The organism is Pseudomonas sp. B21-019 (genome assembly GCF_024749225.1).
Classification (GTDB): domain Bacteria; phylum Pseudomonadota; class Gammaproteobacteria; order Pseudomonadales; family Pseudomonadaceae; genus Aquipseudomonas.
In genome coordinates this window covers 809,282-866,458 of sequence record NZ_CP087193.1, presented here as the reverse complement: position 1 = coordinate 866,458, position 57,177 = coordinate 809,282, and the positions used below count along the sequence as shown (strand labels likewise).

General features: G+C 58.0%; 53 protein-coding genes, 3 tRNA genes, 1 other RNA gene and 1 pseudogene (2 of these 58 only partly in view). 22 read left to right on the top strand and 36 right to left on the bottom strand.

Annotation, left to right across the window (positions count from 1 at the left end):
- The 3 genes from ampE to LOY36_RS03790 all read right to left on the bottom strand — a co-directional run.
- A protein-coding gene (gene ampE, locus LOY36_RS03800) for a regulatory signaling modulator protein AmpE (RefSeq protein ID WP_064616142.1) crosses the window boundary here: on the bottom strand, positions 1-274 show its 5' end (the start). Its footprint begins 563 nt before the window's first position; the window shows 274 of its 837 coding nt (coding positions 1-274); the start codon lies at positions 272-274; its stop codon lies beyond the left edge, outside the window.
- Entirely contained in the window at positions 271-846 is a 576-nt protein-coding gene (ampD, locus tag LOY36_RS03795) for a 1,6-anhydro-N-acetylmuramyl-L-alanine amidase AmpD (protein WP_258672340.1), read from the bottom strand. Before ampD ends, ampE begins: the two co-directional genes overlap by 4 nt.
- 64 nt (positions 847-910) lie before the next feature.
- Positions 911-3,118 (bottom strand): DUF1631 domain-containing protein, encoded by a 2,208-nt coding sequence (locus LOY36_RS03790; protein ID WP_258672339.1) that lies wholly within the window; start codon positions 3,116-3,118, stop codon positions 911-913.
- Positions 3,119-3,385: 267 nt separating this feature from the next.
- Between LOY36_RS03790 and nadC the strand changes: the two genes are divergently transcribed.
- Complete coding sequence (gene nadC / locus LOY36_RS03785; RefSeq protein ID WP_019651082.1) at positions 3,386-4,234, top strand: carboxylating nicotinate-nucleotide diphosphorylase; 849 nt, start codon at positions 3,386-3,388, stop codon at positions 4,232-4,234.
- 51 nt (positions 4,235-4,285) lie between these two features.
- On the opposite strand, the gene LOY36_RS03780 is transcribed toward nadC, so the two are convergent.
- Complete coding sequence (locus tag LOY36_RS03780; RefSeq protein ID WP_258672338.1) at positions 4,286-4,591, bottom strand: DUF6388 family protein; 306 nt, start codon at positions 4,589-4,591, stop codon at positions 4,286-4,288.
- A 304-nt stretch (positions 4,592-4,895) separates the two neighbouring features.
- On the opposite strand from LOY36_RS03780, the gene LOY36_RS03775 reads away from it, so the two are divergent.
- Positions 4,896-5,441: a hypothetical protein gene (locus tag LOY36_RS03775; RefSeq protein WP_019651080.1), complete on the top strand. Its 546-nt coding sequence runs from the start codon at positions 4,896-4,898 to the stop codon at positions 5,439-5,441.
- Between the two features lie 9 nt (positions 5,442-5,450).
- On the opposite strand, the gene LOY36_RS03770 is transcribed toward LOY36_RS03775, so the two are convergent.
- The 16 genes from LOY36_RS03770 to rlmE all read right to left on the bottom strand — a co-directional run bounded on the left by LOY36_RS03770 (position 5,451) and on the right by rlmE (position 21,045).
- Positions 5,451-5,526 (bottom strand) — tRNA-Thr (locus LOY36_RS03770).
- A gap of 226 nt (positions 5,527-5,752) precedes the next feature.
- A complete protein-coding gene (gene pnp, locus LOY36_RS03765; protein ID WP_258672337.1) occupies positions 5,753-7,858 on the bottom strand; it encodes a polyribonucleotide nucleotidyltransferase in 2,106 nt (701 codons plus the stop codon).
- 197 nt (positions 7,859-8,055) lie between these two features.
- Positions 8,056-8,325 (bottom strand): 30S ribosomal protein S15, encoded by a 270-nt coding sequence (gene rpsO, locus LOY36_RS03760; protein WP_011332409.1) that lies wholly within the window; start codon positions 8,323-8,325, stop codon positions 8,056-8,058.
- Between the two features lie 117 nt (positions 8,326-8,442).
- A complete protein-coding gene (truB, locus tag LOY36_RS03755) occupies positions 8,443-9,360 on the bottom strand; it encodes a tRNA pseudouridine(55) synthase TruB (RefSeq protein ID WP_007933551.1) in 918 nt (305 codons plus the stop codon).
- 3 nt (positions 9,361-9,363) lie between these two features.
- Positions 9,364-9,765, bottom strand: a complete 402-nt coding sequence (gene rbfA / locus LOY36_RS03750; RefSeq protein ID WP_007900467.1) for a 30S ribosome-binding factor RbfA — start codon at positions 9,763-9,765, stop codon at positions 9,364-9,366.
- Positions 9,766-9,924: 159 nt separating this feature from the next.
- Positions 9,925-12,444, bottom strand: a complete 2,520-nt coding sequence (infB, locus tag LOY36_RS03745; protein WP_019582451.1) for a translation initiation factor IF-2 — start codon at positions 12,442-12,444, stop codon at positions 9,925-9,927.
- A 27-nt stretch (positions 12,445-12,471) separates the two neighbouring features.
- On the bottom strand, positions 12,472-13,953 hold the full coding sequence (gene nusA / locus LOY36_RS03740) for a transcription termination factor NusA (RefSeq protein WP_007933547.1): 1,482 nt from the start codon (positions 13,951-13,953) through the stop codon (positions 12,472-12,474).
- Between the two features lie 47 nt (positions 13,954-14,000).
- Complete coding sequence (rimP, locus tag LOY36_RS03735; RefSeq protein WP_007973115.1) at positions 14,001-14,459, bottom strand: ribosome maturation factor RimP; 459 nt, start codon at positions 14,457-14,459, stop codon at positions 14,001-14,003.
- A 138-nt stretch (positions 14,460-14,597) separates the two neighbouring features.
- Positions 14,598-14,674: transfer RNA gene (locus LOY36_RS03730), tRNA-Met, on the bottom strand.
- Positions 14,675-14,770: 96 nt separating this feature from the next.
- Positions 14,771-14,856: transfer RNA gene (locus LOY36_RS03725), tRNA-Leu, on the bottom strand.
- 22 nt (positions 14,857-14,878) lie between these two features.
- Complete coding sequence (gene secG / locus LOY36_RS03720; protein ID WP_018929487.1) at positions 14,879-15,262, bottom strand: preprotein translocase subunit SecG; 384 nt, start codon at positions 15,260-15,262, stop codon at positions 14,879-14,881.
- A 4-nt stretch (positions 15,263-15,266) separates the two neighbouring features.
- Positions 15,267-16,022, bottom strand: coding sequence for a triose-phosphate isomerase (tpiA, locus tag LOY36_RS03715; RefSeq protein WP_007933541.1), 756 nt, complete (start codon positions 16,020-16,022; stop codon positions 15,267-15,269).
- Between the two features lie 66 nt (positions 16,023-16,088).
- Positions 16,089-17,426, bottom strand: a complete 1,338-nt coding sequence (gene glmM / locus LOY36_RS03710) for a phosphoglucosamine mutase (protein WP_258672336.1) — start codon at positions 17,424-17,426, stop codon at positions 16,089-16,091.
- Positions 17,427-17,442: 16 nt separating this feature from the next.
- Entirely contained in the window at positions 17,443-18,294 is an 852-nt protein-coding gene (gene folP / locus LOY36_RS03705; RefSeq protein ID WP_019582454.1) for a dihydropteroate synthase, read from the bottom strand.
- Between the two features lie 8 nt (positions 18,295-18,302).
- Positions 18,303-20,213 (bottom strand): ATP-dependent zinc metalloprotease FtsH, encoded by a 1,911-nt coding sequence (ftsH, locus tag LOY36_RS03700; protein WP_018929483.1) that lies wholly within the window; start codon positions 20,211-20,213, stop codon positions 18,303-18,305.
- 202 nt (positions 20,214-20,415) lie between these two features.
- On the bottom strand, positions 20,416-21,045 hold the full coding sequence (rlmE, locus tag LOY36_RS03695) for a 23S rRNA (uridine(2552)-2'-O)-methyltransferase RlmE (protein ID WP_007933535.1): 630 nt from the start codon (positions 21,043-21,045) through the stop codon (positions 20,416-20,418).
- Between the two features lie 101 nt (positions 21,046-21,146).
- Here rlmE and LOY36_RS03690 point away from each other — a divergent pair, with 101 nt between their 5' ends.
- A complete protein-coding gene (locus LOY36_RS03690) occupies positions 21,147-21,455 on the top strand; it encodes a YhbY family RNA-binding protein (protein ID WP_007900503.1) in 309 nt (102 codons plus the stop codon).
- A gap of 9 nt (positions 21,456-21,464) precedes the next feature.
- On the opposite strand, the gene LOY36_RS03685 is transcribed toward LOY36_RS03690, so the two are convergent.
- From LOY36_RS03685 to grpE, 8 genes are all read right to left on the bottom strand, one after another.
- On the bottom strand, positions 21,465-21,869 hold the full coding sequence (locus LOY36_RS03685; RefSeq protein WP_258672335.1) for an MFS transporter: 405 nt from the start codon (positions 21,867-21,869) through the stop codon (positions 21,465-21,467).
- 28 nt (positions 21,870-21,897) lie between these two features.
- Positions 21,898-22,374: a transcription elongation factor GreA gene (gene greA, locus LOY36_RS03680; RefSeq protein ID WP_019651075.1), complete on the bottom strand. Its 477-nt coding sequence runs from the start codon at positions 22,372-22,374 to the stop codon at positions 21,898-21,900.
- A complete protein-coding gene (gene carB, locus LOY36_RS03675; protein WP_019651074.1) occupies positions 22,371-25,592 on the bottom strand; it encodes a carbamoyl-phosphate synthase large subunit in 3,222 nt (1,073 codons plus the stop codon). The genes greA and carB overlap by 4 nt, the downstream gene beginning before the upstream one ends.
- A 117-nt stretch (positions 25,593-25,709) precedes the next feature.
- Complete coding sequence (gene carA, locus LOY36_RS03670; protein ID WP_019651073.1) at positions 25,710-26,846, bottom strand: glutamine-hydrolyzing carbamoyl-phosphate synthase small subunit; 1,137 nt, start codon at positions 26,844-26,846, stop codon at positions 25,710-25,712.
- Between the two features lie 259 nt (positions 26,847-27,105).
- Entirely contained in the window at positions 27,106-27,912 is an 807-nt protein-coding gene (dapB, locus tag LOY36_RS03665; protein WP_258672334.1) for a 4-hydroxy-tetrahydrodipicolinate reductase, read from the bottom strand.
- A gap of 9 nt (positions 27,913-27,921) precedes the next feature.
- The gene (dnaJ, locus tag LOY36_RS03660) at positions 27,922-29,046 is read right to left on the bottom strand and encodes a molecular chaperone DnaJ (RefSeq protein ID WP_019651071.1); all 1,125 of its coding nucleotides are present in this window, start codon (positions 29,044-29,046) and stop codon (positions 27,922-27,924) included.
- Positions 29,047-29,343: 297 nt separating this feature from the next.
- The gene (gene dnaK, locus LOY36_RS03655) at positions 29,344-31,260 is read right to left on the bottom strand and encodes a molecular chaperone DnaK (RefSeq protein ID WP_019651070.1); all 1,917 of its coding nucleotides are present in this window, start codon (positions 31,258-31,260) and stop codon (positions 29,344-29,346) included.
- A 102-nt stretch (positions 31,261-31,362) separates the two neighbouring features.
- Positions 31,363-31,929, bottom strand: a complete 567-nt coding sequence (gene grpE, locus LOY36_RS03650; protein ID WP_019651069.1) for a nucleotide exchange factor GrpE — start codon at positions 31,927-31,929, stop codon at positions 31,363-31,365.
- A 241-nt stretch (positions 31,930-32,170) separates the two neighbouring features.
- On the opposite strand from grpE, the gene recN reads away from it, so the two are divergent.
- Complete coding sequence (gene recN / locus LOY36_RS03645) at positions 32,171-33,844, top strand: DNA repair protein RecN (RefSeq protein WP_258672333.1); 1,674 nt, start codon at positions 32,171-32,173, stop codon at positions 33,842-33,844.
- Between the two features lie 75 nt (positions 33,845-33,919).
- On the opposite strand, the gene fur is transcribed toward recN, so the two are convergent.
- Positions 33,920-34,324, bottom strand: coding sequence for a ferric iron uptake transcriptional regulator (gene fur / locus LOY36_RS03640; protein WP_003197684.1), 405 nt, complete (start codon positions 34,322-34,324; stop codon positions 33,920-33,922).
- A gap of 97 nt (positions 34,325-34,421) precedes the next feature.
- Between fur and LOY36_RS03635 the strand changes: the two genes are divergently transcribed.
- Positions 34,422-34,949 (top strand): outer membrane protein assembly factor BamE, encoded by a 528-nt coding sequence (locus tag LOY36_RS03635; protein ID WP_018929473.1) that lies wholly within the window; start codon positions 34,422-34,424, stop codon positions 34,947-34,949.
- 61 nt (positions 34,950-35,010) lie between these two features.
- On the opposite strand, the gene LOY36_RS03630 is transcribed toward LOY36_RS03635, so the two are convergent.
- The 3 genes from LOY36_RS03630 to LOY36_RS03620 are packed head-to-tail and all read right to left on the bottom strand — an operon-like array spanning position 35,011 to position 37,163.
- Complete coding sequence (locus LOY36_RS03630) at positions 35,011-35,325, bottom strand: RnfH family protein (protein ID WP_258672332.1); 315 nt, start codon at positions 35,323-35,325, stop codon at positions 35,011-35,013.
- On the bottom strand, positions 35,318-35,752 hold the full coding sequence (locus LOY36_RS03625; protein WP_007933502.1) for a type II toxin-antitoxin system RatA family toxin: 435 nt from the start codon (positions 35,750-35,752) through the stop codon (positions 35,318-35,320). The genes LOY36_RS03630 and LOY36_RS03625 overlap by 8 nt, the downstream gene beginning before the upstream one ends.
- Positions 35,753-35,759: 7 nt before the next feature.
- Positions 35,760-37,163, bottom strand: a complete 1,404-nt coding sequence (locus LOY36_RS03620; protein WP_258672331.1) for a sodium-dependent transporter — start codon at positions 37,161-37,163, stop codon at positions 35,760-35,762.
- Positions 37,164-37,281: 118 nt separating this feature from the next.
- Between LOY36_RS03620 and smpB the strand changes: the two genes are divergently transcribed.
- Entirely contained in the window at positions 37,282-37,764 is a 483-nt protein-coding gene (gene smpB / locus LOY36_RS03615) for an SsrA-binding protein SmpB (protein ID WP_018929470.1), read from the top strand.
- A 142-nt stretch (positions 37,765-37,906) separates the two neighbouring features.
- On the opposite strand, the gene LOY36_RS03610 is transcribed toward smpB, so the two are convergent.
- Complete coding sequence (locus LOY36_RS03610; RefSeq protein WP_018929469.1) at positions 37,907-38,674, bottom strand: FCD domain-containing protein; 768 nt, start codon at positions 38,672-38,674, stop codon at positions 37,907-37,909.
- Between the two features lie 262 nt (positions 38,675-38,936).
- Here LOY36_RS03610 and LOY36_RS03605 point away from each other — a divergent pair, with 262 nt between their 5' ends.
- The 13 genes from LOY36_RS03605 to LOY36_RS03545 all read left to right on the top strand — a co-directional run bounded on the left by LOY36_RS03605 (position 38,937) and on the right by LOY36_RS03545 (position 51,819).
- Positions 38,937-40,628 (top strand): lactate permease LctP family transporter, encoded by a 1,692-nt coding sequence (locus tag LOY36_RS03605; protein ID WP_258672330.1) that lies wholly within the window; start codon positions 38,937-38,939, stop codon positions 40,626-40,628.
- A 151-nt stretch (positions 40,629-40,779) separates the two neighbouring features.
- Complete coding sequence (locus tag LOY36_RS03600) at positions 40,780-41,604, top strand: (Fe-S)-binding protein (RefSeq protein ID WP_258672329.1); 825 nt, start codon at positions 40,780-40,782, stop codon at positions 41,602-41,604.
- The gene (locus LOY36_RS03595) at positions 41,601-43,055 is read left to right on the top strand and encodes a LutB/LldF family L-lactate oxidation iron-sulfur protein (RefSeq protein ID WP_019651062.1); all 1,455 of its coding nucleotides are present in this window, start codon (positions 41,601-41,603) and stop codon (positions 43,053-43,055) included. The genes LOY36_RS03600 and LOY36_RS03595 overlap by 4 nt, the downstream gene beginning before the upstream one ends.
- Positions 43,055-43,726: a lactate utilization protein gene (locus LOY36_RS03590; protein WP_018929465.1), complete on the top strand. Its 672-nt coding sequence runs from the start codon at positions 43,055-43,057 to the stop codon at positions 43,724-43,726. Before LOY36_RS03595 ends, LOY36_RS03590 begins: the two co-directional genes overlap by 1 nt.
- The gene (locus LOY36_RS03585; RefSeq protein WP_258672328.1) at positions 43,723-46,533 is read left to right on the top strand and encodes an FAD-binding and (Fe-S)-binding domain-containing protein; all 2,811 of its coding nucleotides are present in this window, start codon (positions 43,723-43,725) and stop codon (positions 46,531-46,533) included. The genes LOY36_RS03590 and LOY36_RS03585 overlap by 4 nt, the downstream gene beginning before the upstream one ends.
- 218 nt (positions 46,534-46,751) lie before the next feature.
- A complete protein-coding gene (locus tag LOY36_RS03580; protein WP_019582464.1) occupies positions 46,752-47,027 on the top strand; it encodes a hypothetical protein in 276 nt (91 codons plus the stop codon).
- Positions 47,028-47,143: 116 nt separating this feature from the next.
- Positions 47,144-47,541: a transfer-messenger RNA gene (ssrA, locus tag LOY36_RS03575) on the top strand.
- A 302-nt stretch (positions 47,542-47,843) separates the two neighbouring features.
- The gene (locus LOY36_RS03570) at positions 47,844-48,212 is read left to right on the top strand and encodes a DUF6124 family protein (RefSeq protein WP_258672327.1); all 369 of its coding nucleotides are present in this window, start codon (positions 47,844-47,846) and stop codon (positions 48,210-48,212) included.
- 35 nt (positions 48,213-48,247) lie between these two features.
- Positions 48,248-48,505: a hypothetical protein gene (locus LOY36_RS03565; RefSeq protein ID WP_018929441.1), complete on the top strand. Its 258-nt coding sequence runs from the start codon at positions 48,248-48,250 to the stop codon at positions 48,503-48,505.
- A gap of 144 nt (positions 48,506-48,649) precedes the next feature.
- Entirely contained in the window at positions 48,650-49,690 is a 1,041-nt protein-coding gene (locus LOY36_RS03560; RefSeq protein WP_309475229.1) for an EamA family transporter, read from the top strand.
- 227 nt (positions 49,691-49,917) lie between these two features.
- The gene (locus LOY36_RS03555; RefSeq protein ID WP_019651036.1) at positions 49,918-50,286 is read left to right on the top strand and encodes a DUF6124 family protein; all 369 of its coding nucleotides are present in this window, start codon (positions 49,918-49,920) and stop codon (positions 50,284-50,286) included.
- 436 nt (positions 50,287-50,722) lie between these two features.
- On the top strand, positions 50,723-51,415 hold the full coding sequence (locus LOY36_RS03550; protein ID WP_258672326.1) for a DUF433 domain-containing protein: 693 nt from the start codon (positions 50,723-50,725) through the stop codon (positions 51,413-51,415).
- The gene (locus LOY36_RS03545; RefSeq protein ID WP_018929437.1) at positions 51,412-51,819 is read left to right on the top strand and encodes a hypothetical protein; all 408 of its coding nucleotides are present in this window, start codon (positions 51,412-51,414) and stop codon (positions 51,817-51,819) included. Before LOY36_RS03550 ends, LOY36_RS03545 begins: the two co-directional genes overlap by 4 nt.
- 221 nt (positions 51,820-52,040) lie before the next feature.
- Here LOY36_RS03545 and LOY36_RS03540 read toward each other — a convergent pair whose 3' ends face one another.
- Positions 52,041-52,565: a GNAT family N-acetyltransferase gene (locus tag LOY36_RS03540; protein WP_258672325.1), complete on the bottom strand. Its 525-nt coding sequence runs from the start codon at positions 52,563-52,565 to the stop codon at positions 52,041-52,043.
- Between the two features lie 193 nt (positions 52,566-52,758).
- Here LOY36_RS03540 and LOY36_RS03535 point away from each other — a divergent pair, with 193 nt between their 5' ends.
- Complete coding sequence (locus LOY36_RS03535; RefSeq protein WP_258672324.1) at positions 52,759-54,198, top strand: glycosyltransferase family 39 protein; 1,440 nt, start codon at positions 52,759-52,761, stop codon at positions 54,196-54,198.
- Here LOY36_RS03535 and LOY36_RS03530 read toward each other — a convergent pair.
- The gene (locus tag LOY36_RS03530) at positions 54,149-55,012 is read right to left on the bottom strand and encodes a phosphatase PAP2 family protein (protein WP_258672323.1); all 864 of its coding nucleotides are present in this window, start codon (positions 55,010-55,012) and stop codon (positions 54,149-54,151) included. The genes LOY36_RS03535 and LOY36_RS03530 overlap by 50 nt on opposite strands.
- 34 nt (positions 55,013-55,046) lie before the next feature.
- Positions 55,047-55,718 (bottom strand): histidine phosphatase family protein, encoded by a 672-nt coding sequence (locus tag LOY36_RS03525; protein WP_019651030.1) that lies wholly within the window; start codon positions 55,716-55,718, stop codon positions 55,047-55,049.
- Positions 55,719-55,978: 260 nt separating this feature from the next.
- Here LOY36_RS03525 and LOY36_RS29070 point away from each other — a divergent pair.
- Both LOY36_RS29070 and LOY36_RS29065 read left to right on the top strand, forming a co-directional pair.
- A pseudogene (locus LOY36_RS29070) lies at positions 55,979-56,992 on the top strand (methyl-accepting chemotaxis protein); the annotation flags it as partial.
- A 42-nt stretch (positions 56,993-57,034) separates the two neighbouring features.
- Positions 57,035-57,177: the 5' end (the start) of a methyl-accepting chemotaxis protein gene (locus tag LOY36_RS29065; protein ID WP_404942596.1), read on the top strand. 721 nt of this gene lie beyond the right edge of the window; only the first 143 of its 864 coding nucleotides appear in the window; the start codon lies at positions 57,035-57,037; its stop codon lies beyond the right edge, outside the window.

The window sequence follows — 57,177 nt, the reverse complement described above, 5'->3', positions numbered from 1 at the left end:
CGCCACGCCCCAGACTGTAAATCACCACCAACAGGTGCACGGGCAACGCCAGCAAGCCATAGGCCACCGGGTCCAGCACCACCAACAGCAACCCCAGCAGCGCCACCGGCAACAACACCAGCACCACCAGTATCAGCCACGGACGGTTGCTCATGCGTGGGCTCACTTCAAGCTTGTTCAGCTCACGCACCCAACCCGCATCACGTTGAACCCGATGGCGCAGGGCCGAGAATTTCTCGATCCAGACCGCTAACAGCAGCACCAGAAAACTCATTGTTGCTCCTCTTCTTCCTGAGCGGCTTTTGCCAGGTCCGCACGATAGCGCGCCCAGTCAAACGCCGGTCCCGGATCAGTCTTGCGCCCGGGTGCAATGTCGCTATGCCCGCAGATACGTTGCGCGGTGATACCCGTGAAGGCGCTTTGCAACTGTCGGGTCAGGGCCGTCAACACTTGATATTGCGCATCGGTAAACGGTAGATCATCCGTGCCTTCAAGCTCGATGCCCACGGAAAAATCGTTACAGGTTTCCCGTCCCTCGAAACACGAAACGCCGGCGTGCCAGGCGCGCTCAAGACAAGAGACAAACTGAGTGACGGTGCCGTCACGTTCAATCAGAAAGTGCGCAGACACCCGCAGGTCGGCGATCCCTGCAAAGTAGGGATGTTCCGTGACATCCAGACGATTCTGGAAAAATTCCTGCACCTTGCCGGTCAGAAACTGCGCGGGCGGCAGACTGATGTTGTGGATCACCAGCAGGGAAATCTCGCCCTCGGGGCGCGCATTGAAGTTGGGCGAAGGGCATAAACGCACACCCTGACACCAACCACTCGCGGGGTCCAACTGCATACAGGCTCCTTCAACGACGACTGTGTTGGCGCCCAGTATGCCGCGATAGACCCTCGGCGCGCGATCACTTGCCGCGATTGAGACGCCGCAGGTTGCCCAACACCGATTCCAGCGCCCGATCGAACAGCAAGGTGTCGTCCAGCGTGCGCACCGCGCCACGCCGAAACTCCAGGGCCAGGCCGGTACGGTTGTGCTCCAGCACTTTCATTCCGGTGCGGTCGACAAAGATGTACTTGCCGGTGGTTTCAATGATCGCCGCCAATTTACAACGCAGGGTGTTTTCCTCGTCTTCCTGAAACTCGACCCAGCACCCCGGGCGCAGTTGATCGACTTGCAGTAGCGCGACATCATCCTCCGGCAAACGCACCGAGGCGGTTTCGACCGGGCCTTCGTCAGCAGTACGAAGCACGATTTCCTCCTGCACTTCCACCATCATCGGCCCCTCGACAGGCGAGCTGTTCTGGCCCGGACGCTCAAACAGTTGAACGTGCAGGGCTTCCAGCTCGCTGAAAAACTCGCTGGTGGCGAACGGGTCGAATGCCGAGCTGTTCAGCCCATCGCGCAACGACTTGAGCAACCCTGGCACCAGCGCCAACAAGCGCAGGCTCGCATCGGGTTCGTCATGGCGCTGAACGCTCCAGATCAACTGCTCCATGGTCTGCACATCGGCGTGCCATTCGGCGGACTGATCACCGTGCTTGAGGCCGGTCAGCAACAGCACTTTGCTCCAGGCCTCCTGAACAAACACCACCACGCTGTGCGGCAAAACCTTGCCCACCAACACCTGATTCAACGCCTGCTCGACGCGCTGACGGGTCAGTTCGGTCCTGGCGCGGCCTTCTTCGGCGTCTCGGGTGCGCTGCTCCAGCAATTCACTGCGACGACGCTCGTCATTGGTGAAGGCGAGGAAATCCGCCAGCAGTTCGGAAAAGATCGCCGGGTCATCGACAAAGTCGTTCAACAAGCGCTGCACCACCTGCTCAATGCGCAGGTACAGACTGTCGCGCTGATGGTCATCGCACTCGCCCCAGCCCATGGCCGCCGCGGCGATTTCGTTGAGCAAGCGCCGGGCGGGATGGCTGCTGCGGCTGAAAAAACTCTTGTCGAGCACCGCAACTTTCAGCATCGGAATCTGCAAGCGGCCGATCAGCGCCTTGAGGGAGTCCGGCAGGTTGCGGTCATCGAGAATGCATTCGAAGAGCATGGCGATCAGGTTGATCACGTCTTCATCAGCCACCCCGACCACCCGCGACCTGCCGCTTTTGACGCTGACCCGGGTCAGCAGCAGTTCGAGCTGGTTACGCAGGTCGAAGTCGTCCTGAACCGCCAGCGCCGGCACGTATTGCTGCAAGTGCGAGAGCAGTCGCAGCAGATCGCGGGTAGAAATGGGCTGGGTCTGGGCACTGACCTCCAGGGTCGGCGCAACGCTGCCGCGCACATGGAGCAGCAACTCCTGCAAGGCGGCGAAAACTTCCTGCACCCCCTCGTCAATCTGTGGATTGCCGCTGCGACTCCCTGCCTCGACAGGGTCGGCGTGAGCACTGGCAGCCGCTCGATCAGTGGCACGTCGCGCCGGGGCGGGCTTGAGGTCCGGCAGCACACCGGTGGCGATCAGCAGTTGATTGGCCTCGGCGTAGAGCTGATCGGCGTTGCTGAGCACATAGCGCTCGAACAGCTTGAGGATGATCAGCTTGACCTTGATCTCCATCCCCAGGTTGCGCCCCGCCTGCAGGAAATACTCGCAGAGCAGCGTCGGCCCCAGGGGGTTGTGCTGTTCGACCAGTTTCTTGCCCAGCAAGGTGCTCAGTCGGGCGGTGAGCTGGTCGAGGGCGAAGCCATCACGGTTCAGCACTTTGCCGACCATGACCTCCACCGCCACATTACGCTCCATGTCGTCATGGGATAGCGACACCGAGGTATCGAAAGCCAATACCCGGGGCAAGGCAGCCTGTGAGGTGTCGCACTGCGTGAGTCTGAGGAAAGCCTCGAGGAACTGCTCGAGAAAACCGCGCTCGATACTTTTGCGCTTGAGGCGCAAATCGCGCATGGCTTCGAAGAAGATGTTTTGCTCGACATCGTTCCGGGCCCGGTCGGCCATTTCGAACAAGGTGTCGTCGGCGTTATCGAACAGCTCCTGCAAACCCTGCTTGAGCTGTTGGGCAGCTTTGTCGCGAACCTGAAGAAGAATCACAGGCAGGCGGGCGAGCAGCGAATGAGTCGCCTGATCGGTAGTCGCCTTGTGCAAAGGCACTACATTCCCGTCGTTGTGCATCCAAGCCTCCTGAAACGGTGATTCTTCGGTTCACGTCAAAGCCATGACGTCAAATGCAAGGCGGATTATCGACAAAAGCCCCCCCTTGTGCCAGCTGACTCTGCGCGTCACCAAGCAATAGACGTTTATGAGTGACCCTTGCTTAGCGCCAATTGCTCGCGCGAATCGACCAAATGCAGGTTTGCGAACGACGGGATGGTTGTTGATGCCTTGGGTTGCCTCGCGCCATGGCCCTATAATCGGGCCACTTTGTTTGTGGAGCCCGTTATGCCGAATCTACGTCTCGCCGATTTGACCGCCGAAATCGAAGCCAACGTGCGCCGTGCGTTGCTCGAGGACATCGGCAGCGGCGACATCACCGCGCAACTGATCCCGGCCGAACGTCTGGCCAAAGCCACCATCATCACCCGCGACGCGGCCGTCATCAGCGGCACTGCATGGGTCGATGCCGTGTTTCGGCAGCTGGATCCGCGGGTCGCCGTGCACTGGCAGGTGAGCGATGGCGAGCGGGTGAAACCCAATCAGGTGCTGTTCCACCTCGAAGGCCCGGCACGCTCGCTGCTCACCGGCGAACGCAGCGCGCTGAACTTCCTGCAACTGCTCTCGGGCGTGGCCACGCGCGCGCAGTACCTGGCGGATTTCGTCGCCCAAACCCAAGTGAAGTTGCTCGATACCCGCAAAACCCTGCCGGGGCTGCGTCTGGCCCAGAAATACGCCGTGACCTGCGGCGGTTGCTACAACCACCGCATCGGCCTGTATGACGCCTTCCTGATCAAGGAAAACCATATCGCCGCCTGCGGTGGCATCCCTGAGGCTATTGCTGCCGCGCACAAGATCGCTCCGGGTAAACCGGTGGAGATCGAAGTGGAGAACCTGGCGGAGCTCAAAGAAGCTCTGGCGGCGGGGGCCGACATCATCATGCTCGATGAACTGAGCCTGGATGACATGCGCGAAGCCGTGCGCCTGAACGCCGGCAAGGCAAAACTGGAGGCCAGCGGCGGCATCAACGAAAGTACGTTGCTGCCGATTGCGCAAACCGGGGTGGATTACATTTCGATTGGTGCGATGACCAAGGATGTGAAGGCGGTGGATCTGTCGATGCGCCTGAGTCTCTGATCACGCCCCTGATAATCAAAAACGCCAGCCTCATGAAGGCTGGCGTTTTTTTCAGACCACCAGATTGTTCATCTCGCAGTACTCTTCCCACTCGACACCCAATACCTCGGCCGCCTCCTTGTGCAGTGCCAGGCGCGCGGCCTCGTACTCTTCGGGGCTTGAGGTGTACTTGAGCGTCAGTTCCCAAGGCTGCAAGCCCTGGGCTTCTGCCTCATCCTCGAATGCCCACTGGATCTGGTCTTTCTGATCGTCGGCAGGCAAGTCCTTGATCTCTTCCAGTAACTGGGGTGCATCCAGTACGTACTTTTTCAGGGCTTCTTCGTGTCTGGCTTCTTGGGTCAATTCTTTAACGGTCATGGCGTTCTCGCTGATCTGGGGAATGGAAGATGGATCTGGATCATCAAGGATCTCTCTGACGCAAAAAAACCGTTTGAAGCCCGGTTTGTCTGGCCTTCAGAACCATTCGGGATCATCTGAAAACTGCTGGGCGATGCTCATGCAGGCAACGAATATAGGACGTTTTGCCGACGATTTACACGGCTCTTTACATCTATCCCGCAAAAAGCTGTGTGCAAGAGATGCTGGAGACCTCGGGGAACATAAATTCAAATCCCAAGTCATAGCGATGTGCCATATCGGCACTTCACAAGGAACCCCAGTGATGCGCAGTTTTTCGAAGCTTTCGTCTACCCGTCTTGCCGCTGCTACCCTGCTGCTCGGCAGCCTGACATTGGCCAGCGCAGCTCAAGCGGCTGTCGAAGTCGCCTCTGACCCTTCGCTGTACTCCGACAAAATCTCCGCTCTCCACAATTCATACGGCAAGGACACGCTCGTCAGAACCAGTGTCAGCATCGATGATCTGGAAAACCTGCAAAAAACCGTGAAGGCCAATGCCAGCGAACTCGAAAGCCAGAAGCGCACTATCAGCGAACAGGCCCGTCAGATCGAAGAACTCAAACGCAACAGTGGTTCCAGCACCAGCTCCAGCAGCAAGGAGATTGATGATCTCAAGCGCACGGTCAATGAACAGGAACGCGACCTGAACACTCTCACCAAACAAGTGGAAGAGCTCAAGCGCAACAGCGGTTCCAGCTCCAGCTCGAACAACAGCGAGATCTCCAGTCTTAAACGGGAAATCAGCGATCAGGATCGCGCGATGGATCAGCTCAAGCGCACCGTCGAGGATCTGAGCAGAAAGGTGAAGTAAGCGGGGGAATGGTGCCCGAGACAGGAATCGAACCTGCGACCTTCGCGTTACGAGTGCGCTGCTCTACCGGCTGAGCTACACGGGCTGTGGGCTAAACCTAGCACCGGTCTCGAGGTACGGCAACTTGCGGCGAGGGAGCTTGCTCCCGCTCGGCTGCGCAGCAGTCGTAAAACAGTGGGGTCGCTTCGCAACCCGGCGGGAGCAAGCTCCCTCGCCACACCAAATTCCACGCTCAGCTTTTTCCTGCACACAGCAAAACGCCCCGAACCAGTCGGGGCGTTTTGCTGTTCAACGGTCAGGCGCGGGGGTAATTAAACGCCCGAAGCCTTGGCCGCTGCTACGTCTTTGATGGACAGCTTGATACGGCCGCGGTTGTCCACGTCCAGTACCAGAACTTCCACTTCCTGGCCTTCTTTCAGGATGTCGGTCACTTTCTCAACGCGAGCGTCGCTCAGCATCGAGATGTGAACCAGACCGTCCTTGCCCGGCAGGATGTTGACGAACGCGCCGAAGTCGACGATGCGCTCAACCTTACCGACGTAGATCTTGCCGATTTCAGCTTCAGCGGTGATGCCCAGAACGCGCTGGCGTGCAGCTTCAGCCGCTTCCTTGGTTTCGCCGAAGATCTTGATCGAGCCGTCGTCTTCGATGTCGATCGAAGCCTTGGTCTCTTCACAGATCGCACGAATGGTCGCGCCGCCTTTACCGATGACATCACGGATTTTGTCGGTGTCGATTTTCATCGCGATCATGGTCGGAGCGTTTTCCGACAGTTCGGTACGCGACTGGCCAATGATCTGGTTCATCTGACCGAGGATGTTCAGGCGCGCTTCCAGGGCTTGGCCCAGAGCGATTTCCATGATTTCTTCGGTGATGCCTTTGATCTTGATGTCCATCTGCAGCGCGGTAACACCTTTGGCGGTACCCGCTACTTTGAAGTCCATGTCGCCCAGGTGGTCTTCGTCACCCAGGATGTCGGTCAGGACGGCGAACTTCTCGCCTTCTTTAACCAGACCCATGGCGATACCGGCAACCGGTGCCTTCATCGGAACGCCGGCGTCCATCAGAGCCAGGGAAGCGCCGCAGACCGAAGCCATGGAGCTCGAACCGTTGGACTCGGTGATTTCCGATACAACACGGATGGTGTACGGGAACACGTCGGCAGCAGGCAGCATGGCCTGAACCGAACGACGGGCCAGACGGCCGTGACCGATTTCGCGACGACCAGCGCCACCCATGCGACCACACTCACCTACCGAGAACGGAGGGAAGTTGTAGTGCAGCATGAACGGGTCTTTTTTCTCGCCTTCCAGGGTGTCCAGCAGCTGTGCGTCACGGGCAGTACCCAGTGTCGCGACGACCAGAGCCTGAGTTTCGCCACGGGTGAACAGAGCCGAACCGTGGGTCTTCGGCAGAACACCCACTTCGATGTTCAGCGGACGTACGGTACGGGTGTCGCGGCCGTCGATACGTGGCTTGCCGTTAACGATGTTTTCGCGAACGGTGCGGTATTCGATTTCGCCGAAAGCAGCTTTGACGTCAGCAGCCGAAGGTTGGCCTTCTTCACCGGACAGCTTGGCAACCACTTGGTCTTTCAGTTCGCCCAAGCGAGCGTAACGGTCGGCCTTGATGGTGATGGTGTAAGCCTGGGAGATCGCTTCGCCGAACTCGGCACGGATAGCGCCCAGCAGAGCAGTGGCTTCTGGCTGTGGAGCCCAGGTCCAGGTCGGCTTGGCAGCTTCAGCGGCCAGTTCTTTAACGGCGTTGATCACCACCTGGAACTCGTCGTGAGCAAACAGTACCGCACCCAGCATCTGGTCTTCGGTCAGCTCTTTGGCTTCCGATTCAACCATCAACACGGCTTCCGAAGTACCGGCAACGACCATGTCCAGGCTCGAAGCTTTCAGTTGTTCGTAAGTCGGGTTCAGCAGGTAACCGGTGCTTTCGTGGAACGCAACGCGGGCAGCGCCGATCGGGCCATCGAAAGGAATGCCGGAGATAGCCAGCGCAGCCGAGGTACCGATCATCGCAGCGATGTCCGGATCGGTCTTCTTGCTGGTGGAAACGACGGTGCAGACAACCTGCACTTCGTTCATGAAACCTTCAGGGAACAGCGGACGGATCGGACGGTCGATCAATCGGGAAGTCAGGGTTTCTTTCTCGGAAGGACGGCCTTCACGCTTGAAGAAACCGCCAGGGATCTTGCCGGCAGCGTAAGTCTTTTCCTGGTAGTGAACAGACAGAGGGAAGAAGCCCTTGCCTGGATCAGCTTGTTTGGCACCGACTACGGTCACCAATACGCTGACGTCGTCGTCAACGGTGACCAATACTGCGCCGGAGGCCTGACGGGCGATACGGCCAGTCTCGAGGGTAACGGTCGACTGACCGAACTGGAATTTTTTGATTACCGGGTTCACGGTGTCCTACCTTCTTTGTGGCTCTTGGGGGAACTGGTTTCTTGCGAAATTCTTGGGCAACGCCGGGAATCGGCCCGACTGTCATTGTCCAGGGTAAAACTATTGTCCAGATAAAACTTGAGGCTGGGAGCCTGCCATGTACCTGCGGGAAACCCGCTGGCACACAGCAAACAACCAACCTCTAGCGCAATCGCTTATTAGCGACGCAGACCCAGGCGAGCGATCAGAGCGCTGTAACGGCTCACGTCCTTGCCTTTCAGGTAGTCCAGCAGCTTACGACGCTGGTTAACCATGCGGATCAGACCACGACGGGAGTGGTGATCTTTACCGTTGGCCTTGAAGTGACCTTGCAGTTTGTTGATGTTGGCGGTCAGCAGTGCAACTTGCACTTCTGGCGAACCAGTGTCACCAACAGCTTGCTGGTAGTCAGCTACGATTTGAGCTTTTTCTTGAACGTCGAGAGCCATGAGGCAATCCTTTTATCAGGAAACTGTTTCAGAAAAACAGTTTCAACAGGCCAGGGACAAATCCCTGTATCTAAAAATGAGTAGTGACCGTGCCTGTTAACAGCCACCCTCGTTCGGTCATTCTGACCGAATCAGTCGACGTGGCGCGATGCGCCCGTCTTCGCTCACTTCACCGATACCGATGAAGCGACCATTGTGATCCTGTACCCGTACCATGCCAAATTTCGGTGCATCCGGGGCACGTACCGGCTGGCCGTTGAGCCAGTAGAACGCGCTCGCTTCCGAGAACTGCAACAGTGGCCAATCCAGCAGGCCGCTGTCCGATGGCATCAGGAAGCGGTCGACTGCTTCGTTGCCGCCTTCGGCATGTACCGCTTCCAGCTCTTCCAGAGTGACGGTCTGTGCAAGCGTGAAAGGCCCGGCCTGGGTACGTCGCAATTCAGCCACGTAAGCGCCACAACCGAGTTGCTCACCGATATCCTCCACCAGGGTACGGATATAGGTGCCTTTGCTGCAATCCACCGCAAGCCGCGCAGTATCACCCTCAAAGGCCAGTAATTCCAAGCGCGCAATAGTAACAGAACGCGGTTCGCGCTCCACTACTTCACCTGCACGGGCCAGCTTGTACAGCGGCTGCCCATCGCGCTTGAGTGCCGAGTACATCGGCGGTATCTGACTGATTTGCCCACGAAATTTCGGCAACACAGCTTCGATATCGGCACGACCAACGGTCACCGGACGTTCCAGCAAAACCTCACCTTCGGCATCCGCCGTGGTGGTGGTCTTGCCCAGTTGCGCCAGGGTTTCATAACCTTTGTCGGAATCGAGCAGGTATTGCGAGAACTTGGTGGCCTCGCCGAAGCACAACGGCAACACGCCAGTGGCCAGCGGATCGAGACTGCCGGTGTGCCCGGCCTTCTCGGCATTGAGCAACCAGCGGACCTTCTGCAACGCCGCGTTGGAAGTGAACCCCAACGGCTTGTCGAGCAGGATGATACCGCTGACGTTACGACGGATACGTTTGACCTGAGCCACCGATTACTCCTTGGCGTCTTCGGGTTCAGCCGCTACCGGGTGCTGATTGTCTTCAGCCACCGCGCGTTCGATCAGGGCCGACAGGTGCGCGCCACGTACGACGCTTTCGTCGTAATGGAAGTGCAACTGAGGAACGCTGCGCAACTTCATCTCGCGAGCCAACTGCATGCGCAGGAAGCCGGCGGCGGAGTTGAGCACCTTGATGCTTTGCGCGATGTCGTCGCGGCTGTCCTGCCCCATCACGGTGATGAAGATCTTGGCGTGACCGACGTCACGGCTGACTTCAACAGCGGTAATGGTGACCAGCCCGACGCGCGGGTCTTTGACTTCACGACGGATCAGCTGTGCCAGCTCACGCTGCATCTGATCGCCGATACGTTGGGTACGGCTATATTCTTTTGCCATGTCTTGTTACCTGTTACTGCCCCACGGTGAAACCCGAAGGGTCTGAAAGCGGCAAACGCCCGGCCTGACAAAAGCCAGACCGGGCGTTGCGTTTAGAGTCCGACTGATGCGCCGCGCAATTGCATGCGGCTGGCCATCACGGCTCTTGAAGTGCGCGAGTTAGAGGCTGCGAGCAACCTGAACCTTCTCGAAGACTTCGATCTTGTCACCGACTTTGACGTCGTTGTAGCTCTTCACGCCGATACCGCATTCCATGCCGGCACGTACTTCGGAAGCGTCATCCTTGAAGCGGCGCAGGGATTCCAGCTCGCCTTCGAAGATAACGATGTCTTCACGCAGTACACGGATTGGACGGTTACGGTGAACAACACCTTCGATAACCATGCAACCGGCGATCGCGCCAAACTTCGGCGAACGGAACACGTCACGCACTTCAGCGGTACCCAGGATGTTCTCGCGAACATCGCTGCCCAGCATACCGGTAAGGGCTTTCTTGACGTCTTCGATGATGTCGTAGATCACGTTGTAGTAACGCATATCCAGACCTTCCTGCTCGACGATCTTGCGAGCGCCGGCATCGGCACGCACGTTGAAGCCGAACAGTACAGCGTTGGAGGCCAGTGCCAGGTTGGCGTCGGATTCGGTGATACCACCGACACCGCCACCGACCACACGCACTTGCACTTCGTCGTTACCCAGGCCATTCAAGGCACCGTTCAACGCTTCCAGCGAACCACGGACGTCGGATTTGAGGACGATGTTGAGCGTCTTCTTCTCTTCCTGACCCATGTTCTCGAAGATGTTTTCAAGCTTGCCGGCGTGAGCACGGGCCAGTTTGACTTCGCGGAACTTGCCTTGACGGAACAGAGCCACTTCACGGGCTTTCTTCTCGTCAGCAACTACGCTCATCTCGTCGCCAGCGTCCGGAGTACCGTCCAGGCCGAGGATCTCGACAGGGATGGAAGGACCGGCTTCCTTGATTGGCTTGCCGTTCTCGTCGAGCATGGCGCGAACGCGGCCATAGTTCGAACCGACCAGCACCATGTCGCCCTGGCGCAGGGTACCGTCTTGAACCAGAACGGTTGCAACCGGGCCACGACCTTTGTCGAGACGCGATTCAACCACAACACCACGACCAGGGGCCGATGGGGTTGCTTTCAGTTCGAGAACTTCAGCTTGCAGCAGAACAGCTTCGAGCAACTCGTCCACGCCGGTACCGACTTTCGCCGAAACCGATACGAACGGGGTGTCGCCGCCCCACTCTTCCGAAGTCACGCCGTGAACCGACAATTCGCTACGGATGCGATCGAGATCGGCGCCCGGCTTGTCGATTTTGTTCACTGCAACAACCAGAGGTACGCCAGCCGCCTGAGCGTGCTGAACAGCTTCAACGGTCTGCGGCATTACGCCGTCGTCCGCTGCAACCACCAGGATCACGATGTCGGTCGCCTTGGCACCACGGGCACGCATGGCGGTAAACGCGGCGTGACCAGGGGTGTCGAGGAAGGTGACCATGCCGCGTTCGGTTTCAACGTGGTACGCACCGATGTGCTGGGTGATACCACCGGCTTCGCCAGCAGCTACCTTGGCGCGACGGATGTAGTCGAGCAGCGAGGTCTTACCGTGGTCAACGTGACCCATTACGGTCACAACCGGTGCACGGGAGAACGTCTCACCTTCAAACTTCAGGGACTCTGCCAGGGAATCTTCCAGGGCGGTGTCGCTGACCAGGGTCACTTTGTGGCCCAGCTCTTCAGCAACCAGTTGGGCAGTTTCCTGATCCAATACCTGGTTGATGGTCGCTGGGGTACCCAGTTTGAACATGAACTTGATGATTTCAGCAGCCTTGACCGACATCTGCTGGGCGAGATCGCCAACAGTGATGGTCTCGCCGATCTTCACTTCGCGCACAACAGGGCCGGTTGGGCTCTGGAAACCGTGGGCGTTGCGTTTCTTCAGCTTGGCCTTGCCGCGACCACCACGACGGAAGCCATCGCTTTCTTCGTCGGTAGTACGTGGCGCAACGCGTGGAGCAGGCGCTTTTTCCTTGACCGAAGCACGATGCGGAGCGTTTTTGCGCTCGCCATCGCCACTGCCACGACGATTGCTATCGTCGGCACGTGGTTTGTCCGGACGACGCTGCTCGTCGCGTTTGCGAGTGTCGGCTGCAGGTGCAGCGGCCACGACCGGGGCGCTTTCACGCACGGGTTCGGCAACTGCAACAGGCGCTGCGACAGCTTCGACAGGAGCGGTTTGCGCAGCAGCAGGCTGGCGACGCGCTTCTTCTTCGGCGCGACGCTTGGCTTCTTCTTCAGCCTTCTGACGTGCAGCATTTTCTACTGCGCGACGTTCTTCCAGTTCGCGTTTGCGCTCGGCTTCGATTTCTTCCGGGCTGCGCTGCACGAAGACTTTCTTCTTGCGTACTTCAACGCTGATGCTTTTGCTGCCAGCAACACGCAGGGTGCTGGTGGTTTTACGCTGCAGCGTGATCTTGCGTGGTTCTTCCACTTTCGCCTTGTGACTGCTTTTCAAGTGAGTCAGCAAAGATTGCTTCTCACTGTCAGTCACATGTTCTTCGGCGGCGGTGTGCGGCAGACCTGCCTCACGCATCTGCTGCAACAGGCGCTCTACCGGTGTTTTGACCTCATCGGCCAGTTGTTTCACCGTGACTTGCGTCATGCACTTCTCTCCTCAGGCCGCGCCTAATTACTCGAACCAGTGGGCTCGGGCGGCCATGATCAACTTGCCGGCACGATCATCGTCAATGCCGTCGATGTCGAGCAGGTCGTCAATAGACTGCTCGGCCAGGTCTTCGCGGGTAATTACGCCGCGCACCGCCAGTTCCATCGCCAAATCCTTGTCCATACCCTCAAGCGAGAGCAGGTCTTCGGCCGGATGGGCGTCTGCCAGCTTTTCCTCAGTAGCGATGGCTTTGGTCAACAAACGATCCTTGGCGCGAGCGCGAAGCTCGTTAACGGTTTCTTCGTCAAAGCCGTCGATGTTGAGCATTTCTTCCAACGGTACGTAGGCAATCTCTTCCAGGCTGGTGAAACCTTCATCTACCAGCACCTGTGCCAGGTCTTCGTCGACTTCCAGCTCGTCGATGAAGTTGCGCAGGATGTCGCCGGTTTCTGCTTGTTGCTTAGCCTGGATGTCCGATTCGGTCATCACGTTCAGGGTCCAGCCAGTCAACTGGCTAGCCAGACGCACGTTCTGACCACCGCGACCGATGGCCTGAGCCAGATTGTCTGCGCCAACGGCGATGTCCATTGCATGGGCATCTTCGTCAACGATAATTGCCGCCACTTCAGCCGGCGACATTGCATTGATCACGAACTGAGCCGGGTTATCGTCCCACAGGACGATGTCCACACGCTCACCGCCCAACTCGCCGGACACTGCCTGGACGCGCGAACCGCGCATACCGATGCAAGCGCCTTGCGGGTCGATGCGTTTGTCCTTGGAGCGGACCGCGATCTTGGCACGCGAACCCGGGTCACGGGACGCAGCCATTACTTCGATAAGGCCTTCAGCGATTTCCGGCACTTCGATGCGGAACAACTCGATCAGCATTTCCGGCGCGGTACGCGACAGGATCAACTGCGGGCCGCGGTTCTCGGTGCGGATTTCCTTGAGCAGCGCACGCAGACGCACGCCAACCCGGAAGGTTTCGCGAGAGATGATGTCTTCACGGGCCAGCAACGCTTCTGCGTTATTGCCCAGGTCGACGATCACGTTGTCGCGGGTGACTTTCTTCACGGTGCCGGAGATGATTTCCCCCAGACGCTCGCGATAGGCATCAACGACTTGAGCACGCTCGGCTTCGCGAACTTTCTGCACGATGACTTGCTTGGCAGTCTGTGCAGCAATGCGGCCGAACTCGATGGATTCGATTTTTTCTTCGACAACGTCACCGACCTTGGCGCCAGGATGCGTTTGCGCAACCTTGCTCGGCCAGGTTTCGATAGCCGGATCGTCCAGATCTGCTTCTTCGACGACCGTCCAGCGACGGAATGTCTCATAAGCACCGGTGTGGCGATTGATTTCCACACGCAGATCGACTTCGTCCTCGAAACGCTTTTTGGTAGCAGTGGCCAGAGCCAGCTCCAGCGCTTCAAAAATTACGTTTGCCGGTACGCCCTTTTCATTGGATACCGACTCAACAACCAGCAGTACTTCTTTGCTCATCGTACGCCTCGCCTTTCGCAAGCCATTGGATCCGCGGGATCCGCGTCTCAGTCAAAACTGGGAATAATGTTGGCCTTGTCGATCATATCGATCGGCAACAGGAACTCATGGTCTTCAACCTGCACCACGACGTCCTGCTCTTCTACACCGCGCAGAAGGCCCTGAAAGTTGCGTCGACCTTCAAAAGGCGAGCGCAGCTTGATCTTCACTTGTTCACCGGCAAATTTTGCAAACTGCTCAAGAGTGAACAGTGGGCGTTCCATGCCAGGCGAGGAAACTTCAAGGGTGTATTCAACGGAGATTGGATCTTCAACATCCAGCACACCGCTGATCTGGCGACTGACGATGGCACAATCGTCCACCAGCACGCCGCCTTCTTTATCGATATAAACGCGCAACATTGAGTGGCGACCTTGAGCCGAAAACTCAATACCCCAGCATTCATAGCCTAGGGCCACGACCACCGGGGCCAGCAAGGCCTGCAACTCTTCTAGCTTGCTCGACACCTGAACCCCCTCGTGCATGTATGTGCATGCTATGCAAAATAAAAAAATGGGCGAAACGCCCATCCTTGAAACGCCGCCGAATAGCGGCGTTGAAAGTGTCCAGCTAACAAAAAGCCCCTGAAAAGGGGCTCCTTAAACTGGTTGCGGGGGCCGGATTTGAACCGACGACCTTCGGGTTATGAGCCCGACGAGCTACCAGACTGCTCCACCCCGCGACAAAGCTGGGGCGGAAGTATACGACCGATCCCTGACAGGGTCAATGTAACCTTCCACCTACAAGAAAGCCCGCAACAGCGGGCTCTCCTGATAATTGGTACCGAGAAGGGGACTCGAACCCCTACACCCTATGGGCACAACCACCTCAAGGTTGCGTGTCTACCAATTCCACCACCTCGGCAATACTACGTTTGAAACTCTTCTTACTTCTGCTCTTGAGCTGGAGGCACGTCAGTCGCTGGAGTAGCCGACTTTTGCTCTTGAAGCACCGGGACATCATCAGAAGCCGGTTTTTGCTTTGGAACTTCCAACACTGCCGGGTTTGGCAAACCTACTTGAGTCAGCTGATGAGCTTTCTCTTTAGCAAAGTAACCTAACCCCAAGCTGGTCATGAAGAAACCGGCGGCAAGTATAGCAGTAAACTTACTAAGAAAGGTAGAGGTACCTTGGCTTCCGAACACAGTATTTGAAGCACCTGCTCCGAAAGATGCACCAGCGTCCGCACCTTTACCCTGCTGCAGCAATACCAGAGCAACTACGCCCAACGCACCCAGCAGATGAAAAACGACTACGACTGTTTCCAGCATTTTTTCAGTTTCCCGCGGCGCGACAAATCGCACCGAACTCATCTGCATTCAGGGAAGCCCCACCAATGAGCCCCCCATCGATATCCGGCATGCCGAACAGTTCGGCCGCATTGGCCGCCTTCACGCTGCCGCCGTATAGAAGCCGCACACCTTGTGCGACTTCAGAATTCTCTGCCGCCAACTGGGCGCGAATGGCTGCGTGCACATCCTGCGCTTGTTGCGGCGAAGCAGTCAGCCCAGTACCAATGGCCCAGACCGGCTCGTAAGCAATTACTGCCTTTGCAAAAGCACCAACACCCAGCTCCTCGATGATGCTGCCCAGCTGACGCCCGACAACCTCAAGAGTTTTTCCAGCCTCGCGCTGCTCGAGGGTTTCCCCTACACACAACACCGGAATCAAGCCACACGCCTGTGCTGCCGCAAATTTGCGATTCAGCGTCCCGTCGAGCTCGCCCATTATCTGGCGGCGCTCGGAGTGCCCGACAAGCACCAGGGAACAACCTGCATCCACTAACTGACTCGGTGAAATCTCACCTGTCAACGCACCCTGCCCGGATTCAATCGCAGAGTTCTGCGCGCCGACCGAAATCGACTTCCCTTGCAAACCATCAATCACTTGATTGATATACAAGCAAGGCGGGAACACCGCGACATCAACACCGCTCGGCAAGGCCAGATGACGAAGGCCGTCGATCAGCTCAGCGACGCTGGCGCGGGTACCGTGCATCTTCCAGTTACCAGCTACCATAGGGCGACGCATGCTGTACCTCGTCGGTCAAAGTGGGCGCAGATGTTACCCAACACAATCATGGCTGGCAAGCCGAAATCAGGCAGAAACTTCAGTTACCAGTTTTGCCAGCTCTTCGGCGTAATCGCGAACCTGCGTTTCGTCCTCGCCTTCGACCATGACACGCACCAGCGGCTCTGTCCCGGACTTGCGCAACAACACGCGCCCGCGGCCCGCCATCGCTTGAGTGACACGATCACTGGCCTCCTTGACAGTCGGATGCTCAAGCGGGCTCACACCACCGCCAAACCGCACATTGATCAACACCTGAGGGCACTTGCGCAACGCCTGACGCGACTGAGCCAGGCCTTCTGCGCGCCGCTTCAGCGCCATCAAGACCTGCAATGCAGCAATGATCGCATCACCGGTAGTGGTGTGACTGAAGCAGACAATGTGCCCCGAGTTTTCACCGCCCACCAGCCAATCGCGCTCCAGCAACTCGGAGATGACGTAACGATCACCAACGTTGGCCCGCACAAAAGGAATCGCCAGATCCGCCAGGGCCAACTCCAGCCCCAGGTTACTCATCAGCGTACCGACCACACCGCCCTGCAACTTGCCACGCTCCTGCAGGTCGCGCGCGATGATGAACAGCAGCTCATCACCATCGACGACAGCGCCGGTGTGATCAACCATCTGCACCCGGTCACCATCACCGTCGAAGGCGATACCCAAATCGGCACATTCGGCCAGTACGGCCGCTTGCAGCGGCGCCATATGGGTCGAACCGCAATTGTCATTGATGTTCAGGCCGTTAGGATTGGCAGAAAGCACAACAACATCAGCCCCCAACTCACGGAAGACGCTAGGCGCCACTTTATAGGTCGCACCATGGGCACAATCGAGCACGATCTTCAGGCCGGCAAAACTGGTGCCGGCCGGAACGCTGCTCTTGCAGAATTCAATATAACGGCCCGAGGCATCGTTGATTCGCGACACCTTGCCGATCTTGCTCGACTCAACCACGGTCATCGGGGTGTCGAGCAGCTCTTCGATCATCAGCTCGACTTCATCCGGGAGCTTGGTGCCCTTACCAGAGAAAAACTTGATGCCGTTGTCGTCATGAGGGTTATGCGAAGCGCTGATCACAATGCCGGCTTCGGCATGAAAGGTCCGCGTCAAATAGGCGATGGCCGGAGTCGGCATTGGCCCCAACAGCATCACATCAGCACCGGCCGAGGTCAGCCCAGCCTCAAGCGCCGATTCGAACATGTAACCGGAGATACGGGTGTCCTTGCCCACGAGCACCTTGCAAGCGCCCATGCTGCGAAATGCCATGCCTGCCGCCCAGCCAAGCTTGAGCATGAAATCAGGAGTGATCGGGTATTGACCGACCCGACCACGAATGCCGTCGGTGCCAAAGTATTTCTTGCTCATAAGTACTCCATCATTCTTATTCGGCTGATTCTACGGCGGCAATCATCCGCACCACGTCGACTGTTTCCGCCACATCATGGACGCGCAATATACGCGCACCTTTGACCGAAGCCAGTGCCGCAAGTGCCAGACCGCCATGCAGACGCTCACCCACCGGACGATTCAACGCCTGCCCGATCATGCTTTTTCGCGACACCCCGACCAACAGGGGCCGCCCCAAGGCATGCAGGGCCTCCATGTGTTTAAACAAGCTTAGGTTGTGCTGCAGGGTTTTCGCGAAGCCGAAGCCCGGATCAAGAATGATCCGCTCAGCAGGGATACCTACCGATGCACACTGAACCATGCGTTCGGCAAGAAACTCGCCGACCTCTTTCGTAACATCCTGGTACTGAGGGTTGTCCTGCATGTCGCCCGGCTCGCCGAGCATATGCATCAGGCACACCGGCAAACCAGTGGCCGCCGCTGCATCCAGAGCACCATCTCGACGCAACGAGCGTACGTCATTGATCAACCCCGCCCCCAGCCTTGCGGTTTCACGCATGACGGCAGGCGTGGAGGTATCGACCGAGATAATCACATCCAGTTCGCGACTGATGCGCTCAACGATAGGCGCTACGCGCTCGAGCTCTTCAAGCGGCGAAACGGCCCTGGCACCGGGCCGGGTCGATTCGCCACCGACGTCGATCAGCGTCGCACCGGCCGCCACCATCGCCTCGGCGTGGCGCAGGGCCGCGTCCAGCTGGCTGTATCGACCGCCATCGGAAAAGGAATCGGGAGTGACATTGAGAATGCCCATGACATGCGTCTGGGCCAAATCAAGAACCCGGTTGCCGCAAGGCAACCGGGTCGAGGACTGAACAGAAGTCATTTCAAACCTTAAACGTCAGCAGCCGGGCCGCCGATAGGTGTTTCCGGACGCCCATCCTGCACCACCGGAGGCGTGCCGGAAGTGTCGTTGCCGCCAGACCAGTCGCGAGGTTCGCGAGGCGTACGACCTGCCATGATGTCATCGATCTGATCGGCATCGATCGTCTCGTACTTCATCAAGGCATCCGCCATCGCATCAAGCTTGTCACGGTTATCCGTGAGGATCTGCTTGGCCGTGCCGTAGCACTGGTCAATGATGCTGCGCACTTCGGAGTCGATCAGCTTGGCCGTCTCGCCAGAGAAACTGGCATGCTGACCACCGCCGCCACGACCAAGGAACACTTCGCCCTCTTCTTCGGCGTACATCAATGGACCGAGTTTTTCCGACAGCCCCCACTTGGTCACCATGTTTCGTGCTATCTGGCTGGCACGCATGATGTCGTTGGACGCACCGGTGGTGACGCCATCGAAGCCCAGGGTCATCTCTTCAGCGATACGACCGCCGTACAGCGAGCAGATCTGGCTGATCAGTGCACGCTTGGACAGGCTGTAGCGATCTTCTTCCGGCAGGAACATGGTCACACCAAGTGCGCGACCGCGCGGAATGATCGACACCTTGTAGACCGGATCATGCTCAGGCACGACGCGACCGACGATAGCGTGGCCAGCTTCGTGATAAGCAGTGTTCTGCTTTTCTTTCTCGGACATGACCATGGATTTGCGCTCGGCACCCATCATGATCTTGTCTTTAGCCAGTTCGAACTCTTTCATTTCGACGATGCGCTTGCCGGCACGAGCTGCAAACAACGAAGCCTCGTTCACCAGGTTGGCCAGGTCAGCACCGGAGAAACCAGGAGTACCACGAGCGATCACGGCCGGAGCGACGTCGTCACCCATCGGCACTTTGCGCATGTGGACTTTGAGAATCTGCTCGCGACCACGGATGTCCGGCAGGCCAACCACGACCTGACGGTCGAAGCGGCCCGGACGCAGCAACGCAGGGTCCAGCACGTCCGGACGGTTGGTCGCGGCGATGACGATGATGCCGTCATTCATTTCGAAGCCGTCCATCTCTACCAGCAACTGGTTGAGGGTCTGCTCGCGCTCATCGTGACCACCACCCATGCCAGCACCACGGTGGCGACCGACGGCGTCGATTTCATCGATGAAGATGATGCATGGCGCATGTTTCTTCGCCTGCTCGAACATGTCACGGACACGGCTGGCACCGACGCCGACGAACATTTCGACGAAATCGGAACCGGAAATAGTAAAGAACGGTACTTTGGCTTCGCCGGCAATCGCCTTGGCCAGCAAGGTTTTACCGGTACCCGGAGGACCAACCATCAGCACGCCGCGAGGAATGCGACCGCCCAGGCGCTGGAACTTGCCCGGATCACGCAGGAACTCAACCAGTTCGCCGACTTCTTCCTTGGCTTCGTCACAACCTGCAACGTCAGCCAGGGTGGTTTTCACCTGATCTTCGGAGAGCAGGCGCGCCTTGCTCTTGCCGAAACTCATCGGCCCACCCTTGCCACCGGCACCGCCCTGCATCTGCCGCATGAAAAACATGAAGACGGCGATGATCACCAGGATCGGGAAGCTTGCGACCAGAAGTTGAGTCCAGATGCTTTGCTGCTCAGGCTGCTTGCCTTCGACCACAACGTGGTTATCCACGAGGTCGCCGATCAGACCGTTGTCCTGGATTGCCGGACGAATGGTCTTGAAGCTGTCGCCATCGTTGCGCTTGCCGGTAATCACGTAGCCATCAACCGCTACGCGCTCGACCTTGCCATCCTTGACCTGCTGGATGAAGTCGGAATAGTTGAGGGTCTGCGGCTCGTTAGGGCTGGAGAAGTTGTTCATCACCGTCACCAGGACAGCCGCGATGATCAACCACAGGATCAGATTCTTTGCCATATCGTTCAATTAACTACCCTCTGAAGCAAGCTCCGCTAATGGCGCGCGCTTCGCATGATATTCACCGGCCTAACTTACTACATTACCTACGGCTCTGGCAGGCGCCGTCTGTAACCCTTTGTGAAACACTTTCTACACGATATTCGCTAATGCACGCGGGGCGAAATATGAAAAACCTATCACCCCGCCAAAAAACCTCGTTTTACTCACTACGCCCGCGGTAACCCCAAGCCAGCATGTATTGCTCGCGGGAACTGTCACGGGAAGAGTCTGGCTTGATCATCTGGATCTTGTCGAATTTCCGACGAGCATCCTTCAGGTAAACATCAAACCCCTCGCCCTGAAAAATCTTGATCACAAAATTGCCACCCGGCTTGAGTATCCGCTCAGCCAAATCAAGCGCCAGCTCGCAAAGAAACATGGCTTTTGGCATGTCCACTTCAGGCGTACCACTCATATTGGGGGCCATATCGGAAATCACAAGGTCCACCTGCGAATTACCCACAGCTTCAAGGATCCGCGTGAGCACTTCGTCCTCGGTGAAGTCCCCCTGAATGAAAGTCACGTCCGGAATGCTGTCCATTTCCAGAATGTCCGAGGCGATCAGACGCCCCTGACCACCAATCAGACGGCTAGTCACCTGCGACCACCCCCCGGGCGCCGCACCCAGGTCGACAACGCTCATGCCGGGACGGATCAGCTTGTATTTCTCCTGGACCTCCAGAAGTTTGTAACTCGCACGCGAGCGGTAGCCATCCTTCTGTGCCTGCTTCACGTAGGGATCGTTGACATGTCTTTTCAGCCAACCAAGGCTTGTCTTGGAACGCGCCATTGGGCACCTCGATGATAAGGGTCGTGATTAATTGGGCGGATCCACGAGCCCTCGGGTAAAATGGCCGCCATTTTACAGAATCCAGACGAAAGGGTCAGATTATGCCGCTCACTCAAGAGCAGAAGAAACAGTACAAGTCCATTGGCCACCATCTGAAACCAGTTTTGATTGTGGCTGACAACGGCTTGACTGAAGGTGTGTTAGCCGAACTTGAACGCGCTTTGGCGGATCACGAGCTGATCAAAATCAAGCTCAACATCCTCGATCGCGAATCGCGCCTGGCAGCCATTGCAGAACTCTGCAAGGCCGGCAAAGCCGATCTGGTTCAGGTCATCGGCAAGATGGCGCTGATTTACCGCAAGAACTTCAGCGTCAACAAGCAGCTTTCGAACGTCCATCGCTTCAAGTGATGACAAGGGTCAAGGGTGTGCTTCGCGCACCCTGACACTCCATCCAGGCACCGGCTGCATGACCAGCACCAGCCCGGAAAAGCCCAGAACAAGATAGCTGAACAACTGCCAATGCAGCGCCTGCGGCCAACCGAAGCGTACTGCGAAATACATCGCGCACCCATACAGCGCCATCAGCAGCAGTTGCCCGCGAATATCCCGCCATAGACTGGCAAGGCCCTCGGCCTGTACCAACACCAAAGCCTGAAAAATCACACTCGCTGTGGCGAATCCCACCATCAGCGTGTTCAGCATGCCTGCAATTTCGTCGATCAGCAGCGGCGCCAGGCCTATTTGCCCCAGCACCGGCAGCAGACCGATGTGCAACAACCACAAGCCGCCAACCCAGAGCATCTGGGTCAGCTGCCAAAGCATGGCGCCTGCACGTAGCGGGCGCCTTCTTTCAGATGTGGCGAACTTCGACAATCTCATACTCGATAACGCCACCCGGCGTTTTGACCGCCACCACATCACCCTCTTCCTTGGCGATCAAGGCACGGGCAAGTGGCGAACCGACGGAGATCTTGCCGAGTTTGAAGTCAGCCTCATCCTCACCCACGATATGGTAAGTGACGCGCTCATCCGTCTCGACGTTGGCGATTTCAACGGTGGTGCCGAAAATCACTTTGCCGGTATGAGGAATGGTCGTGACATCGATGATGACCTGATTCTGAATCCGGCCTTCGATGTCACGAATCCGCGCCTCAACCATCCCCTGCTGCTCGCGAGCAGCGTGGTATTCGGCGTTTTCCTTCAAGTCACCCAACTCGCGGGCCGTACCGATGTCCTGACTGAGTTTCGGACGAACGACCTTGGTCAGATGAGCGTGTTCTTCTTCCAGGGCTTTAGCGCCCTTGACGGTCATTGGGTATTTGATCATGCCTTCAATCCTGCGTGTAGATCCTGCAAGCGGCGCACGGTCTTCTCGGGACCGAACTTCAGCGCTTCGCAGATAGCTTCGCCAGCAGCAATAGTAGTGGTGCAGTAGATCTTGTGCTGCAAGGCATTACGACGAATGGAGTAGGAATCAGCGATCGACTGACGACCTTCAGTGGTGTTGATGATCAGAGTGACCTCGTCATTCTTGATCATGTCGACCACGTGCGGACGACCCTCGGTTACCTTGTTCACACGACGCACTTTCAGGCCTGCGGCTTCGATCAGCTTGGCAGTACCGGCAGTGGCAACCACTTCGAAGCCCAAGTTGATCAGATCACGGGCCACGCCTGCAACCAGTGGCTTGTCATCGTCACGCACGCTGATGAACGCGGTACCGCCGGTCGGCAGCACTTCACTGGCGCCCATCTGGGCTTTGGCAAAGGCTTCGCCGAAGGTGTCGCCCACGCCCATCACTTCACCGGTGGACTTCATCTCTGGGCCCAGGATCGGGTCCACGCCAGGGAATTTGGCGAATGGGAACACCGCCTCTTTCACGCTGTAGAAGTTCGGAATGATTTCTTTGGTGAAACCGATTTCCTTCAGGGTTTTACCGGCCATCACGCGAGCCGCAATCATCGCCAGGGACACACCGATGCACTTGGAGACGAACGGTACGGTACGGGATGCGCGCGGGTTGACTTCGATGACGTAGATGTCTTCGCCTTGCAGCGCCAACTGAACGTTCATCAGGCCGACCACACCCAGTTCCAGGGCCATTTTCTTGACCTGTTCGCGCATCTCGTCCTGGATATGTGCAGGCAGCGAATACGGCGGCAGGGAGCATGCGGAGTCACCAGAGTGAACGCCGGCCTGCTCGATGTGCTGCATGATTGCGCCGATCACCACGTCGGTGCCGTCGCAGACCGCATCCACGTCCATTTCGATCGCGCAGTTGAGGAAGTGGTCCAGCAGCACCGGGCTGTCATTGGACACTTGAACCGCTTCACGCAGGTAGCGCTTGAGTTCTTCTTCTTCGTAAACGATTTCCATCGCACGGCCGCCCAGTACGTAGGACGGACGAACCACCAGCGGGTAACCGATCTTGGCGGCGGCGCGAATCGCTTCGTCTTCGCTGCGCACGGTGGCGTTAGGCGGCTGACGCAGGTTCAGACGCTCAACCATCTGCTGGAAGCGCTCACGGTCTTCGGCGCGGTCGATGGCGTCAGGGCTGGTGCCGATGATCGGCACGCCGGCGGCTTCCAGGGCACGGGCCAGTTTCAGCGGGGTCTGACCGCCGTACTGAACGATCACGCCTTTTGGCTTCTCGACGCGGACGATTTCCAGCACGTCTTCCAGGGTCACTGGTTCGAAGTACAGACGATCGGAGGTGTCGTAGTCGGTGGAAACGGTTTCCGGGTTGCAGTTGACCATGATGGTCTCGTACCCGTCATCGCGCAGGGCCAGTGCTGCGTGTACGCAGCAATAGTCGAACTCGATGCCCTGACCGATGCGGTTTGGACCACCGCCGAGGATCATGATCTTGTCGCGACCCGACGGCGCGGCTTCGCACTCTTCCTCGTAAGTCGAGTAGAGGTACGCGGTGTCGGTGGCGAACTCGGCCGCGCAGGTGTCGACGCGCTTGTAGACCGGGAACACTTCCAGCTTGTGACGATGGGTACGCAGGTTCTTCTCGGTGACGCCCAGCAGCTTGGCCAGACGCTGATCGGAGAAGCCTTTACGCTTGAGGCGGAACATCAGGTCGCGGTCGATAGCGGACAGACCCAGGGTCTTGACCTTCTCTTCTTCCTTGATCAGATCTTCGATCTGCACCAGGAACCACGGGTCGATCATGTTCATGCCGAAGATATCTTCGACCGACAGGCCCGCGCGGAACGCGTCAGCCACGTACCAGATACGCTCGGCACCCGGCACGGTCAGTTCGCGCTTGAGGATGCTCATGCTTTCCGGGTTGCTCAGGTCGAGCTTCTCGTCCAGACCGCAAACACCCACTTCCAGCCCGCGCAGAGCTTTCTGCAGGGATTCCTGGAAGGTCCGGCCGATGGCCATGACTTCACCGACCGACTTCATTTGAGTGGTCAGGCGTGCGTCGGCTTTCGGGAATTTCTCGAAGGCAAAGCGTGGCAGTTTGGTGACGACGTAGTCGATGGACGGTTCGAAGGACGCCGGGGTCTTGCCGCCGGTGATGTCGTTCGACAGTTCGTCGAGGGTGTAACCGACGGCCAGTTTTGCCGCGACCTTGGCGATCGGGAAACCGGTGGCTTTCGACGCCAGGGCCGAGGAACGGGATACCCGCGGGTTCATCTCGATGACCACCATGCGGCCAGTGTTCGGGCAGATGCCGAACTGGACGTTGGAGCCGCCGGTTTCCACGCCGATCTCGCGCAGTACCGCCAGGGAGGCGTTACGCAGGATCTGGTATTCCTTGTCGGTCAGGGTCTGTGCGGGTGCAACCGTGATCGAGTCACCGGTGTGCACGCCCATCGGGTCAAAGTTTTCGATGGAGCAGACAATGATGCAGTTGTCCTTTTTATCGCGGACAACTTCCATCTCGTATTCTTTCCAGCCGATCAGCGATTCGTCGATCAGCAGCTCTTTGGTCGGCGACAGATCCAGACCGCGGGCGCAGATTTCTTCGAATTCTTCACGGTTGTAAGCGATACCGCCACCGGTGCCGCCCATGGTGAAGGACGGACGAATGATGCAAGGGAAGCCCAGACGATCGAGAACCGCGTTGGCCTCTTCCATGCTGTGAGCGATACCCGAACGCGGGCAGTCCAGACCGATGGATTTCATCGCCTTGTCGAAGCGCGAACGGTCTTCGGCCTTGTCGATGGTGTCAGCGTTGGCGCCGATCATCTCTACCCCGAACTTCTCCAGAACACCTTCGCGTTCCAGGTCCAGGGCGCAGTTCAGAGCGGTCTGGCCGCCCATGGTCGGCAGCAGCGCGTCCGGACGCTCTTTCTCGATGATCTTGGCAACGGTCTGCCACTTGATCGGTTCGATGTAGGTGGCGTCGGCCATGGCCGGGTCAGTCATGATGGTCGCCGGGTTGGAGTTCACCAGGATGACGCGGTAACCCTCCTCGCGCAGGGCTTTACAGGCCTGGGCGCCGGAGTAGTCGAATTCGCAGGCCTGGCCGATCACGATCGGGCCAGCGCCGAGAATCAGGATGCTTTTAATGTCTGTACGTTTTGGCATGGGTTGTCACTCAAATCCGCAGGTCAGTCGGCAAGCCGTCTTGTTCAATCTCTGAAGCCTTGAGGGGGCCGCCGGTTTCGGGACCGCCCCCAGGCTTCGCTACATCAGGGCGAGCGATTAGCGTCGCTTGGCCATTTCGTTGATGAAGCGATCAAACAGTGGCGCTACGTCGTTCGGGCCAGGGCTGGCTTCAGGGTGACCCTGGAAGCTGAAGGCGCTCTTGTCGGTACGCTCGATGCCTTGCAGGGTGCCGTCGAACAGCGATTTGTGGATCGCCCGAACGTTGCCTGGCAGGGTCGCTTCGTCTACCGCAAAACCGTGGTTCTGGCTGGTGATCATCACCACACCGCTGTCCAGATCCTGGACCGGGTGGTTGGCACCGTGGTGGCCGTGGCCCATTTTCAGGGTCTTGGCACCGGAGGCCAGAGCCAGCAGTTGGTGGCCGAGGCAGATACCGAATACCGGGATCTCGGTTTCCAGCACGTCTTTAATGGCCTGGATCGCGTAGTCGCATGGCTCAGGGTCACCCGGGCCGTTGGACAGGAACACGCCGTCCGGCTTCAGAGCCAGAACGTCAGCCGCCGGCGTTTGAGCTGGCACCACAGTCACGCGGCAACCGCGCTCGACCAGCATGCGCAGGATGTTCAGCTTGACGCCGTAGTCGTAGGCAACCACGTGGTATGGCAGATCGGAAGCGTCGATGGTCGCGTGGCTGTCGGTCTTCAAGTCCCAGACAGTCGAGCGCCACTCGTACTTCTCTTTGGTGCTGACGACTTTCGCCAGGTCCATGCCTTTGAGGCCAGGGAAGCCCTGGGCAGCGGCGATGGCGGCGGCTTCGGAAATGTTGTCACCGGCCATGATGCAGCCGTTCTGCGCGCCTTTCTCACGCAGGATGCGTGTCAGGCGGCGGGTGTCGATACCAGCGATAGCCACGACGTTGTTGGCTTTCAGGTAGTCGGACAGAGACATCGTGTTGCGCCAGTTGCTCGCAACCAGTGGCAGGTCACGGATGACCAGGCCAGCGGACCAGACGCGATCGGACTCGGCGTCTTCCGGCGTGGTGCCGGTGTTGCCGATGTGCGGGTAAGTCAGGGTAACGATCTGTTGGGCGTAGGAAGGATCGGTAAGGATTTCCTGATAGCCGGTCATTGCGGTGTTGAACACCACCTCACCAACGGTTTGACCGTCGGCTCCAATGGCTTCGCCGCGAAAAATGCTGCCATCAGCAAGGGCGAGTATGGCTGGCTTAGTCAAGAAGACCTCCCGTAAATAAAGCCTGAAAGGGCGATCGCAGGTTGTAAAAAAGCGGAGTGACGTATGGACACGTCACCCCGCTTCTTCATCGAATTATTCTGCGCGCTTTTAGTGGACACACTAAAGCTGTAGCTTACAGAAAAAGGCATTTTTGGTCTACCGCCAATGAGCCCTAAAGGCCGGAGAATGCGACAGGACGTCGCTTGGCGGTTTAAAACCGGGCTCAAAGGCTATGTTTGAACCCGGTTTCGGCTGCATCTTAACGCAGGTCAAGCACGTCTTGCATGTCATAGAGGCCTGGCTCACGACCGTCCAGCCACAAAGCCGCACGTACCGCGCCCTTGGCGAAGGTCATGCGACTGGATGCCTTGTGCGTGATTTCCAGGCGCTCGCCCTCACAGGCAAACAGCACCGTATGATCACCGACCACATCACCACCGCGAACAGTGGCAAAGCCGATCGTTTCACGCTCGCGCGCACCGGTGTGACCTTCACGCCCATAGACCGCAACCTTCTGCAGATCACGATCCAGCGCACTGGCGATTACTTCGCCCATGCGCAGCGCCGTACCTGAAGGGGCATCGATCTTGTGCCGGTGATGAGCCTCGATGATTTCGATATCCGCATCATCACCCAGCACGCGCGCAGCCATGTCGAGCAGCTTCAGCGACAGGTTTACACCGACACTGAAATTGGCCGCGAACACGATAGGAATATCCTTGCCCGCCTCGGCCAGCAACTGCTTCTGCGCTACATCCAATCCGGTCGTGCCAATCACCATGGCTTTGCCCGCCTTGCGGCAGAAAGCCAGGTTTTTCAGCATGACTTCCGGGAGCGTAAAGTCGATCAGCACGTCGAACTCATCAGCCACCGAGTCCAGACTACCGGACAGCGGCACACCAATACGCCCCAACGAGGCCAGCTCACCGGCATCCACGCCAATCAGCGTACTGCCGGGGCGCACGATGGCGGCGGTCAGACCGGTCAGCGGCGCGCGCTGCTGCACCGCCTCGATCAAAATCTTGCCCATGCGGCCGGCGGCACCCATCACAGCTATACGTCGCATGTTCACTCCTTACAAATCGCCGAAGAAGCGCTTCACGCCTTCGAACCAACCAGTGGTTTTCGGCGAATGACTGTTGTCGTCCGCCAAAGAGCTGCGGAACTCTTCCAGCAATTCGCGCTGACGACGACCCAGGTTGACCGGGGTTTCGACAGCCACACGGCACATCAGATCGCCAGCGCCGCCGCCACGAACCGGCGCAACGCCTTTGCCGCGAACACGGAACTGCTTGCCGGTCTGAGTCCCCTCAGGGATCTTCAGCTTGACCCGACCATCGAGGGTTGGAATCTCCAGCTCGCCGCCCAACGCTGCGTCGACAAAGCTGATCGGCACTTCGCAGAACAGGTGTTTGCCGTCACGCTGGAAGATCGCGTGCTCACGCACATTGATCACCACGTACAGGTCGCCGGTCGGACCACCCTGCGCGCCTGCTTCGCCTTCGCCGGACAGACGAATACGGTCACCGGTATCGACACCGGCCGGCACTTTGACGGAAAGCGTCTTGTACTCTTCGACACGACCTTCGCCGTGGCAGGAATCGCACGGATCGGAAATGATCTTGCCCTGGCCATGGCAACGCGGGCAGGTCTGCTGCACCGAGAAGAAGCCTTGCTGCATGCGTACCTGACCGATACCGCCACACGTCGGGCAGGTGACCGGCGAGGAGCCTTTCTTGGCGCCCGAGCCGTCACACGGCTTGCAGTTGACCAGTGTCGGAACACGGATATTCACGGTTGTGCCGCGCACCGCTTCTTCCAGATTCAACTCCAGCGTGTAACGCAGGTCGCTGCCACGCTGAGCGCCGCCACGGGAGCCGCCGCGACCGCCACCGAAGAAGTCACTGAAGACATCGCCAAAGATGTCGGAGAAGTTCTGGCCACCAAAACCGGCACCGCCGCCACCCATGCTCGGGTCGACACCGGCATGACCGTATTGGTCATAGGCCGCGCGCTTGCTGGAATCGGACAGCACTTCGTAGGCCTCGTTGGCCTCCTTGAACATCTCTTCCGACGCTTTGTCATCGGGATTACGGTCCGGGTGGTGCTTCATCGCCAGGCGGCGGTAGGCCTTTTTCAGGTCCGCTTCGCTTGAACCACGCTCAACACCCAATACTTCGTAATAGTCACGCTTTGCCATAAGTCTTTGCACTCTTAAGGACGTTCGACAAACCTCTCCTGAGCCTCGCCGAACTCGTTGAGCCCCAATACAGGCCCGGACCCAACTCACGTCAATTCAACGATCCTGGTCTTTGATTCAATGCGGTACTTTCGGCTCGAAAAGCAGGAGCATTCCCGGCCATACCACCAACATCCGAGCGTTGTCGCATGCTGTAAAAATTCGCTTACTCCAGACACGCCAACGCGGGAGCAAGCTCCCGCGCGGCGACATCCTACCAGTCACCGCCTTAAGGCAGTCAACCGGGCGACCAACAACTTACTTGTGGTCTTTGACTTCTTCGAACTCGGCATCGACGACGTCGTCAGCTTTTTCAGCTTTTTCGTCGTGCGGTGCCGCGCCTTCAGCTGGCTGAGCCTGATCGGCGTACATCTTCTGAGCCACTGGCGCGGAGACCTTGGACAGCTCTTCAACCTTGGCTTCGATAGCAGCCTTGTCGTCGCCCTTAACAGCGGCTTCCAGGGCAACTACTGCCGCTTCGATTGCAGTCTTCTCTTCAGCGCTCACTTTGTCGCCAGCATCAGCGATCATTTTGCGAGTCGAGTGAACCAGTGCGTCGCCCTGGTTACGAGCGCTGGCCAGCTCTTCGAACTTGCGGTCTTCTTCGGCATTCAGTTCAGCGTCGCGAACCATCTGCTGAATTTCGTCCTCGGACAGACCGGAGTTGGCCTTGATCACGATCGACTGAGTCTTGCCGGTAGCCTTGTCTTTGGCGCCTACGTGCAGAATGCCGTTGGCGTCGATATCGAAGGTCACTTCGATTTGTGGCACGCCACGTGGAGCCGGTGGAATCTCGGCCAGGTCGAACTTGCCCAGGGACTTGTTCTGTGCGGCTTGCTTACGCTCACCTTGCAGCACGTGAATGGTCACGGCGCCCTGGTTGTCGTCAGCAGTCGAGAACACTTGCGATTTCTTGGTAGGAATCGTGGTGTTTTTCTCGATCAGCGCGGTCATCACGCCACCCATGGTTTCGATACCCAGGGTCAGCGGGCTGACGTCGAGCAGCAGAACGTCTTTCACGTCGCCGGCCAATACAGCGCCCTGGATCGCAGCACCCATCGCAACAGCTTCGTCCGGGTTAACGTCTTTACGAGCTTCTTTACCAAAGAAGTCGGAAACAGCTTTCTGCACCATTGGCATACGGGTCTGACCGCCGACCAGAATCACGTCGTCAATCTTGCTGACATCGATACCGGCGTCTTTCATCGCGATGCGGCAAGGTTCGATGGTGCGCTGAACCAGGTCTTCCACCAGCGCTTCGAGCTTGGCGCGGGAGATTTTCACGTTCAAGTGCTTAGGACCGGTAGCGTCTGCAGTGATGTACGGCAGGTTCACGTCGGTCGACTGGCTCGAGGACAGTTCGATCTTGGCTTTCTCAGCGGCTTCTTTCAGGCGCTGCATGGCCAGCGGGTCACCCTTGAGGTTCATGCCGCTTTCTTTCTTGAATTCGTCAACGAGGTAGTCGATCAGACGAATGTCAAAGTCTTCACCACCCAGGAAGGTGTCACCGTTGGTGGCCAACACTTCGAACTGGTGCTCGCCATCGACTTCAGCGATCTCGATCACGGAAACGTCGAAAGTACCGCCACCCAGGTCGTAAACGATCACGGTGTGATCGCCTTTCGCCTTGTCCATACCGTAGGCCAGTGCGGCTGCGGTCGGTTCGTTGATGATACGTTTTACGTCCAGGCCCGCGATGCGGCCGGCGTCTTTGGTGGCTTGACGCTGGCTGTCGTTGAAGTAGGCCGGAACGGTGATTACCGCTTCGGTCACAGGCTCGCCGAGGTAGTCTTCGGCGGTCTTCTTCATTTTCTTCAGAATTTCAGCCGAGATTTGTGGCGGCGCCATTTTCTGGCCGTTCACTTCAACCCAAGCGTCGCTGTTGTCAGCTTTGACGATCTTGTAAGGGACCATCTGGATGTCTTTCTGTACGACTTCTTCGTCAAAACGACGACCGATCAGACGCTTCACCGCGTACAGGGTGTTATGCGGATTGGTCACTGCCTGACGTTTGGCCGACTGGCCAACCAGGATTTCGCCATCGTTGGCATAAGCGATGATCGACGGCGTGGTACGCGCGCCTTCAGCGTTTTCAATAACTTTGGCCTTGCCGTTTTCCAGCACGGAGACGCAGGAGTTGGTAGTCCCCAGGTCGATACCGATAATTTTGCCCATGTTCACTCTCCCGAAACTTTGGATTTGGATGCCGCAGTAGTGGTGGCTGACTGCGGTAGCACTTAAACGCTTGACTTCTAAATGGGGGCCTTGCGGCTAATTTCAAGCCTGCTCGTCAATCGAAGGCGAAACCGGTGCAGGTGCCTTGCTGACCACGACCATGGCCGGGCGCAGCAGGCGACCGTGGAGCTGATAGCCCTTCTGAAACACCTTGAGCACGCTGTTTGGCTCGACGTCGGCGCTTTCCTGCATGGCCATCGCCTGATGATGCGAGGCATTGAAAGGTTCGCCTTCAGGATCGATGGCTTCCAGGTGATAGCGCTTCAGGGTGTCCTGGAACATTTTCAGGGTCAGCTCGATCCCTTCGCGCATCGAACGAATGTTTTCGTCGTCAGGGTTGGACAGCTCCAGGCCGCGCTCCAGGCTGTCAATGATCGGCAGCAGGTCGCCTGCGAATTTTTCCAGGGCGAACTTGTGAGCCTTTTCAACGTCCTGATCGGCACGACGGCGGACGTTCTGCAGATCGGCGGCTACACGCAAAGCCTGATCCTGCGCACCAGCCAATTGCTCTTCGAGCACTTGCACACGAGCCGCCAGGTCTTCACCCGAAGCCTCGGGGGCCTGATTGGCGTCTAGATTTTGCGTATCCACTGTCTGTTCGTCAGCCATAGATTTCTCCTTCCAATATCGTCCGCGAGCTCAACTCGCGCTTCTGCCCCGGTATATGGGGCCGCAAAATTCAGCTTCAAGGGCTGTTTGATGATTAACCCTACAAAAAACAACTGCTTTGTCATTCCCAGGCGCGCTAAGGATTTCTTTCAATCAAGCAAATCGAACTAAGAAGGGGCATTGTCAGCCAGAAACAAAACACTGTATAAATAACCAGACCTAAAGCCTGGGAGCGGCCTTTATGCTGGTGCACCTGTCCGTACACAACTACGCCATCGTTGAACATCTCGATCTCGAACTCGATCGCGGGATGAGCGTGATCACAGGGGAAACCGGCGCCGGCAAGTCGATCATGCTCGACGCCCTCGGTCTGACCCTGGGTGATCGCGCCGACAGCGGCGTGGTCCGCCCCGGTGCCGACAAGGCCGACATCCTGGCCACCTTCGACCTGATCGACATCCCTGAAGCCAGTGCCTGGCTGGCCGAGCGCGACCTCGAGAACGATGGCCCGTGCATCCTGCGCCGCGTGATCACCGCTGAAGGGCGTTCGCGCGGCTATATCAATGGCACCCCCTGCCCTCTCGGCGACCTGAAGGCCCTGGGCGAGTTGCTGATCGATATCCACAGCCAGCACGAACACCAATCCCTGCTCAAAACCGATACCCATCGCCGCCTGCTCGACGAGTACGCCGGCGCCACGGACCTTGCCCGCCAGGTGCAACTGGCCGCCCAACGCTGGCGCCAGACCCGCCAGGAGCTGGAGCGCCTCTCCAACTCCGGCGATGAACAGCGCGCTCGCCATCAGTTGCTCAGCTATCAACTCGAAGAACTGGAAAACCTCGGCCTTGGCGAAAGCGAGCTGGAGCAACTGGAGCAGGAACACAAGAACCTGACCAACGCCGAAACCCTGCTGGGCATTTGTCGGCAAGTGGTCGAACAATGCAGCGAAAGTGATTCCGGCAATGTATTGAACGCACTGACCGCCAGCCTCAATCGCCTATCGAGCGTGAACAATTCGATCGGCGCCCTGGGTGAAGCCAGCAACCTGCTGACCAGCGCGCAGATTCAGGTTGAAGAAGCGGTGGGCGAATTGAACCGTTTTCTCGACAATTTCGACGCTGACCCGGCACGCCTTCAATACCTGGAAGAACGCCTCGATGCGATCTACACCCTGGCGCGCAAACACCGCATCCAGCCGACCGAAGTCGCCGAGATGCAACAGAAGCTACTCGACGAAATCGAAACCCTGAATGCCAACGATGAATCCATCGAGCGACTGGGCGATGAGCTGGCCTCCTACGCCCGTCATTATCAGGAGAAGGCTCGGGAATTGAGCGACCTGCGCCATCGAGCGTCGAGCAGCCTGGCCAGCGCCGTGGAACAGGAAATCCAGCGCCTGGGCATGCCCGGCGGCCGCTTCACCATCGAACTGCGGCCCAACAGCAGCGACGAACTACTGCCCAACGGGCTCGAACAAGTAGAGCTGCTGGTGAGCGCCAACCCGGGGCAACCATTGAAAGCCCTGGCAAAAGTGGCGTCGGGTGGCGAGCTGTCGCGTATCAGCCTGGCAATTCAGGTGATCACCGCACAGACCTCCCGCGTACCGACGCTGGTGTTCGACGAAGTGGACGTAGGTATCGGCGGCCCGACCGCCGAGATTGTCGGCCAGTTGCTGCGACGCCTCGGGGAGCGCGGGCAGGTTCTGACCGTGACTCACTTGCCGCAAGTGGCGGCGCAGGGGCATCAACATCTATTTGTGCACAAGGTCCGCGGTGAAGACGCCACGCACACGGCCGTCTCCAAGCTGAGCAAGAATGATCGTGTCGAAGAAGTGGCACGGATGCTGGGCGGCATCGACCTCACCAAGGAGTCCCTGGCTCACGCGAAGAAAATGGTCGTTACCGCAAAAATCTAAGGACGGCAGAAAGCACGAAGGCGACCCTGAGGTCGCCTTCGTTCGTTTCGCGAACCTTGCGTTCGCGCGACATGCTTACTTTTTCTTGCGCACGTACAGTACAAGATTGTGATCGACCATCTCGAAGCCATACTTGTCGACGATTGCTTTCTGCAGCCGCTCGATTTCTTCGTCGAAGAATTCGATCACTTCACTGGTCTCGACGTTGACCATATGGTCGTGATGCTTGCCGTCGTCCAGTTCGAAGACCGCATGGCCTCCGTCGAAGTTGTGCCGCACCACAAGGCCAGCTGCCTCGAACTGGGTCAGAACACGGTAAACCGTGGCCAGACCGACGTCCTCACCAGCCTCCATCAGTGCCTTGTAGACGTCCTCGGCACTCATGTGGCGTTGCTCGGCGGAATCGAGCATTTGCAGAATTTTGACCCGTGGAAGGGTCACTTTGAGGCCGGCTTTGCGTAGTTCGCTATTTTCAACCATGGTCAGCTTTCTCGCGATGCTGCTTCGCAGCTTCTCTTAATGCGGGTATGATCGGCGTTTACGTTGTCCCAGCCAAGATAGTGGAAGTCGCCCACCGATGCAAAACACCAAGCTCTTGCTAACCAGTTTCACCTTTGTGGGACTGCTCGCACTCGCCGGTTGTTCATTCCCCGGGGTTTACAAAATCGACATCCAGCAGGGCAATGTCGTCACGCAGGACATGATAGACCAGTTACGCCCGGGAATGACCCGTCGGCAAGTACGGTTTATCATGGGCAACCCTCTGTTGACTGACACGTTCCACGCCGATCGCTGGGATTACTTGTATAGCCTGCAACCGGGTGGCGGTGAACGCCAACAGGAACGCATCAGCGTTATCTTCAACCCGAATGACCAACTTGTCAGCCTCTCTGGCGATTTCATGCCAGGCGTGAGCCGCGACGAGGCCATTCTCGGCAAGGACAGCGGCACTACCGTGACCGCGCCGGCAGGAAACGCCGAGAAGCCGAAGCCAGAAAAACCGGTCAAGCCAGGCTCGTTGCTGGACCAGATCCAGAAGGACGTGGACAACGTAGAAACTGTCCCTGTCCCGACTCCAGAACCGCTGGAAACCTCGCCGCAATAATTTGCGACGCAATAAAAAACCCGGCATGTCCGGGTTTTTTATTGTCTGGTGTTTAATCGAATCACTGATTCCGGGCTTTGGCCTCGGCCGCTTTGGCTGCACGTAACCGCCGAACTTCTTTTGGATCGGCGAGCAACGGCCGGTAAACCTCGATGCGATCCCCTTCCTGAACCTGGCGAGTGGCCGGATCAGCGATCACCTTGCCAAAGATCCCGACCGGACAACTGGCCAGATCCAGCTCCGGGAATTCGCTATTCAGGCCCGATTTGAACAACGCATCCCGCACCGTCGCGCCCACCGACACCGTTACACTCAGCAGCACCTGACGATCAACGGCGGCATACACCACCTCGACCTTGATCACGGCCTCAACCATGCATTTGCTTCGCGCGCTGGCAGAACGCGTCCATCAACGTATTCGCCGCCTGATTAAACAAAGGCCCCAACGTCGCACGCACCAGCGGCCCGGAGTAGTCGAACGACAGGTCCAGACTGATCTTGCAGGCCTTCTCGCCCAACGGTTTAAACACCCAGACGCCGTGCAACTGGCTGAACGGACCTTCCTCGAGGTTCATTTCGATCGAACGCCCGGGCACCAGGGTATTACGCGTTACGAAATGCTGACTAAGCCCACCCTTGGCCACGCCGACGCTGGCGCGCATGAACTCAGGGGAGCTTTCCAGAATTTCGGTCGATGAGCACCACGGCAGGAATTCCGGATAGCGGGCCACGTCGTTGACCAGGTCGTAAAGCGCTTGCGCCGGATACGGCAGCAGGGCCGAACGTTGAATATGTGTCGTCATGTCAGCGTTACTTCCACAGCTGGGCGGCAAACACTACAAGAATGCCGATGGGCGCCACATAGCGCATCAAAAACAGGGACAGGGCGAACATTACCGGGCTACGGATCGACAACTCGTCGCGCACCGCTTCACGCCCCATCACCCAGCCCGCAAACACCACGAAACACAAACCACCGAGTGGCAGCATGATCCGTGAGGTGAAGAAGTCGATCACACCAAAGAAGTCCAGGCCACCGGCGGCTCCCCATTGGTAGAGATGGAACATCCCGCCTTCGTTCACGAAAAACTTGGCTTGCTTCCAGATATTGAAAGAAAACACGGTACCCAGGCCGACGAACCAGCAGGTGAATGCCAGCCAGAAGGTGACCCAGGCGCGGCTGATTTTCGTGCGCTCAACCAGGTAAGCCACCATCGGTTCGAGCAGGGAAATCGCCGAACTCCAGGCCGCAATCGCCACCAGTACGAAGAACACTACGCCCATCAACTGGCCGAACGCTACGTTACCGAAGGCAAATGGCAGGCTGACGAACATCAGGCCGGGGCCTTCGCTCGGGTTCAGGCCAGCAGCGAACACAATCGGAAACAATGCCAGACCGGCCAACAGCGAAACGAAGGTATCGAGCAACGCCACACCGACGACGGTTCCGGAAATCGACGAGTGCTTCGGCATGTAGGCGCCGTAGATCATGATCGAGCCGACACCCACGCTCAGAGAGAAGAACGCGTGCCCCATGGCCGGCAGCAAGCCATCAAGCACCTTGTCCGGGTGGAAGTCGAACATGAAATGCACGCCCTCCATGAAGTGGCCGGTGGTCATGCTGTAACCCAGCAGGACAATCACCATCACGAACAGCAACGGCATCATGATCCGCAGGCTGCGCTCCAACCCGGCGACCACACCCTTGGCGATCACCACTGCCGACAACAGCATGAAAATCGTGTGCCAAAGTGTCAGGCGCCATGGGTCAGCGATCACATTACCGAAGTATGCGCCGACCTGATCAGCCGTCACGCCCCGAAAGTCGCCACGGCCCATGTCGATGATGTAATCCAGCGACCAACCGCCAACCACACTATAGAAAGACAGAATCAGCAACGCCGTGATCATCCCGGCAAAGGCGCCCCAGGACCACTTCGCCGAATGCCCTGCGTCCAGCGCCAGGACCTTCAAGGCATTGGCCGGGCTCTGCCGCGCGCGCCGGCCGATCAGGGTTTCGGCCAGCATGACGGGCATACCGATCAGCGCGATACAGGCCAGGAACATCAGCACGAAGGCCCCGCCGCCATAGACGCCAACCATATAAGGGAATTTCCAGATACTCCCCAAACCCACGGCCGAACCGGTCGCGGCGAGTATGAAGACCCAGCGGCTAGCCCAACTGCCGTGGACAGAAACCTTGTCTGTCGACATCGTTATCACGCCCAAGCGTTCAAAAAAGAGGCCGCATTGTCCGGGATTCAATCAACCTGCTCAAGCACGTAGCGTCACCGTAGCCGACTCGCGCGCAACTCCCTATAATGCCGCCCCTATGGCTAAACAGAAGAAACACCCAACAGGGACCATCGCGCAAAATAAAAAGGCGCGACACGATTACTTCATCGAACATCGGTTCGAGGCTGGTCTGGTCCTGGCCGGCTGGGAAGTAAAAAGTCTGCGGGCAAGCAAGCTGCAACTGGTTGACAGTTACGTACTGCTCAAAGATGGCGAAGCCTGGCTGCTCGGCAGCCACATTACGCCTCTGACGACGGCCAGCACCCACGTTATCGCTGATCCGACCCGCACCCGAAAATTGCTGCTCAATCGGCGCGAGCTGGAGAAGCTGGCCGCTGCCGTGCAGCAAAAAGGTTACGCCTGCGTATGCCTGTCCTGGTACTGGAGCAAGCACATGGTCAAGTGCGAGATTGCTCTGGGCAAGGGCAAGAAGGAGTACGACAAGCGCGATACCGAACGCGAACGCGACGCCGGTCGTGAATTGCAGCGTGCGGTGCGGAACAAGGGCAAGGAAGATTAATTTTCCTGCTTGAGTTTTGTGGTGCTTGCGAAAAGATCGCAGCCTGCGGCAGCTCCTACAGTGATCGCTGTGCCCGATTCATCGGATGCACGCAAATCCGTAGGAGCTGCCGAAGGCTGCGATCTTTTGCGTTAAAGAACGATCACATCCCCTTGCGCCGCTCCGCCCGAGCCATGCGCTGCACTTCCTGACGCACCTCTTCCAGCACTTCCTGCACATACAAAATGTGCCGACTGGACACTTCTCGTGCCTCTTCCGCCCGCCCCTCAATAATCGCCTGGTACAACTCTCGGTGCTGCGCAATCAGCATGTCACGGGTTTCGACGCGCTGTTTGTACATGCCGCCAATGTTGGTCACCACATTGCGCTTGAGCAGGTCGAACAGTCCGCGAATGGTGTGCAGCAACACTGCGTTATGACTGGCCTCGGCGATCGCCAAGTGAAAATTTGCATCCGCCGCGCCCTCTTCCGCCCGGCTCACTTCGTCGTGGCGCGAATAGCAGTCCTGCAACTCGTCGAACGCTGCCGTCAGCCGCTCGCGATCGACGTCGGTGGCGCGCAATGCTGCGTAGTAAGCACAGGACGCTTCCAGGGTATGGCGAAACTCCAGCAAATCGCGCTGGGCCTCGGGGTTGCTTTCCAGCAGATGCAGCAGTGGATCGCTGAACGTCGAGCCCAAGGATTCCACCACATAATTGCCGCCGCCCTGACGACTGACCAGCAGCCCTTTGGCCACCAGTTTCTGAATCGCCTCACGCAACGAAGGGCGTGACACGCCGAACTGCTCGGCCAACGCACGTTCTGCCGGCAGGCGCTCACCAGCCTTCAAGGTGCCCTCGAGAATCATCCCCTCGAGTTGCTCGACAATATCGTCAGACAAACGGCGTTGCCGAATCTGATCAAACCCCATCACTCAATTCTCCACGATCCCGGCGGCTCGCCGGGCTCTCTATTCTGGCCTATCGGCGCTGCGCCAGCACCTACCAGACGACGCTTGATCGAACAGATCAGATGCGTTTTGCACTGCTCATTCGACAAAAGTTTTAGGGCGGCAAATTGACACACCGCCTCCAAGGCTTTTACCCTAGCCAACAGCGATTGTAAATTGGTCTTACCAATTAACCAAGAACGCTGACCAGTGCCTGACCAACAACAATTAGGGGCCACCCCATATGCAAACCTGGCAACAGCTCTACAGCCCGCTCGGCAGTCTCGGCGTGTCCGCACTCGCGGCCGTCATTCCCATCGTATTTTTCTTCCTGGCCTTGGCCGTGTTCCGCCTCAAAGGCCATGTGGCCGGCAGCATCACCCTGGCGTTGTCCATTGCCGTGGCAATCTTCGCTTTCCAGATGCCGGTCGATATGGCTTTCGCCGCTGCTGGATATGGCTTTGCCTACGGGCTGTGGCCGATTGCGTGGATCATCGTGGCAGCGGTGTTCCTCTACAAACTGACGGTCAAGAGTGGCCAGTTCGAAGTGATCCGCAGCTCGGTGCTGTCGATCACCGACGACCAGCGCCTGCAAGTGCTGCTGATCGGCTTCTGCTTCGGCGCGTTCCTGGAAGGTGCCGCCGGTTTCGGTGCACCGGTAGCGATTACCGCCGCACTGCTGGTAGGGCTGGGCTTCAACCCGCTGTACGCCGCCGGCCTGTGCCTGATCGCCAACACCGCGCCGGTGGCCTTCGGCGCCTTGGGGATTCCGATCATCGTCGCCGGGCAAGTCACCGGCATCGACGCCTTCAAGATCGGCGCCATGACCGGTCGCCAGCTGCCGTTGCTGTCGCTGTTCGTGCCGTTCTGGCTGGTGTTCATGATGGACGGCCTGCGCGGCGTTCGGGAAACCTGGCCAGCTGCGTTGGTGGCCGGCTTGAGTTTTGCCATCACCCAATACTTCACCTCGAACTTCATTGGCCCGGAACTGCCGGACATCACCTCGGCGCTGGTCAGCCTGATTTCCCTGACACTGTTCCTGAAAATTTGGCAGCCAAAACGCGCTGCGGGCGCGCACATCGTCGGCGCAGTCTCGGCTTCCGTGGTGGCCAGCACCGGTGGTTTCGGCCAACCGCGCACCACCGAGGCTTCGCCTTACAGCCTGGGGGAAATTTTCAAAGCCTGGTCGCCGTTCCTGATCCTCACCGTATTGGTGACTATCTGGACGCTGAAACCGTTCAAGGCGATGTTTGCCGCCGGCGGCTCGATGTATGGCTGGGTGTTCAACTTCGCGATCCCGCACCTGGATCAAATGGTGATCAAGGTTGCGCCGATCGTAACCAACCCGACAGCGATTCCGGCGGTGTTCAAACTCGATCCGGTTTCCGCGACCGGCACGGCGATTTTCTTCTCCGCGCTAATCTCGATGCTGGTGCTGAAGGTCAACATTAAAACTGGTCTGACCACTTTAAAAGAGACGTTCTACGAACTGCGCTGGCCGATTTTGTCTATCGGCATGGTGCTGGCCTTCGCCTTCGTCACCAACTACTCAGGCATGTCGTCGACCATGGCTCTGGTATTGGCAGGCACCGGCGTGGCGTTCCCGTTCTTCTCGCCATTCCTCGGCTGGCTCGGTGTGTTCCTGACCGGCTCCGATACCTCGTCCAACGCGCTGTTCAGTTCGCTGCAAGCGACCACCGCGCACCAGATCGGCGTCAACGACACCTTGCTGGTGGCGGCGAACACCAGCGGCGGGGTGACCGGCAAAATGATCTCGCCGCAATCGATCGCCGTGGCCTGCGCCGCGACCGGGCTGGTGGGCAAAGAATCAGATCTGTTCCGCTTCACCCTCAAGCACAGCCTATTCTTTGCAACGATCGTCGGCCTGATCACCTTGGCCCAGGCTTACTGGTTCACCGGCATGCTGGTGCACTAAGCACTACACGCCACACGGAAAAAACCGACGCTGGGTTACGCCCCCGGCGTCAGCTATTCACAACCGGGTCTGCAAGGCTGCTGAAAGCTTCTCTCTCTATATTCAGCAGCCTCAGCGGACGGATAACCGGGACCACCCGGAGACACGCCTGATGAGCGAGCTTTTTTACAACGCTGTGCCGAACGCGACCCGCGTCGCCCCGCCACTGCCTGAACCTCGGCAATACCCCAGCGAAAAACCGTCACGGGTGTACCTGTTCGGGACCTGCGTGGTGGATCTGTTCTACCCCGAAGCCGGGATGGACGCGATCCACCTGCTGGAACGCGAGGGCATTCGTGTCGAATACCCGCAAGGGCAAAGCTGCTGCGGGCAACCGGCCTACACCTCGGGTTACACCGAACAGGCCCGGACCGTGGCGCGCTCGCAACTGGCGTTGTTTGCCGGGGATTATCCGGTGGTGGTGCCGTCGGGTTCTTGCGCGGGCATGTTGCGCGAACACTATGCCGACCTGTTCAAGGACGAACCGCAAACGCTGAAACAGGTTCAGGCCCTCGCGGCACGGACTTACGAACTTGCCGAGTTCTTGCTGTTTGTCTGCAAGGTGCAGCTCAAGGACAGCGGCGAACCGGTGAAAGTGGCGTTGCACACGTCGTGCTCGGCACGCCGTGAAATGAACACCCACCTGCATGGCCGTGAGTTGTTGGCGCAGCTGAGCAACGTGGAGCGAGTCGACCACAGCCACGAAAGTGAATGCTGTGGCTTTGGTGGGACTTTCAGCGTCCGTATGCCGGATATTTCCGGTGCGATGGTGGCTGACAAGACCCGTGCGTTGAAGGAATCCGGCGCGCACAAGGTACTCAGTGCCGATTGCGGTTGCCTGATGAACATCAACGGCTCGCTGGAGAAACAACAGGAAGCGTTGCGCGGTCAGCATCTGGCCAGCTTCCTTTGGTTGCGTACCGGAGGTGCCCGATGAGCAGCTCCACGATTATTCCTACGGTCGCCGTAGAAGAAGATTTTCGCAGCCGGGCTCACAAGGCTTTGGCTGACACGCAATTGCGAAACAACTTTCGCAGCGCGATGGATTCACTGATGAACAAACGGGCAGCGTCCTTCAGCGATGCCCATGAAAGAGAACATTTGCGAGCGCTGGGCAATGCGGTCCGCGCCCGTGCATTATCCAAGCTGCCCGACCTGCTCGAGCAGCTTGAACAGAACCTGACCCGCAACGGTGTGACAGTGCATTGGGCGGAAACGGTGGACGAAGCCAATGGCATCGTCTTGTCGATCATCCGCGCTCACGAGGGGCGGCAAGTGATCAAGGGCAAATCGATGGTCAGCGAAGAGATGGAGATGAACCATGTCCTCGAAGCTCAAGGCATTGAATGCCTGGAGTCGGACATGGGCGAATACATCGTCCAGCTCGACCACGAGAAGCCTTCACACATCATTATGCCGGCGATCCACAAGAATGCCGGTCAGGTCGCGTCCTTGTTCCACGACAAACTTGGCGTGGAGTACACCAAGGACGTTGACCAACTCATTCAGATCGGTCGCAAAGTCTTGCGGCAGAAATTTTTCGAAGCCGACATTGGCGTCTCCGGCGTCAACTTCGCCGTGGCCGAAACCGGCACCTTGCTGCTGGTGGAAAACGAAGGCAACGGACGGATGACCACCACGGTGCCGCCAGTGCACATCGCCGTCACCGGCATCGAAAAAGTCGTGGAAAACCTGCGCGACGTGGTGCCGCTCCTGTCGCTGCTGACCCGCTCGGCCCTGGGCATCCCGATCACCACCTACGTCAACATGATCTCCGGCCCGCGCAAGGAACATGAACTCGACGGCCCACAGGAAGTGCACCTGGTGCTGCTGGACAACGGTCGCAGCCAGGCATTTGCCGACAGCGAACTGCGCCAGACCCTGAACTGCATCCGCTGCGGTGCCTGTATGAATCATTGCCCGGTCTACACCCGAATCGGCGGCCATGCCTACGGCGAGGTTTACCCCGGGCCTATCGGAAAAATCATCACCCCGCACATGGTCGGCCTGGCGAAAGTCCCCGACCACCCAAGTGCCTCGTCGTTATGCGGCGCCTGCGGTGAAGTCTGCCCGGTAAAAATTCCGATTCCTGCATTGCTGCGTCGCCTGCGGGAAGAAAACGTCAAAGCGCCGGACAGCCCACATCAAGTGATGCGCGGTCAGGGCAGCAAGTATTCGCGCAAAGAGCGATTTATCTGGAACGCCTGGGCCAGGCTCAACAGTTCGCCAACGCTTTATCGCCTGTTCGGCTTCTTCGCCACTCGCCTGCGAGCGCTGACGCCGAGCAACGTCGGCCCATGGACCCAGAACCATAGCGCACCGAAACCCGCGGCCCGCTCACTGCATGACATGGCCCGCGAGCATCTGGCCAAACAAGGGGACCGTTGATGAGCGCCAAACAAAATATCCTCGCCAAATTGCGCAACAGTCTGACGGGCACCACGCCGGTGGCTGACAACTTCGATGTCGAACTGGTGACCGAGCCCTACACCTACACGCCGGAACAACGCATTTCGCAACTGCGCAAACTGATGGAAGCGGTGCACACCGAAATTCATCTGACGTCCAGGGAAGGCTGGCCCGAATTGCTCGCGCAACTGCTGCGGGACCGCCAGTTGCCGAGCCTGCTGATTGCGCCGACGACGCCCCACGGGCAACGCATCACCGAGCATTGGGCGAAAAATCCTGGCCTGCCAGCGCTCAAAGCCTACAACCGCCCGGTCGAGGAATGGAAAGCCGAGTTGTTCAACGACACCCCGGCCAGCCTGACCACCACCCTCGGCGCGATCGCCGCGACCGGTAGCCTGATTCTCTGGCCGACGCGGGAAGAACCGCGCTTGATGAGCCTGGTGCCGCCGGTGCATTTCGCCCTGCTCAAGGCCAGTGAGATCCGCGACAACTTCTATCAGGTGCAGCAGGAATTCGAATGGGCCCAAGGCATGCCGACCAACGCCTTGCTGGTGTCCGGCCCGTCGAAGACTGCCGATATCGAGCAGGTGCTGGCTTACGGAGCCCACGGGCCGAAAGACTTGGTGGTTCTGATCCTGGAGGACCAATGAGTCTACCGACGGCTTTTCTGCGCGATGCGCAGCAACTGATTCCTGAAGCACGACGTTTCGACGATCCGCTGTCGACCCTGGCCTTCGGCACCGACGCCAGTTTCTACCGGCTGATTCCAAAACTGGTGATCCGCGTCGAGTCCGAAGACGAAGTAGTGGCGCTGCTCAAACTGGCGCAACGGGACCACGTCCCGGTGACCTTCCGCGCCGCTGGCACCAGCCTGTCCGGCCAGGCCATCAGCGATTCGGTGCTGATTGTGCTGGGGGATAACTGGAACGGTCGCGAGATCCGTGGCCAGGGCACGCAAATCCGTCTGCAACCGGGCGTGATCGGCGCCCAGGCCAATGCGTGGCTGGCACCGTTCGGACGCAAGATCGGTCCGGATCCGGCGTCGATCAATGCCTGCAAAATCGGCGGCATCGTCGCCAACAATGCCAGCGGCATGTGCTGCGGCACAGCGCAAAATACCTATCACACCCTGGCCGGCATTCGTCTGGTGTTGGCCGATGGCAGCCGTCTCGATACCGAAGACGCCAGCAGTGTTGCGGCGTTCCGAAAGAGCCACGCCGAACTGCTGGAGCGTCTGGCGACGTTGGGCCGCGAGACCCGCGCCAATGCCGAACTGGCTGCGAAAATTCGCCACAAATACCGTCTGAAAAATACCACCGGGCTGTCACTCAATGCCCTGGTGGACTTCGACGAGCCTGTGGATATCTTGAGCCACTTGCTGGTGGGTTCCGAAGGCACGCTGGGGTTCATCAGCGCGGTGACCTACGACACGGTGATCGATCACCCGAACAAGGCGTCGGCGCTGATTGTGTTCCCGGACGTGGAAACCTGCTGCAACGCCGTCACCGTCCTGAAAAGCCAACCGGTGTCGGCCGTGGAACTGCTGGACCGTCGCAGCCTGCGCTCAGTGCAGGACAAACCCGGCATGCCGGCTTTCGTACAACAACTGTCGGCTAACGCCTGCGCCCTGTTGATCGAATCCCGCGCCGCCTCTTCCACTTTGCTGCAGGAACAACTGGCACAGATCATGGCGTCGTTGACCGGCTTCCCGGTAGAGAAACAAGTCGACTTCACCGAAGACCCTGTGGAAAACGCCCGGCTCTGGGCGATCCGCAAGGACACCTTCCCCGCCGTCGGCGCGGTACGCAAAACCGGCACCACGGTGATCATCGAAGACGTGACCTTCCCGGTGGAACAACTGGCCATCGGCGTGAATCGCCTGATCGAGCTGTTCGACAAACATCACTACGACGAAGCGATCCTTTTCGGACACGCCCTGGAAGGCAATCTGCACTTCGTCTTCACCCAAGGCTTCAACAGCGCGGAAGAAGTCGCACGCTACCAGGCGTTCATGGACGACGTAGCACAGTTGGTGGCCGTGGAATTCGGCGGTTCGCTGAAAGCCGAACACGGCACTGGTCGCAACATGGCGCCCTTCGTCGAACTGGAATGGGGCAGCGACGCCTACCAGTTGATGTGGCAGCTCAAACGCCTGCTCGACCCCAACGGCATCCTCAACCCGGACGTAGTGCTCAGCGACGATCCACAGATCCACCTCAAACATCTGAAACCGCTGCCCGCCGCCGATGAGATTGTGGATAAGTGCATCGAATGCGGTTTCTGCGAACCAGTGTGCCCGTCGAAAGGCCTGACGCTGAGCCCACGCCAGCGCATCGTGATCTGGCGTGACATCCAGGCGAAGAAACGCTCCGGCATGGACACCGCCGAACTGGAACAGGCCTACGAATATCAGGGCATCGATACCTGCGCCGCTACAGGCCTGTGTGCACAACGTTGCCCTGTAGGCATCAACACCGGCGAGCTGGTGAAAAAGCTCCGTAGCCGTAACGCGAGCCATACGAAAACCGCCAACTGGATTGAAGGCAATTTCGCCACTGCGTTACAAGGCGCGCGCTTCACCTTGCACGTCGCCAACGGTGCACGAATGCTGCTGGGGGCATCACGTTTGGCGAAGCTTTCGGCAACATTGACCCGCTTGTCCAAAGGCCAGGTTCCGCAATGGACCAACGCCATGCCACAACCGGAAAAGGCCATTCGCTTCAGCCCGAGCGTGTCGGACGAACGCCCTCGGGTGGTGTACCTCGCGGCCTGCGTGTCGCGGGTCATGGGCCCGACGGCAGGTGATAAAGAGCAAATGTCGCTGTACGACAAAACCCGTGGCCTGCTGGAAAAGGCTGGTTACCAGGTAGTTTTTCCAGACAATCAGGACAACCTCTGCTGTGGTCAGCCATTCGCGTCCAAGGGCTATGCCGAACAGGCCGAACACAAACGTCAGGAGCTGATCGGCGCACTACTGCATGCCAGCCGCGGCGGGCTCGACCCGATCTACTGCGACACCAGCCCCTGCACGCTGAGGCTGGTTCAGGACCTGGGCGACGTACGACTGGACCTGTACGACCCGGTGCGTTTCATTCGTACGCATTTGATGGACCGACTGGACTTCACCCCGCAGGAAGCACCGATCGCGGTACACGTCACGTGCAGCACGCAACATCTTGGCGAAAGCCAAGCGTTGATCGATCTGGCGCGTAAGTGCAGTAACAACGTAGTCATTCCGGAAGGCATTCACTGCTGTGGTTTTGCTGGCGACAAAGGCTTCACCACGCCGGAATTGAACGCGCATTCGTTACGCACGCTGAAAGACGCGGTACAGCAATGCAGCGAAGGGATTTCCACCAGCCGCACCTGTGAAATTGGTCTGACACGACACGGTGGAATTGACTACCACGGGCTGGTCTATCTGGTGGATCGGGTGACCCGGGCTAGAGCGGTCTGACACCGAAGCACAAAAAGAAGGGGCATTAACGCATAATGCACAAACCCGCTCCCACAGGGATTGTGCGTTAGGCGTTATTGCCCCTTTTTCGCACCCTCCTCCCGGAAAATCTTTCACTCCCTCGCAAGCGAAAACAGAACCCTTGCACGCCGTCACAGTCCATTTGTTAAGCCCCAATCAGCGTGGCCCAATCCCCACCCCCGTTCCAGGAGATACCCATGAAGCGTTCCGCCCTGGCTGGACTGCTCATCGCTGCAACAATGCTGGCCTCCTCCGCATACGCCTCAAACGATAGCGATCAATGCGTAATGAAGCTCCAGGAGGTCAACAGCAAGCTGTCCAGCGCAGCCACGCTGGATGCCGCCACCAAAGGTGTCGTCGTCACCAAAGCCGAACAAGCCAAGGCCGCCCACGCCTCCAACAACGACAGAGAGTGTGTTTCCCTGGCGCAGCAAGCGCTTCAGGACATTCAAAGCCACATGAATAGCCATTAGGGCCGGGCCAGAGCCAATCCGGCGTCGGCCCTGACGCACAGGTAAGGACAGAAGGTCGACTCGGCGCGCGTATTGGCGTACACTTCGCTTACCTGCTGGTTATGCACAGCAGGTTCGGGGCCGCTTTGGATTCGACGCCGGTTGCGAAACTTTAGGTGCATGCCGACTTGGTAACAGAAGTCGTAAATCCACTGTTGCAACTACTTATAGTTGCCAATGACGAAACCTACGGCCAGGAATTCTCTCTCGCTGCGTAAGCAGCTTTAGATCCTGAGCTTCTGGTACCTTCGGGTCCAGCAATCATCAGGGGATGTCTGTAAACCCAAAGTGATTGTCATATAGAACAGAATCGCCGTGCAGTACGTTGTGGACGAAGCGGCTAAAACTTACACAACTCGCCCAAAGCACCCTGCCCGTCGGGTCGCTGAGGGTTAACTTAATAGACACGGCTACGCATGTAGTACCGACAGCGGAGTACTGGCGGACGGGGGTTCAATTCCCCCCGGCTCCACCAATCCGAAAACGACAAAGCCCGCCAAGTGCGGGCTTTGTTGCATCTGGGAGTTGGCGTCCAGGCACCCATCGGCAGCCAGCCCAGCGTCGCCCCCCAAACGCCACGACAAATCCAGAACCTCCTTCCAAAAAAATTCTGGCTGGCATCCGCCCCGTCCTAGGAAAATTCCCTCAAGTTGTGGCGAACCTCATGAACTGGCGAGTAACAATCCAAGAGGATAACCTTCCGTCTTCGCTGCAACCCGGCGGACGGTTTTGACAGGCCGAAAAGCGTAGGGATCCCTAACCTTTCGGAGTTCCTCAATGAAAAAGACCAACCCACTTGAAAACCCAACCCTTTCAGAGTCGGAAGACCTCGACCTGACCCAACTCTCCCAAGCCACCCAACGCGCCGTCAGCGCCCGCTTGCGCAACCCGAAACAGCCCGATCCCGTGAGCCATGTGTTCACCATCCTCCCCGACGTCGACACCCCCACCCTGCTCGGTCACGCCAGCGAAACCCTGGCCTCCCTGAACGTCATGACCACCGACCTGGCCGACCATCTCGAAGGCTCGCATCGCAACGTGGCGTTGGCGATGCAGCAACTGGCCGTGCTGGCCGAGATGTTGATCAATCGAGCGCTGGATAATCTCGATTCGCCCATGCCGGCGGTCGAACCCGTCTGCCACTGAGTGATCGCGCTCGTTGATCGAATGGAGGTTTTGTCATGGATCGATACATGCCGATCACCGGCATCGACTGCACTATCGCGTCGCTGCTGATCGACACCGAAGCGCCGCTGGATGTGCTGCATGAAACGGCGGCTTACCGCATCCGCACGGCGACTCAATTACTGGAGAGCTTCGCCGTAAGCGAAGGCGTTCACAGTGAGCTGGCGCGGGTATTGGTGACTTCGTTGCGCGATGGTTGCGATTTGCTGGATGTGGTGGGGCGGCGGTTGCAGAGGCAGGTTTCAGCGTCTTAACGATTCCGGCAGCCGCGCCCCCAACGTAAAAAGGCACCTGACGAGCCTATCGCAGGTGCCTTTTTTGTGGATTCGATTCAATGCGCTGTCGATGCATGACGAGTATCGTGTTTCTCAACCATGCCTTTTGCTACGGAACAGATGATGAACAAAAGCGTTTTATACGCCTTGGGTGCTGCAGCGCTGTTTGGTGCCAGTACACCGCTTGCCAAGGTCCTGGGGCTGAACGTTTCACCCGTCTTGCTCGCCGGTTTGCTTTACCTGGGAAGTGGCTTGGGTCTCACGGTTACCCGGCTGATCCGCGATCGCGGCTGGCAACCTGTCGGCTTAACCCTTTCCGAATGGCCATGGCTCATTGGCGCTATCGCGTTCGGCGGCGTGCTGGGGCCGGTGTCTTTAATGTTTGGCCTTACCCTCACATCAGCTACCACTGCTTCGCTGTTGCTAAACCTTGAGGCGGTGTTAACCGCCCTGCTTGCCTGGATGCTGTTCAAGGAGAACGCCGACCGGCGGATCGTCGCTGGAATGATCGCAATCGTTGCCGGTGGCGTGCTCTTGGGTTGGCCTCAAACTTCCGCAGGGATCCATGGCTGGGTTGGCCCGGTCGCCGTGGTGATTGCCTGTTTTTGTTGGGCCATCGATAACAACCTTACCCGGAAGGTTTCCGCATCGGATGCATTGTTCATCGCTGGCATCAAAGGATTGGTCGCCGGGGTCGTCAACTGCGCTTTGGGGATTGCTCTTGGCATGCATCTCCCCGAGTTATCTCTATTGGGGCCAACGCTACTCGTAGGCTTTTTGGGCTACGGCGTTAGCCTGGTGCTATTCGTTTTGGCTTTGCGGGGGCTTGGCACCGCGCGCACAGGTGCGTACTTCTCTACTGCACCGTTCCTGGGGGCCGCTATTTCGATCCTGTTGTTAGACGAAGCGGTGACGTGGGTGTTTTGGGTGGCCGCAGGCCTGATGGGGGTTGGCGTCTGGATACACCTGACCGAAAGCCATTCTCACGAGCACCAACACGATCCGCAAACACATGACCATCCGCATATTCACGATGAACACCATCAACATGAACATGCCTTTGAGTGGGACGGCACTGAACCTCATAGCCATTTACACGACCACGCTCCCATTAAACACAGTCATCCGCACTATCCCGATATCCATCACAGGCACCAACACTGAGCGACTGAGACGGCGTGGCGGTTGCTCAGGGCCAACAGTAGTGAAAAAGGATTTCTCTGACAGATTAGAACCACGTCATCCTGGGAATTTTCCCGCAACCCGTAGCGACTGCCATGAACTGGCGAACACCATTTCTGGAAGATAGTCTTCACCCTTCGCTGCGACCCTGCGGATGGTTTTAACAAGCCGAAATTACGTAAGGATCCCCAAACCAATGGAACGCCCTTATGAAAAAGATCACCCGAATCCCACTGAAAAACCCAGCCACTTCACAGCCTGAAACCCTCGACCCGACCCAACAGCCCAAAACCACCGAACGCTCCGTCAGCGCCCGCCGGCGCAACCTGAACAGGAACATCTTCAGCGTCCGCCCCGACGTCGACATGCCCACCCTGCTCGCTCACGCCAGCGAAACCCTGGCGTCCCTCAACGTCATGACGCTGGACTTTGCCAACCGACTCGAAGGCCCACAGCGCAATGTGGCACTGGCGCTTCAGCAGTTGACGATGCTGACCGAGCTTTTGGTCAACCGAGCGAAGGATAACCTTGATCCGAACGCGTCGGTGGCCGCGGGAGAGCCTCCCGTTCTTCACTGAGTGATCGCGCTCGTTGATCGAATGGAGTCTTTACCGCTCCCCCAACACAAAAAGGCACCTGACGAGAATATCGCAGGTGCCTTTTTGGGCTTTGAATGGGTAGGGATGTTCTGTATGCGTGACAATTGAAGCTGAATGTTACTTATACGAGACAATGCAGTGTCAGACGACTCAACACTAGGTTTCATAATCTGCAACTTACTGTCGACTCAATAGACGACAGAGTAGCCACAGCCACGTTTTCGCCCAAGCGACTTACAGGACAGGGTTTTCAGAAATTTCCTGCAAGCCGTGACGACTCCGAGCTGATTGTGTAGCTCACGCTTCAAACCTACTCTGCCCAAACAAAACAGCGGTTCGTCCCCGACCAGTTGCTTGAGTTCACCCTTACGACCAGAATCCATCCATCGGATCACCTGCTGACAAGGAGGCCAACATGCAAAACATTAAGCTACCTAGCCGCCTTGTCGGCATTGGCTTGTACACCCCAGCAGAAGCTTCGCTTTACACCGGGATTTCAGCTACCGATATACGCCGCTGGTTATTCGGATACACCGCCCACGGTGTTCAGCATCCGGGGCTTTGGGACTCAGAGCTGTCTGATTTGAACGAGTGCGTTCTAGGTTTTCATGACTTACTGGAAATTCGTTTCGTTCATGCTTTTCGCCAACACGGCGTAAGCCTGCAAGCCATCCGTAGTGCCTCGCAGCAAGCAAAAGAGTTGTTTAACCAAGCGTACCCATTCACCTGCAAACGCTTTCAAACCGACGGACGAAGCATCTTCGCCACGGTGATGGGTGAAACAGAGGATGAGGCACTTCTGGACTTGATCAAGCGACAGTATGCATTCGAACAAGTCATCAAACCTTCGCTCTATGAAGGTATCGACTACACAGGATCAGGCTCAGCGCAGCGCTGGTATCCGGTCAAACGCAGCAAAGCCATCGTTCTCGACCCCTCTCGAAACTTTGGAAAACCTGTCCTGTCAGGTACGGGAATTGACACAGCAGCCATTTTTAGCGCCTACAGAGCTGAAGGCAGAGACGTCAAACGTGTAGCCCGCCTCTATGAAATACCTATTGCTGCAGTTGAGGCAGCGGTCAGTTTTGAGCAAAGGAATGCGGCTTGAAGTTCCTATTGGATAACAATCTTCCCCCTGCGTTGGCCCGAGCCTTGAACGAACTGACTAAAGCTGAGGGCCATTCGGTACTGTCTTTAAGGGATAAATTTCCGCAAAGCACCGCTGATGTGGCATGGATATCAGTGCTGAGAGAAGAAGGTGGATGGGCTGTCATCTCTCAAGACAAATTCACAAAAGGTGATATTGAAAAGAGAGCGTTCCGCGAGTGCGGACTGCCGGTCTTCTGTTTGGCCAAGCATTGGGGAAACGAGTCTTATTGGAACAAAGCGCATAACCTGGTGCGATGGTGGCCGTCGATCATGAGTCAGGCACATCTGAATGGAGGTGGCGCTGCGTTCCGCGTACCGTGGAAATGTCCGGCGCACGGAAAATTTGATCAAATAAAAATATAAACCCCGAACCGTGACAGGGCTTCTTTTCATTCATACCTTTGGTGAAGCTACGAGCGACTGAAGCCATCCATCCACATGAATTTTTCTTCACCCCACCGCCCCCCCTCCAACCTGTACATTCCCCCTCGCTCATTCAAGAAACTACGGTTTGCCCGCCCTCCCGCGGGCTTTTTTTTGCCTGCGATTTGGTTAGCGGTCGGTTCCAGTGACTGCTCCCACCCTCATTTCAACCGATACAGATACGTATCCTGCGCCTCATGCGGCTGCAAACAAGCCCTCTGATAACACCGTCTGATCAAACCAAACCCGGCCGCTTCGGCCAGCCGCTGGCTCGCCACATTGGCCGAGGCGATGGTCAGGTAAAACGTGAATCCGGGCATGCTTTTGATCAACGCTTCAAGCGCCGTGCGCATATAGCCTTTGCCCGAATACTCGGTATTGACCCAGTAGCCGACCACATACCGGTTACGGCGCCGGGGCTTCAAGCCAATGCAGCCGATGATCGCGCGCGCGGTATCGTCGACGATAAACAGCCGCCGCTCACCGGTTTCGCTTTTGAATTCATCGACTGCCCGCGCGAGGAACGATCGGGCCTCGTCCTCGGTGGTGCAGGGTTTGGCCCAGGGCAGAAATTCGCAGTGGACTGTAAAACTGGCGTTCAGCGCATGCTGCAACGCTTTACACCATTCGGGGTCGGGGGCGCTCAATCTCAATGTGTGAGTGCCAACCGTCAGCGCAAGCTCCATTGCATCATCCTTAACTACCAACTCCATGACGTCAGACAATAACAGCGCCTGGAAGGACGCTGCTACTCAGATCGCCCCCCGTTAGTGCTGCCCCAACGTCACCCGTCACCTCTCGCTGGCCGTTCATGTTTCGTTAAGCATTCAACTCGTATGCTTGGGGTTCCCGGTCCCCTGCTCGGTTAGCCAGAAACTCATGTCACGCCCCGTCTCTTCACTGTTTCTACTCGCCGCTCTGCTGTTTTTCTTCGCCCTAAGCAACCACCAATTACAAGGTTCCACGGAGGCCCGGGTCGCCGGAATTGCCATGGAGATGCACCTGGATAACGACTGGGTGACCCCGCATTTGTTCGGCGAGCCGTTTCTTGAAAAACCGCCCTTGAGCTTGTGGCTCGACGCCGGGGCGATTCGCGCATTCGGTGGTACGCCGTGGGCGGTGCGACTGACGTCCGCGTTTGCCGGGCTGTTCAGTGTGATGCTGTTGTACACGATGCTGCGGCGATTCAACCGGCCCAAGGTTGTTGCCTGGACGGCGGGGATTTTGCTGGCGACCATGGCCAGTTATTGGAGTAATACGCGCAGCGTCGGCGAAGACGCGTTGCTGGCCTTCGGCGTGAGTATGGCGCTGCTGGCGTTTTTTCATGGTCAACGGCACTCGACCGTCGGCAATGCCCTGCTGTTTGCTTCAGGAATCGCTATCGCGACCTTGAGCAAAGGCGTGCTGGGGCTGGCGATGCCGGGGGTGGTGATCTTCGCGTATCTGCTGGCCGAAACCTTGATGGACAAACGCCTGAAGCCCTCGGACTGGCTGCGCCCCGGCCTGTTGACGCTGTTGGGATTGGTGCCGCTGATGATCTGGCTCGCGGTGCTGTATCAGCGCGATGGCGTGCATGCCGTGGGGGAAGTGTTGCTGACCAATAGCGTCGGGCGCTTCAGCGGCTCCTTCGTCGAGGCCGGCCATTACGAGCCGTTCTACTACTACCTGGCCAAGCTGCCGGAGGCCTTCGCGCCCTGGAACATTCTGGTGTACCTGGGGCTGTGGCACTTTCGCAAAAGCCTGATGGCCAATCGTTACCTGTTGTTTTTCACGGTGTGGCTGCTGGCGCAGTTCGTCATGCTGACCCTGGCGTCGAGCAAACGCACGGTGTACATGATGTCCATGACGCCGGCGGCGGCGGTGATTGCCGCGGAGTATGCGAGAGTGCTGTTCGAGCGGCTTCAAGCCTACACCGGTGCGTCGACCTTGCCTGGGCTGATTGTCCGGCATCGTCGTGGTGTAGGTGTTGGCGTACTGGCCGTGGTGATCGGCAGCTACGTCGCTGCGGCTCAATGGGCATTGCCTCACGCTGATCGCACACTGTCCTTCCTGCCGCTGACCGAACAGATTCAGGCATTTCAGGACAGCGGGCAGCAGGTCGCGTTGTTTCAGGCCAACGAGCGGGTGGGCGGCGCCAGTGTGTTCTACACCCGGCGCGTACTCAAAGGCCTGGATACCGAGGCGCAATTGCATGAGTTTCTGAGCGCCTCACCGGCTAATGTGGCACTCATGTCTGGCGTAAATGAACCCGCCGCGCCCTTGAAGGTGATCAAGACAATGAAGGTGGGGCGTCAGGCTTACTACTTTGTGACCCTGTAAACGGCTCAGCGACGGGTAGCGCAGCCTTCTGCAACAACGGCAGCTCCAGCCGCGCACGCCCATAAAACGCCAATGCCGTCAGCAAACACGTCAGCCACACGAAGATCCCGGACCAGAAGGTGTGGGACATGTAGTGCCAGCCTTGCAGAACTCGTGTCGTGCCATAGACGAAACCGAGCAGCAACGAGCCGTACATCACTGCTTTGGCGTACCGCCAGCGGTAGCGGCGAGCCACGAAGTACAGCGCGAGCATGGTGAAGCCGCCCGACGCATGCCCACCCGGCCAGCAGCGACCGTCACCGGCTTCTTTCAGCAGGTCAAAATTCTGGTACCACTCCTTGTGCTCGATTTTCCCGGCGTACTGAGTGGTTTCAACCGGGCAATACACACTGGTGTGGCTCTTGAGGTAGTGGATAACGCCGGTGCTGATGGAAAACGCGAACACCATATACAGGAAGTCTCGGCGGTGTTTACTAGCGAACCGAAGCACGGGCGCGACTTTGATTTTTTCCAGGAAGGCGATGATCTTCGAATGTTTTTCAGCCTTCAGTCGCGGCCAGAGAAATGACAGCACGGCGCCGATGATCGCAATCTCACCGGTCCAGTTCGGGATGATCCGCGCCCATTTATGGGTGATCTGCTCGAACAGACGGACATGCTCCAACGGAAACACCTGGGTAACCGGGTCATAAAAAAGATCGCTGAAAGCGATGTCGATTTTGGTCATGTCAAACATCAGAAACACCGCGACCGCGCAGGCCAGCGGAATACCAAAGTTCACCCAGTAAAAGCGGTAACGGGAAGAAGTCAGCATCGTACGTCCAGATCCAGAGGGATGAAGAAGAAGCTCATTCGGTGGTCACCGAATGCCAGTCAGAGGCTTCGATGGAACCAAGCATACGAGGTTCCTGAGGTTTTTCAGCGGAGATAAACAGAGAAGCGCCGTAGCCTAGAGTAGCAGTCGGCAGCTTGAGCTCTTTTTCGAGTTCCGCCATGCACTCACTGTGGGTCACCAGAATCAGGTTGCGCCCGGCCACTTTGTGCGCCAGGGCATCACGTAACATGCTGCCCCGGCAGTTGATCAGCCAGTCTTCGCCGACGCCGACCTTGTTGAACATATAACTGGAGGTCTGTGCCGCACGGATGACCGGACTGTTGTAGATATCGGCCTTGTTCAGGCCCAGATGTTCAAACTGCGCACCGACCCCCACTGCCACACTGCGCGAGCGATCTGTAATGCCATCATTGCCAATCAGACAGGCGGCGGTGGAGTGATCGCAACGCTCAACGTGACGCACCAGCACGATCATGTCGCCCTTGGCCCAACCCGCAGCCAGCGCACGGGCACCCGCCACATTGCCATGGGCCAGATCGGGCACAGCCGCAGGCCGCAACAGCCACACGGTCAGCGGAATCACCAGCAGCAGCGAGGCCACGATGACCGCGGCGTTTCGATAACGGGCCAAACGGCTTAGATCGATCGAGCGTTTTATCCCGAACAGACTCAGTCTCAATTCCACGTTTAGCCGCCTCGCCGGCATGCATCACAATCATACAAAGCCACCAGAGTAGAGAGTCTCGCGTCGGCTGCTGGTGAAACCCATGTGAAAAAAAGCTTAAGACCTGCGTAAAAATCTTGTTACAGAATCCATCCGACAAAATCCTTTCAGCTCCCGGGATTGCGGCCGATACATACCTGCTACACACCTTGCTGGCTCCCAAAAACAAAAATCTTCCAGCCAACCGACGATCAAAAGCGCAACGTTCCTGGAGGAATTTGATGAATAGCTGGTTCGGCAACATCAGCGTGAACCTGAAACTGGGCCTGGGATTCGGCCTGGTCCTGGCACTGACCTGCATCCTCGCCCTGACCGGCTGGACCAGCCTGGGCGGGTTGATTGACCGCAGCAACTGGATGAGCGACATCACTCAGCTCAATGCCGGCCTGACCAAGCTGCGCGTGGTTCGCCTGCAATACATGCTGACCAACGGCGACGAAACCGCCGCACAGACTGTGCAAACCACCCTGGACGGTTTTGTTGCTCAGCAAACCGCCCTGCTGGGCAGCTTCAAAAACCCTGAAAACGTCAAAATGCTCAAAGAGCAGGCCGCGACCATCGCCGATTATCAGACGTCGCTGAACAAAATGCGCAGCGCCTACCGCACCGGCAACAGTGCCCGCGAAGCCATGGCAGCCAACGCCGAAACCGCTAGCAAGCTGATCGATGCGATCAATATCCGTGTGCAGCAAATGCCCTTGAGCGATCAGCGCTTCGAACAGTTCCTGGCCATCACCGCCGCCAAGGAAGCGTTCATTCTTGCCCGCTATGAAGTGCGCGGCTACACCGCCAACACCAATGCCGAGACCGAGCAGAAAGCCGTTTCCCAACTGGATGCGGCCATCGCCAGCCTGAAATCACTGAACACACATTTCGCCGAAACCCAACAAGACGCCCTGCGTCAGCTGGAAACCGCCCTGAGCAACTACCGCAGTGCCTTGCAAGCCTATAAAGCCGCCAACAGCGATGCGGTGCAGGCGCGTAAGGAAATGACCGATCAGGGCGCCGCCATCGTGACCCTGAGCGATAAGCTGTATCAATTCCAGCTCGACCGCCGTGATGCCGAAAGCGCCCAGGCCCGCACACTGCAATTGATCAGCACCTTGCTGGCGTTGCTGGTGGGCATCATCGCCGCCGTGGTCATCACCCGTCAGATCACCGGTCCGTTGCGCGATACCCTTAAAGTGGTCGAACGCATCGCCGGTGGTGACTTGTCTCAAGACATCAAAGTCACCCGCCGCGACGAACTCGGCGTGTTGCAGCAAGGCATTGCGCGCATGGGCGTGACCCTGCGGGACTTGATCAGTGGCATCCGTGACGGCGTCACTCAGATCGCCAGCGCCGCCGAAGAACTGTCGGCCGTGACCGAACAGACCAGCGCCGGTGTGAACAGCCAAAAAGTGGAAACCGATCAGGTCGC

Bases quoted from the DNA above. Each gene is read 5' to 3' on its own strand.
- LOY36_RS03685 (WP_258672335.1), bottom strand. From the start codon at position 21,869: ATGCTTTGGCAGCTGACCCAGATGCTCTGGGTTGGCGGCTTGTGGTTG.
- nadC (WP_019651082.1), top strand. From the start codon at position 3,386: ATGCCGAATCTACGTCTCGCCGATTTGACCGCCGAAATCGAAGCCAAC.
- secG (WP_018929487.1), bottom strand. From the start codon at position 15,262: ATGCTGGAAACAGTCGTAGTCGTTTTTCATCTGCTGGGTGCGTTGGGC.
- ftsH (WP_018929483.1), bottom strand. From the start codon at position 20,213: ATGGCAAAGAATCTGATCCTGTGGTTGATCATCGCGGCTGTCCTGGTG.
- rbfA (WP_007900467.1), bottom strand. From the start codon at position 9,765: ATGGCAAAAGAATATAGCCGTACCCAACGTATCGGCGATCAGATGCAG.
- LOY36_RS03535 (WP_258672324.1), top strand. From the start codon at position 52,759: ATGTCACGCCCCGTCTCTTCACTGTTTCTACTCGCCGCTCTGCTGTTT.
- LOY36_RS03555 (WP_019651036.1), top strand. From the start codon at position 49,918: ATGAAAAAGATCACCCGAATCCCACTGAAAAACCCAGCCACTTCACAG.
- LOY36_RS03635 (WP_018929473.1), top strand. From the start codon at position 34,422: ATGCAAAACACCAAGCTCTTGCTAACCAGTTTCACCTTTGTGGGACTG.
- LOY36_RS03540 (WP_258672325.1), bottom strand. From the start codon at position 52,565: ATGGAGCTTGCGCTGACGGTTGGCACTCACACATTGAGATTGAGCGCC.
- LOY36_RS03595 (WP_019651062.1), top strand. From the start codon at position 41,601: ATGAGCAGCTCCACGATTATTCCTACGGTCGCCGTAGAAGAAGATTTT.
- LOY36_RS03585 (WP_258672328.1), top strand. From the start codon at position 43,723: ATGAGTCTACCGACGGCTTTTCTGCGCGATGCGCAGCAACTGATTCCT.
- LOY36_RS03775 (WP_019651080.1), top strand. From the start codon at position 4,896: ATGCGCAGTTTTTCGAAGCTTTCGTCTACCCGTCTTGCCGCTGCTACC.
- recN (WP_258672333.1), top strand. From the start codon at position 32,171: ATGCTGGTGCACCTGTCCGTACACAACTACGCCATCGTTGAACATCTC.
- LOY36_RS03530 (WP_258672323.1), bottom strand. From the start codon at position 55,012: ATGCTGACTTCTTCCCGTTACCGCTTTTACTGGGTGAACTTTGGTATT.
- LOY36_RS03550 (WP_258672326.1), top strand. From the start codon at position 50,723: ATGCAAAACATTAAGCTACCTAGCCGCCTTGTCGGCATTGGCTTGTAC.
- LOY36_RS03790 (WP_258672339.1), bottom strand. From the start codon at position 3,118: ATGCACAACGACGGGAATGTAGTGCCTTTGCACAAGGCGACTACCGAT.
- LOY36_RS03630 (WP_258672332.1), bottom strand. From the start codon at position 35,325: ATGGTTGAGGCCGTGATCAAGGTCGAGGTGGTGTATGCCGCCGTTGAT.
- LOY36_RS03565 (WP_018929441.1), top strand. From the start codon at position 48,248: ATGGATCGATACATGCCGATCACCGGCATCGACTGCACTATCGCGTCG.
- fur (WP_003197684.1), bottom strand. From the start codon at position 34,324: ATGGTTGAAAATAGCGAACTACGCAAAGCCGGCCTCAAAGTGACCCTT.
- LOY36_RS03580 (WP_019582464.1), top strand. From the start codon at position 46,752: ATGAAGCGTTCCGCCCTGGCTGGACTGCTCATCGCTGCAACAATGCTG.
- greA (WP_019651075.1), bottom strand. From the start codon at position 22,374: ATGATCAAATACCCAATGACCGTCAAGGGCGCTAAAGCCCTGGAAGAA.
- LOY36_RS03620 (WP_258672331.1), bottom strand. From the start codon at position 37,163: ATGTCGACAGACAAGGTTTCTGTCCACGGCAGTTGGGCTAGCCGCTGG.
- folP (WP_019582454.1), bottom strand. From the start codon at position 18,294: ATGACTTCTGTTCAGTCCTCGACCCGGTTGCCTTGCGGCAACCGGGTT.
- tpiA (WP_007933541.1), bottom strand. From the start codon at position 16,022: ATGCGTCGCCCTATGGTAGCTGGTAACTGGAAGATGCACGGTACCCGC.
- nusA (WP_007933547.1), bottom strand. From the start codon at position 13,953: ATGAGCAAAGAAGTACTGCTGGTTGTTGAGTCGGTATCCAATGAAAAG.
- LOY36_RS03690 (WP_007900503.1), top strand. From the start codon at position 21,147: ATGCCGCTCACTCAAGAGCAGAAGAAACAGTACAAGTCCATTGGCCAC.
- LOY36_RS03605 (WP_258672330.1), top strand. From the start codon at position 38,937: ATGCAAACCTGGCAACAGCTCTACAGCCCGCTCGGCAGTCTCGGCGTG.
- LOY36_RS03560 (WP_309475229.1), top strand. From the start codon at position 48,650: ATGAACAAAAGCGTTTTATACGCCTTGGGTGCTGCAGCGCTGTTTGGT.
- rlmE (WP_007933535.1), bottom strand. From the start codon at position 21,045: ATGGCGCGTTCCAAGACAAGCCTTGGTTGGCTGAAAAGACATGTCAAC.
- infB (WP_019582451.1), bottom strand. From the start codon at position 12,444: ATGACGCAAGTCACGGTGAAACAACTGGCCGATGAGGTCAAAACACCG.
- LOY36_RS03570 (WP_258672327.1), top strand. From the start codon at position 47,844: ATGAAAAAGACCAACCCACTTGAAAACCCAACCCTTTCAGAGTCGGAA.
- LOY36_RS03610 (WP_018929469.1), bottom strand. From the start codon at position 38,674: ATGGGGTTTGATCAGATTCGGCAACGCCGTTTGTCTGACGATATTGTC.
- LOY36_RS03600 (WP_258672329.1), top strand. From the start codon at position 40,780: ATGAGCGAGCTTTTTTACAACGCTGTGCCGAACGCGACCCGCGTCGCC.
- dnaK (WP_019651070.1), bottom strand. From the start codon at position 31,260: ATGGGCAAAATTATCGGTATCGACCTGGGGACTACCAACTCCTGCGTC.
- grpE (WP_019651069.1), bottom strand. From the start codon at position 31,929: ATGGCTGACGAACAGACAGTGGATACGCAAAATCTAGACGCCAATCAG.
- smpB (WP_018929470.1), top strand. From the start codon at position 37,282: ATGGCTAAACAGAAGAAACACCCAACAGGGACCATCGCGCAAAATAAA.
- glmM (WP_258672336.1), bottom strand. From the start codon at position 17,426: ATGAGCAAGAAATACTTTGGCACCGACGGCATTCGTGGTCGGGTCGGT.
- rpsO (WP_011332409.1), bottom strand. From the start codon at position 8,325: ATGGCTCTCGACGTTCAAGAAAAAGCTCAAATCGTAGCTGACTACCAG.
- carB (WP_019651074.1), bottom strand. From the start codon at position 25,592: ATGCCAAAACGTACAGACATTAAAAGCATCCTGATTCTCGGCGCTGGC.
- LOY36_RS03625 (WP_007933502.1), bottom strand. From the start codon at position 35,752: ATGACGACACATATTCAACGTTCGGCCCTGCTGCCGTATCCGGCGCAA.
- dapB (WP_258672334.1), bottom strand. From the start codon at position 27,912: ATGCGACGTATAGCTGTGATGGGTGCCGCCGGCCGCATGGGCAAGATT.
- LOY36_RS03780 (WP_258672338.1), bottom strand. From the start codon at position 4,591: ATGACCGTTAAAGAATTGACCCAAGAAGCCAGACACGAAGAAGCCCTG.
- ampD (WP_258672340.1), bottom strand. From the start codon at position 846: ATGCAGTTGGACCCCGCGAGTGGTTGGTGTCAGGGTGTGCGTTTATGC.
- dnaJ (WP_019651071.1), bottom strand. From the start codon at position 29,046: ATGGCAAAGCGTGACTATTACGAAGTATTGGGTGTTGAGCGTGGTTCA.
- LOY36_RS03590 (WP_018929465.1), top strand. From the start codon at position 43,055: ATGAGCGCCAAACAAAATATCCTCGCCAAATTGCGCAACAGTCTGACG.